The 42,027-nt window shown below is 68.2% G+C and carries 37 protein-coding genes, 1 tRNA gene, 1 other RNA gene and 1 pseudogene; 23 read left to right on the top strand and 17 right to left on the bottom strand.

Annotation, left to right across the window (positions count from 1 at the left end; all coding sequences use genetic code 11):
• Window positions 1–391: 391 nt before the first annotated feature.
• Both QH276_RS07950 and QH276_RS07945 read right to left on the bottom strand, forming a co-directional pair.
• On the bottom strand, window positions 392–1,318 hold the full coding sequence (locus QH276_RS07950) for an SAM-dependent methyltransferase (protein WP_280402639.1): 927 nt from the start codon (window positions 1,316–1,318) through the stop codon (window positions 392–394).
• A gap of 9 nt (window positions 1,319–1,327) precedes the next feature.
• Window positions 1,328–1,555: a hypothetical protein gene (locus QH276_RS07945; protein WP_280402638.1), complete on the bottom strand. Its 228-nt coding sequence runs from the start codon at window positions 1,553–1,555 to the stop codon at window positions 1,328–1,330.
• 433 nt (window positions 1,556–1,988) lie between these two features.
• Here QH276_RS07945 and QH276_RS35505 point away from each other — a divergent pair.
• Both QH276_RS35505 and QH276_RS07940 read left to right on the top strand, forming a co-directional pair.
• Window positions 1,989–2,168 (top strand): annotated as a pseudogene (locus QH276_RS35505) (helix-turn-helix domain-containing protein); the annotation flags it as partial.
• Between the two features lie 75 nt (window positions 2,169–2,243).
• Window positions 2,244–3,191, top strand: coding sequence for a hypothetical protein (locus tag QH276_RS07940; RefSeq protein ID WP_280402637.1), 948 nt, complete (start codon window positions 2,244–2,246; stop codon window positions 3,189–3,191).
• A gap of 1 nt (window position 3,192) precedes the next feature.
• On the opposite strand, the gene QH276_RS07935 is transcribed toward QH276_RS07940, so the two are convergent.
• Window positions 3,193–3,501, bottom strand: coding sequence for a putative quinol monooxygenase (locus tag QH276_RS07935; RefSeq protein WP_280402636.1), 309 nt, complete (start codon window positions 3,499–3,501; stop codon window positions 3,193–3,195).
• Window positions 3,502–4,054: 553 nt separating this feature from the next.
• On the opposite strand from QH276_RS07935, the gene QH276_RS07930 reads away from it, so the two are divergent.
• Window positions 4,055–4,480, top strand: coding sequence for a hypothetical protein (locus QH276_RS07930; protein ID WP_280402635.1), 426 nt, complete (start codon window positions 4,055–4,057; stop codon window positions 4,478–4,480).
• A gap of 190 nt (window positions 4,481–4,670) precedes the next feature.
• Here the strand turns inward: QH276_RS07930 and QH276_RS07925 are convergent, their stop codons facing one another.
• On the bottom strand, window positions 4,671–5,744 hold the full coding sequence (locus QH276_RS07925; protein WP_280402634.1) for an alpha/beta hydrolase: 1,074 nt from the start codon (window positions 5,742–5,744) through the stop codon (window positions 4,671–4,673).
• Window positions 5,745–6,022: 278 nt separating this feature from the next.
• On the opposite strand from QH276_RS07925, the gene QH276_RS07920 reads away from it, so the two are divergent.
• From QH276_RS07920 to QH276_RS07910, 3 genes are all read left to right on the top strand, one after another.
• The gene (locus QH276_RS07920; protein WP_280402644.1) at window positions 6,023–7,156 is read left to right on the top strand and encodes a DNA cytosine methyltransferase; all 1,134 of its coding nucleotides are present in this window, start codon (window positions 6,023–6,025) and stop codon (window positions 7,154–7,156) included.
• The gene (locus QH276_RS07915; RefSeq protein ID WP_280402633.1) at window positions 7,153–7,584 is read left to right on the top strand and encodes a very short patch repair endonuclease; all 432 of its coding nucleotides are present in this window, start codon (window positions 7,153–7,155) and stop codon (window positions 7,582–7,584) included. The genes QH276_RS07920 and QH276_RS07915 overlap by 4 nt, the downstream gene beginning before the upstream one ends.
• 319 nt (window positions 7,585–7,903) lie before the next feature.
• Window positions 7,904–9,457: a serine/threonine-protein kinase gene (locus QH276_RS07910; protein ID WP_280402632.1), complete on the top strand. Its 1,554-nt coding sequence runs from the start codon at window positions 7,904–7,906 to the stop codon at window positions 9,455–9,457.
• Window positions 9,458–9,546: 89 nt separating this feature from the next.
• Here QH276_RS07910 and QH276_RS07905 read toward each other — a convergent pair whose 3' ends face one another.
• A complete protein-coding gene (locus QH276_RS07905) occupies window positions 9,547–9,894 on the bottom strand; it encodes a beta/gamma crystallin domain-containing protein (protein WP_280402631.1) in 348 nt (115 codons plus the stop codon).
• Window positions 9,895–10,164: 270 nt separating this feature from the next.
• Here QH276_RS07905 and QH276_RS07900 point away from each other — a divergent pair, with 270 nt between their 5' ends.
• Window positions 10,165–10,884 (top strand): maleylpyruvate isomerase family mycothiol-dependent enzyme, encoded by a 720-nt coding sequence (locus QH276_RS07900; protein WP_280402630.1) that lies wholly within the window; start codon window positions 10,165–10,167, stop codon window positions 10,882–10,884.
• Window positions 10,885–11,133: 249 nt separating this feature from the next.
• Here the strand turns inward: QH276_RS07900 and QH276_RS07895 are convergent, their stop codons facing one another.
• The gene (locus QH276_RS07895; protein ID WP_280400518.1) at window positions 11,134–13,518 is read right to left on the bottom strand and encodes an MMPL family transporter; all 2,385 of its coding nucleotides are present in this window, start codon (window positions 13,516–13,518) and stop codon (window positions 11,134–11,136) included.
• A gap of 257 nt (window positions 13,519–13,775) precedes the next feature.
• On the opposite strand from QH276_RS07895, the gene QH276_RS07890 reads away from it, so the two are divergent.
• From QH276_RS07890 to tgt, 5 genes are read left to right on the top strand one after another with little or no spacing between them, the layout of a single operon-like run.
• The gene (locus QH276_RS07890) at window positions 13,776–14,369 is read left to right on the top strand and encodes a TetR/AcrR family transcriptional regulator (RefSeq protein ID WP_280400517.1); all 594 of its coding nucleotides are present in this window, start codon (window positions 13,776–13,778) and stop codon (window positions 14,367–14,369) included.
• Window positions 14,370–14,391: 22 nt separating this feature from the next.
• Window positions 14,392–14,931 carry an RrF2 family transcriptional regulator gene (locus QH276_RS07885; RefSeq protein ID WP_280400516.1) on the top strand — a complete coding sequence of 180 codons (540 nt, stop codon included), beginning with the start codon at window positions 14,392–14,394 and terminating at the stop codon, window positions 14,929–14,931.
• Window positions 14,925–16,658 (top strand): ABC transporter ATP-binding protein, encoded by a 1,734-nt coding sequence (locus tag QH276_RS07880; RefSeq protein ID WP_280400515.1) that lies wholly within the window; start codon window positions 14,925–14,927, stop codon window positions 16,656–16,658. The genes QH276_RS07885 and QH276_RS07880 overlap by 7 nt, the downstream gene beginning before the upstream one ends.
• A gap of 8 nt (window positions 16,659–16,666) precedes the next feature.
• Window positions 16,667–18,562, top strand: a complete 1,896-nt coding sequence (locus tag QH276_RS07875) for an ABC transporter ATP-binding protein (protein WP_280400520.1) — start codon at window positions 16,667–16,669, stop codon at window positions 18,560–18,562.
• A 45-nt stretch (window positions 18,563–18,607) separates the two neighbouring features.
• Window positions 18,608–19,861 (top strand): tRNA guanosine(34) transglycosylase Tgt, encoded by a 1,254-nt coding sequence (gene tgt, locus QH276_RS07870; protein ID WP_280400514.1) that lies wholly within the window; start codon window positions 18,608–18,610, stop codon window positions 19,859–19,861.
• A gap of 49 nt (window positions 19,862–19,910) precedes the next feature.
• Here the strand turns inward: tgt and QH276_RS07865 are convergent, their stop codons facing one another.
• On the bottom strand, window positions 19,911–20,684 hold the full coding sequence (locus tag QH276_RS07865; RefSeq protein WP_280400513.1) for a queuosine precursor transporter: 774 nt from the start codon (window positions 20,682–20,684) through the stop codon (window positions 19,911–19,913).
• 37 nt (window positions 20,685–20,721) lie between these two features.
• On the opposite strand from QH276_RS07865, the gene QH276_RS07860 reads away from it, so the two are divergent.
• The gene (locus QH276_RS07860) at window positions 20,722–21,255 is read left to right on the top strand and encodes a DUF4190 domain-containing protein (RefSeq protein WP_280400512.1); all 534 of its coding nucleotides are present in this window, start codon (window positions 20,722–20,724) and stop codon (window positions 21,253–21,255) included.
• Window positions 21,256–21,423: 168 nt separating this feature from the next.
• Here the strand turns inward: QH276_RS07860 and QH276_RS07855 are convergent, their stop codons facing one another.
• From QH276_RS07855 to QH276_RS07845, 3 genes are read right to left on the bottom strand one after another with little or no spacing between them, the layout of a single operon-like run.
• Window positions 21,424–22,116 (bottom strand): RDD family protein, encoded by a 693-nt coding sequence (locus tag QH276_RS07855; RefSeq protein ID WP_280400511.1) that lies wholly within the window; start codon window positions 22,114–22,116, stop codon window positions 21,424–21,426.
• 48 nt (window positions 22,117–22,164) lie between these two features.
• Window positions 22,165–23,100: a tRNA glutamyl-Q(34) synthetase GluQRS gene (gene gluQRS, locus QH276_RS07850; protein WP_280406679.1), complete on the bottom strand. Its 936-nt coding sequence runs from the start codon at window positions 23,098–23,100 to the stop codon at window positions 22,165–22,167.
• Window positions 23,097–23,648, bottom strand: coding sequence for a DUF309 domain-containing protein (locus QH276_RS07845; RefSeq protein ID WP_280399461.1), 552 nt, complete (start codon window positions 23,646–23,648; stop codon window positions 23,097–23,099). Before QH276_RS07845 ends, gluQRS begins: the two co-directional genes overlap by 4 nt.
• A 99-nt stretch (window positions 23,649–23,747) precedes the next feature.
• Here QH276_RS07845 and QH276_RS35350 point away from each other — a divergent pair, with 99 nt between their 5' ends.
• Both QH276_RS35350 and QH276_RS07835 read left to right on the top strand, forming a co-directional pair.
• Window positions 23,748–24,338 carry a DUF397 domain-containing protein gene (locus QH276_RS35350; protein WP_348536637.1) on the top strand — a complete coding sequence of 197 codons (591 nt, stop codon included), beginning with the start codon at window positions 23,748–23,750 and terminating at the stop codon, window positions 24,336–24,338.
• Between the two features lie 88 nt (window positions 24,339–24,426).
• A complete protein-coding gene (locus tag QH276_RS07835; RefSeq protein ID WP_280399459.1) occupies window positions 24,427–25,896 on the top strand; it encodes a hypothetical protein in 1,470 nt (489 codons plus the stop codon).
• A gap of 211 nt (window positions 25,897–26,107) precedes the next feature.
• Here the strand turns inward: QH276_RS07835 and QH276_RS07830 are convergent, their stop codons facing one another.
• On the bottom strand, window positions 26,108–26,845 hold the full coding sequence (locus QH276_RS07830; protein ID WP_280399458.1) for a hypothetical protein: 738 nt from the start codon (window positions 26,843–26,845) through the stop codon (window positions 26,108–26,110).
• A gap of 145 nt (window positions 26,846–26,990) precedes the next feature.
• Here QH276_RS07830 and QH276_RS07825 point away from each other — a divergent pair.
• The 3 genes from QH276_RS07825 (at window position 26,991) to QH276_RS07815 (ending at window position 28,883) form a co-directional block, all read left to right on the top strand.
• Window positions 26,991–27,076 (top strand) — tRNA-Ser (locus QH276_RS07825).
• 142 nt (window positions 27,077–27,218) lie between these two features.
• Window positions 27,219–27,313: signal recognition particle sRNA small type (gene ffs, locus QH276_RS07820), an RNA gene on the top strand.
• A 283-nt stretch (window positions 27,314–27,596) separates the two neighbouring features.
• Window positions 27,597–28,883 (top strand): aminotransferase class I/II-fold pyridoxal phosphate-dependent enzyme, encoded by a 1,287-nt coding sequence (locus tag QH276_RS07815; RefSeq protein WP_280399457.1) that lies wholly within the window; start codon window positions 27,597–27,599, stop codon window positions 28,881–28,883.
• A gap of 13 nt (window positions 28,884–28,896) precedes the next feature.
• Here the strand turns inward: QH276_RS07815 and QH276_RS07810 are convergent, their stop codons facing one another.
• Window positions 28,897–29,703, bottom strand: coding sequence for a methyltransferase domain-containing protein (locus QH276_RS07810; protein ID WP_280399462.1), 807 nt, complete (start codon window positions 29,701–29,703; stop codon window positions 28,897–28,899).
• A gap of 185 nt (window positions 29,704–29,888) precedes the next feature.
• On the opposite strand from QH276_RS07810, the gene QH276_RS07805 reads away from it, so the two are divergent.
• Window positions 29,889–30,461: an HhH-GPD-type base excision DNA repair protein gene (locus QH276_RS07805; RefSeq protein WP_280399456.1), complete on the top strand. Its 573-nt coding sequence runs from the start codon at window positions 29,889–29,891 to the stop codon at window positions 30,459–30,461.
• A 6-nt stretch (window positions 30,462–30,467) separates the two neighbouring features.
• Here the strand turns inward: QH276_RS07805 and QH276_RS07800 are convergent, their stop codons facing one another.
• The 3 genes from QH276_RS07800 to QH276_RS07790 all read right to left on the bottom strand — a co-directional run bounded on the left by QH276_RS07800 (window position 30,468) and on the right by QH276_RS07790 (window position 33,890).
• A complete protein-coding gene (locus QH276_RS07800) occupies window positions 30,468–31,184 on the bottom strand; it encodes an ESX secretion-associated protein EspG (RefSeq protein WP_280399455.1) in 717 nt (238 codons plus the stop codon).
• Complete coding sequence (locus QH276_RS07795; RefSeq protein ID WP_280399454.1) at window positions 31,184–31,747, bottom strand: hypothetical protein; 564 nt, start codon at window positions 31,745–31,747, stop codon at window positions 31,184–31,186. Before QH276_RS07795 ends, QH276_RS07800 begins: the two co-directional genes overlap by 1 nt.
• A gap of 1,753 nt (window positions 31,748–33,500) precedes the next feature.
• On the bottom strand, window positions 33,501–33,890 hold the full coding sequence (locus tag QH276_RS07790; protein WP_280399453.1) for a hypothetical protein: 390 nt from the start codon (window positions 33,888–33,890) through the stop codon (window positions 33,501–33,503).
• Between the two features lie 222 nt (window positions 33,891–34,112).
• On the opposite strand from QH276_RS07790, the gene QH276_RS07785 reads away from it, so the two are divergent.
• Together QH276_RS07785 and QH276_RS07780 are read left to right on the top strand one after the other, a co-directional pair.
• Window positions 34,113–34,262 carry a hypothetical protein gene (locus QH276_RS07785; protein ID WP_280399452.1) on the top strand — a complete coding sequence of 50 codons (150 nt, stop codon included), beginning with the start codon at window positions 34,113–34,115 and terminating at the stop codon, window positions 34,260–34,262.
• A 352-nt stretch (window positions 34,263–34,614) separates the two neighbouring features.
• Window positions 34,615–35,901: an ROK family protein gene (locus QH276_RS07780; protein ID WP_280399451.1), complete on the top strand. Its 1,287-nt coding sequence runs from the start codon at window positions 34,615–34,617 to the stop codon at window positions 35,899–35,901.
• 136 nt (window positions 35,902–36,037) lie between these two features.
• Here QH276_RS07780 and QH276_RS07775 read toward each other — a convergent pair whose 3' ends face one another.
• Window positions 36,038–37,921, bottom strand: a complete 1,884-nt coding sequence (locus QH276_RS07775) for a serine/threonine-protein kinase (RefSeq protein WP_280399891.1) — start codon at window positions 37,919–37,921, stop codon at window positions 36,038–36,040.
• A gap of 290 nt (window positions 37,922–38,211) precedes the next feature.
• The gene (locus QH276_RS07770; RefSeq protein ID WP_280399890.1) at window positions 38,212–39,573 is read right to left on the bottom strand and encodes a serine/threonine-protein kinase; all 1,362 of its coding nucleotides are present in this window, start codon (window positions 39,571–39,573) and stop codon (window positions 38,212–38,214) included.
• 110 nt (window positions 39,574–39,683) lie between these two features.
• On the opposite strand from QH276_RS07770, the gene QH276_RS07765 reads away from it, so the two are divergent.
• Window positions 39,684–40,454, top strand: a complete 771-nt coding sequence (locus QH276_RS07765; protein WP_280399889.1) for a deoxyribonuclease IV — start codon at window positions 39,684–39,686, stop codon at window positions 40,452–40,454.
• Between the two features lie 365 nt (window positions 40,455–40,819).
• Window positions 40,820–41,755 (top strand): TauD/TfdA dioxygenase family protein, encoded by a 936-nt coding sequence (locus QH276_RS07760; protein ID WP_280399888.1) that lies wholly within the window; start codon window positions 40,820–40,822, stop codon window positions 41,753–41,755.
• Window positions 41,756–42,027 lie beyond the last annotated feature (272 nt).

Raw genomic sequence — 42,027 nt, 5'->3', positions numbered from 1 at the left:
GGGCCGGGCAATGCGAGGGGTGCTTGGCGAAAATCTTGTCGTCGAGTACTTCCTGTACCGCGCGATGACAGACGGCGAGCCACGCACGCACACCACCGAGCAGTTCGATCGGAACCACCTCGCCGGCGCGCGGCGCGCCCGCCGCCCCCCCCCCCCCCCCCCCCCCCCCCCCCCCCCCCCCCCCCCCCCCCCGCCCCGCCCGGAGGGCTTCGCCCCCGGACCCCCCACGCGGATGGTTGCGTTGGGAGGGCGCCTGCGGTCCTGAGAGTGATCTGAAACACAGATTGTTGATGGCGGAGGCCCGTCCACCACCTGGCTCGAACCTCGGCACTTGTCGCGGGGGTAGCCATCGGCAACCCGCGCCTGTTGAACAGGAGACCGAACGGTGCGTTCAGGGCGAGCACTGTGAGGACGATGGGGTGACCAACGACATCGATGCGGCCGCGCAGGACGACGCGCCGACCTGCTCATACGGCATACAGCGGGCGCCGCTACGCGCCTTGTACGCCAGTCCTCCGACCATCAAGTGCTCGGCCGGCTCCAGCTGCCGGTTCGGACCCAGGGGCCACCAGTCCTGCAGCCCCACCAGCCCCGGTGGCACCAGTTCGAGGCCACCGAACAGGTCCAGGATCTGGGCTCGGGTACGGAACCAGCCCGTCCCCAGCGAATCGAGGAACGCCTGCTCCACGTCCCGCGCCAAACTGTGCAGCGCAGGGACCATGGGGCCGGGGTCGAGATAGTGGCTTACCGCGATATACGAGCCGGCGGGCAGCAGTTGAGCGTAGTGGGCCATGATGTTGCCCGGCCGCCGGTCGTCGCTGATGTGGTGCACCACGCCGCTGAGCAGCAAGCACAGCGGCCGGTCCAGGTCCAGGTAGACACGGGCCTCGCTTTTCTCCCAGATCTGCTCGGGGTCGGCGAGATCACCCGGCACGTAATGGACGCAGTCGTTGCGTTCCAGCAAGGCTCGCCCATGCGCAACGCACAGCGGGTCGCTGTCGACGTAGACGACGCGCACGGTGCTGTCCATTTCCTGCGCGAAGTCGTGGGTATTGCGGTAGTCGGGCAGGCCGGCACCGAGGTCGAGGAACTGGTCGATACCCGCGTTCTGCGCGGCGGACCGCACAACACGGCCTGCCCACGACCGGTTCATCCGGTGCAGGTTTCCCAGATGGGGTGTAACAGTGCTGATCTGCTCCCATGCCTTGCGATCGACAGGGTAGTTGTCCTTCCCGCCGAGGCTGTTCTGATAGACCCGGGCGAGGTTCGGCCGCTCGGTGTCGAGGCCGTTGGTTTCGGGGGCGCGTGCCGCCTGCACGGCTTCGGGTCATCTCGCTGTCCCCCTCGCGTAATGGGCGGCCATCTCCAGTCGGGCGCAGTCGTGCCCACGGTGCAGATGCATGACGTGGTAGGCGTGCGGCAGGCTGCGGATCGGGTCGCGGTACCGGCATTCGCCACAGTCGACGGCCCGTAGCGCCGCCGAGATTCGCTGTAGCACCGACAATCCCGCGTGGTACTGCGTCGGTTGTCGGAGCTCGGCCAGGGCGGCGGTCACTGCAGGTCCTCGATGTATTGAGAGGCGAGTCGAAACCTCGGGCAGTCGTGCTTCGCATGGTCGGCCATGAGGTGAATGGCATGCGCCCGCCCGCGTATGGGGTCGAGGACTTTGCAGGCCGGCGGGTAGTCAAGGCGGCGCAGGCCAGCGGCGACGCGCTCGAGGCGTGCCCAGTTCCGGGTATGCCACAGCCGTAACGCCGTGGCCATCGACTGGTTGTGCGCGGGTCTGGACGGAAGGGCGGGTAGCTCCTGGCGCATCGGGGTTACCTCGGGCTAGTGGGAGTTGTTGAGGCCAACTGGCTCCTGAACTGGCGGATCCAGTTGGACACCGGTCGACCAAGAACCACCATCCCGTAATCCGCCGTTATGAAGTGCGAAGGAATTTCGTACCTTCAGCACCGCAGGTGGGGTCTACTGAAACCGTGACAAAAATGACCGATGCTGCGGTGGCCACACGCGTAGCCCAAGCGAGGAAACTGGCTGGGCTCACCCAACGGCAACTGGCGGAGCGGGCCAATGTCTCGATCGGTTTGGTGCGCTCAGTCGAGCAGAAAAGAGCTCCTGCCACACAGGGCTTCATCGGTGCGGTAGCGAAAGCGCTCCGGGTCAGCGTGTCCGAGCTGACCGGGCAACCGTTCACACCCGCACCTGGCCCAGATACCGAAGTGCACGCTGCGGTCGCTGGTTTGCGGACAGAGTTGGCGGCGTTCGATCTCGACAACGCCGCCATCAGTGAGGTTCGGCCATTGCAGCAACTCGCCGGGGCGGTCGAAAGGATCTGCACCTACCGGCGCAATGCCTTATTCCACCGGCTGAGCGAGGAACTGCTGCCGCTACTCGGAGAAGTCCGCGCAGCCGCGCACCGCAGCAGCGGCCACGACCGGGACCGGGCGCTGGTGATGCTGTGCGAGCTGTACTACTCGTCGCATAGTCTCGCCCACAAGCTCGGCTACGCGGACCTTGCAGGTGTAGCCGTTGACCGGCTGGCGTGGGCTGCCACAGAAGCCGGGAACCCACTGTGGACTGCGACAGCGCAGTTCCAGCGCGCTGCCATGCTCACCTCGGGCGGCGACTGGGCGGCCGCCGCGAGTTTCCTGGAACGCTGCCGTACGAGCATCGAACCACGATTGTCCGCAGGGCAGCGGGAAGACTTGATCGCGTGGGGCGGCCTGCACTTGCAATCCGGGTTGGCCGCTTCCCGCGCCGGGAAACAGGACACCGCCGATGCGCACCTCGAGGAGGCACGGGAGACCGCGCAACGTCTCGGCGATGACCTGGACCCGGTGCTGTCGTTCGGGCCCACGAATGTGGGCATATGGTCGGTAGCTCTCGCCGTGGAAGCGATGGACGCGCCGGAAGCGCTGGCCCGAGCCCGGTCGCTCGTCATCCCGGCCGGTGCACCGAATGAGCGCGTCGGACATCACCATATGGACGTGGCACGCGCCTGGTTGCTGTACGGGGACCGCACACGGTCCTTGACGGCATTGCAGGAAGCACGGCGAGTCGCACCGGCGCAGACACGTTACAACCCGATGGTGCACGAGACGGTACGGGCGCTGGCGCGTGCGGAGGCCCGAAAAGTGGACACGGTGACAGGGTTCGCTGTGTGGTGCGGCATCACCGAACGCCTGTGACTCAGCCGGGCAGGCCCTTCGCCGCAGCGGGGGTCAGGAATTCGACCCGGAAGTCTTCGACGTAGTTGGGGCGCTCGGCGAGGAATCGGCGAGTGTGCGGCTGCCGTTCGTGCTCCTCGAACGCTTCACGATCCCGATACACCTCATAGAACACACGCGACAGCGGCGCGTCCGACACGGTGTGGGTGGCGTAGACGAGAGTTCCGGGTTCGAGCTCGCGGATTCCTTTCGCTGTCTCCTCCACCAGCTGATCGAACCCTGCGGCGGCATCGGCATCTTTCAGGTCGAACCTGACCACGAGCGCGAACATTGTGCCCTCCCATGCTTTGGATCCTCGGCGGGGCCAGTGTCGCACGCGCAGCAAGGTCCTTAGGTGGCGCTCGCCGATTCTCCACTGACGCTCACCGTTATTCCGATGCTCGGTACCGACAGCATCGGCGCCGTATCCAGAAACTCGGCCACCTTCCGATTCCCAGCCTTCAGACGCTCCCATCATCGAGCAAACTGGCCAGTTCGGTGCGCCATTCGTATGTGAGCACGAGACCTGTCCTACGTCGGAGTCTCAGTGCTGGCTACTGTCCGTGAGTGGTTGCCGAATTCAGCCATACAGAATCACGGGCGCCGCCGCTGCGCGCCGCCGCACTACGGCGCGCAGCGGTCTTGCTCGTACCTCGCCGCCCGGCGCGCCGGTGCGTCGGCCGCACGCTGCGGCGTCAGCCTCCGATCCGAGATTGCTGACTTTTCGATAACCGAGAAGTGTGGGCACGACGAGAGCCGTACCCGGTTCACCTCCCGCAGTCGCACACGAATCCGCCGGTACCCGCTCGTGGGGCCTGGCCGCCGTCACCACCACAGATCGCCCGATGCCGCCCACCACGGTCTGCGAACATATCGAGATGAACAACCACCCGGAACGCAGCTCCACCGAGGGCCGGCGACCGATCGTCAAGCACGTTGCGGATTGCCGTGACGTATACGACCTCATCGATCACAACATCCGGCCGCGACCGGGAATGTGGGCGCGGGCCGGCTCATTGCAGGACCTTCAGAGCATTTTCTACGGCTACTGGGTGGCTCTGCAAGTGCACTCAGTGGCCGAAGAATTCGATTTTCATTCGAGCGACGGACCGTTCGCGCGCTGGTTGAAATCCGAATACGGATGGTCGACGCCCTTCGGGTGGGCAGGCACCATCGAACACCACCTCAGTGATGGTGAGACAGCGTTGGATGCCTTTTTCCGCCTACTAGACGAGTTCCGATCCACCCGAGAGTCGCATCCGGCGGTATGAACCTCTGACGCTGCGCGACCTTCGGCCGCGTAGCCCCGTAGGTTGGTGGCCGCCTGCATTGCGTTCCCACGGCCCCTCCAGCGTCGAGGGCCGCCGGGGTGGGCGACGCTGATTGGCTGGCTATCGCCACCCTGACAGCGGAGCCTAATTAGGGTTCGCGGGGGAGTCAGCCCCTTGGCCCCCTACCTTGCTACCGCGGCTGGTGCAGGCCCAGGCCGTCGGAGATGGTGGGCCAGGAGGTGACCAGTTCGTCGGCCCAGTAGGGCCAGGAATGGGTGCCTTGGGGGCGGAAGTGGGCGGTGTAGTCGATATTCAGGGTGTCGAGGCGCTGGGCGAGGCGGCGGGTGCAGAAGTCGGTGGCGGCTTCCAGGGGGCCGCCCATGAGGACGCTCTGGGGGGTTTCGGGGTTGGTCAGGACGTCGTGGACGCCGGGGTGGCCGCTGCCGGCGGAGAGGTAGAGCTTTTTGCCGCGTAGAGCGGCGGCGTGCAGAGTTACGTCGTGGGCCAGCCACGCCGGGTCGTCGGGGGCGCCGAACATGTTCTCGGGGTTGCCTTTGAATGTGGAGACGACCATGCGGGCCTGGGCTTGGCCGAGGTCGGTGCCGGTGGAGAAGCAGCCGCTGTGCGCGCCGACGGCCGAATAGAGTTCGGGTTTGCGGATGGCCAGCATCATGGCGCCCTCGGCGCCCATGGAGGTGCCGACCACGGCGTTGCGGCCGTTGCCGGAGAACTCGGCGTCGATCAGCGGTGGTAGTTCCTCGGTGAGGAAGGTTTCCCATTTGTTGACGCCGAGGACCGGGTCGGGGCGTTGCCAGTCGGTGTAGAAACTGGCGGGGCCGCCGACGGTGAACACGACGTTCACGGGTTTGTCGGCGTAGAACTGGGCCGCGCCGCCGCGGTCGAGCCAGTTGTTGCTGTCGGGCTGGGTGCTGCGGCCGTCGAGCATGTAGACGGTGGGGCGGGGGGTGCTGCGGTCGGCCGGGAGCAGGACGAGGACCTGCACGGTGCGGTGCATGGCGGGGGAGTCGACGAAAACGCGCAGCAGGCGGTCGTGTACCGGCTGGACGCCGACGATGGCGGCATGCGGCGCCGGTACCGGCTCGGCTTTTTCGACCGGGCCGGGGTCTTCGGCGGAACCGGTGCCGGGTTGCGCGGGGGCGGTGTGTGCGTCATCGGGGGCCGCCTGTGCCGCGCCGGGAGCGACCGCGCCGCACAGGGCGACGGCGCCCGATACGACGGTGGCCAGGCCGACGCGATACTTCATGGCGACCATCCTGCCAGAGCCGACGGCCCGCGCCGGGCACCGGAACGCGTTCTTTTATATGCTCTGACCTGCGGTTTCTATGGGCTTGCCGGGGAACGGATCTCGGCCGGTGAAGATCGACTCGCGGGCCGGTCGGCCGAAGTTCGGGCTGGTCACGGGGCAGGTTCGCGGCGGCTGTGGCATCGGCCACCCGGACGCGGCGGGCGCGGTGAACTCGCGGAGTAATCTCGCTTCGGGAGCCGGACCGGATGGAGAGAGGACTCGTGGCGGGCGCGCGGATGGTGGGGCTTTTCGCCGGGGTCGGCGGCTTGGAGCTCGGGTTGGCGGCCCACGGCTGGGACAGCGCGCTGCTGTGCGAGATCGACCCCGGAGCGCGGGCCGTGCTGGCGGCGCGGTTCCCCGGGGCCGAACTGCACACCGATATCACCCGGTTGCGGGCGCTGCCGCCGGATACCGAGCTGGTCGCCGCGGGGTTCCCTTGCCAAGACCTCTCGCAAGCGGGCCGCACCGCCGGTATCACCGGAACCAAATCCAGCTTGGTCGACCATGTGTTTCGGCTGGTGCGCCGCAAACGCGGGCCGCGATGGCTGCTGATCGAGAATGTGCCGTTCATGCTGCAACTCGGTCGCGGTGCCGCCATGCGGCATATCACCGATGCCCTCGACGAACTGGGCTATACGTGGGCCTACCGGGTGGTGGACGCACGGGCGTTCGGCCTGCCGCAGCGGCGCAACCGGGTGCTGATGCTGGCCTCGCGGACCGAGGATCCGCGCACTGTCCTGTTCGCCGACGACGCCGGCCCGCGGCTGCTCGGGAGCATCGATAGCGACCCGTGCGGTTTCTACTGGACCGAGGGCGTGCGCGGGCTGGGCTGGGTGGTGAACGCGGTACCCACCCTCAAAGGTGGCTCCGGGCTGGGGATTCCGAGTGCGCCGGCGGTGCGGTTGCCGTCCGGGGAGATCGTCACCCCGGGGATCACCGACGGGGAGCGGTTACAGGGATTCGACCCCGGCTGGACCGAACCGGCGCTGGCGGTACCGGGATTCCGGCCGGGGCAGCGGTGGCGGCTGGTGGGTAACGCGGTGAGCGTGCGGATGGCGTCGTGGGTGGGGTCGCGGTTGCGGGCGCCGGGGGAACCGATCCCCGGGCATATTCCGCTGCCACCGGGCAGCCCGTGGCCGGGGGCCGCATGGGGCCATTCCGGGCAGGTGTTCGAGGTGCCGCTCTCGCCGTGGCCGGTGCACGAGCCGTACGAGGACCTGCGGCATTTCCTCACCGACACCAGGCTGCTCTCGGCGCGGGCGACGGCCGGTTTCCTGCGGCGTACGGGGATGGGGACGCTGCGTTTCCCGGCCGGTTTCCTCGACGATGTGCAGGCACATCTGCATCGGATGGGCGGCTCGGCGGCATGACCGGAGAGCCCGCCCGCAGCAGCCACCGGCCGGCCACCGATCCGGTGACCAGCGCGCGGATGTCGCGGCAGCGCCGGGCGCACACCGAGCCCGAAATGGCATTGCGACGGGAACTGCACCGGCGCGGGATCCGCTACTTCGTCGACCGGGCGCCCATCCGCGGCCAGCGGCGGCGGGCGGATCTGGTGTTCCCGCGCCGCCGGGTCGCGGTGTATGTCGACGGGTGTTTCTGGCATCGCTGCCCGGAACATGCGACCGACCCGAAGAACAACGCGGCCTGGTGGGCCGACAAACTGGCCGGCAATGTCGCCCGGGATCGGGCCACCGACGCCGCGCTGGCAGCCGCCGGCTGGGAGGTCGTCCGTATCTGGGAGCACGAGGACCCGGTGTGCGCGGCCGACCGCGTACAGGAAGCTCTGAAACGCTGACGTGTGCGCTGGATCGCCGGGCCGGTAAACATCGGGAGTATCCGCAGGTGACATCCACCGCAGCCGGTGCGTCCGCCCAGGAACGCTGGACGAAAAACTCCGAACTCATGGCCTGGATGGTGGCCGTGTTCCGGAACTCCGGGGCGGGGGGTGATTGCTCATCGGATCGCGTTCGCTCGGGCGCGATCGGGTCGCGGCATGACCGCAGTACCGGCGAGAACGAGTCGGCGGTTGCCGAATCGCTTTGTGCGACCGATACTTTGCTCGATCAGTTGGTTCCGATGCCGCAGGCTGCACCGTCCGCCAGTCGAGGGGGAAGATGATCGAACTCCGAGCAGGTGTCGTGTTCGCCGGGTATACGATCGAACATCGTATCGGCGCGGGCGGCTGGGGAGTCGTGTACGCGGCTCGCGATCCGCGGCTGCCGCGGTCGGTCGCGCTGAAACTGCTCGATCCCGATCGGGCCGGCGACGAGGCGCGGCGGCGATTCGAACGCGAGGCCGAGCTCACCGCGGGTCTCGAGCATCCCGATATCGTCACTATCTACGACCGCGGTATCGAGGGCGGGGTCCCGTGGATCGCCATGCAGTACGTACCCGGCACGGATGCCTCGGCGCTGCGGGATATCGAGCCCGCGCGTGCCCTGAAAATCGGCGCCCGGGTTGCCGCTGCGCTGGATTACGCACATAGCGCGGGAGTGCTGCACCGGGACGTCAAGCCGTCGAATATTTTGATCGCTCCCGCCGAGCTGGGCCGGCCGGAGCAGGTTCTGCTCGGCGATTTCGGTATCGCCCGGCTCCGCGACGCGGCGAGTCGATTGACCCGCACCGGCTCGGTCACCGGTACCGCGGCCTATGTGTCACCCGAGCAGGTCTCCGGTGGAGAAGTCGATCATCGATCCGATCAGTATTCGCTGGCGTGCAGTTTGTTCGTTCTGCTGACCGGACGGCCGCCGTTCACTGTCACCGACTCGCTGGCGCTGTTGCACGCCCATGTGTACACACCGCCGGTGCTGCCGGGAGACGTGCTGCCGGAGTTGGCCGCCTTGGACGAGGTATTCGCCAAAGCCCTCGCCAAACAGCCTGCCGACCGTTACAGGTCTTGCTCCGAGTTCACGGATGCGGCGTTGGCGACCCTTGCCTCCGTCGCGATTACGCGGACATCGGAGCAAACCGAGTTACGGACCCGCCGACCGGCCGGTGATCCGGAATCTCCGCCCCGCACGAGGTACCGCAAAAGGGCTCTACTCACCGGTGCGGTGGCGTTGCTGCCGGCACTGGCCATCGCAGGCTGGCTGATCGTCGGTTCCGAACCGGCCGGGGGCGATCCGGCCACAGAGGCCGCGTCCGCGCCGGCGGATTCCGCCCTCGGCTGGGACGAACGCCACCGGCCCGCCGCCGAAGCATTCCCCGGACTCATCGGCGCCAAGAACACCGGCAACGGCTGGAGAGGCGCGTTCTGCACCGAAAACGACCCGGGAAATCTGGAGAACGCTGCCTATCGCGACAATGCCCGGATTTCCTGCAGGGTGACGATGAACGACGCGACCGACCCGCTGGTCTTCGATATCCTCGATCGTTCGGGTTCCGCGAACGCCCACCTGCCTACGGGCGAACTGGTCGACGCGCTGTTCGAGGGCTGCGAGCCCTCGGTGATAGATATCGAGCATCCTTCCGGGACGAGATTGCCGGTCGCCACCTGTGAGGGCGTGACCTACAACAATGAAATCGACACCTCCGACCACCGGATCTACGTATGGACTTTCTTCCCGCACGAAGAGCGCAGCCGCTACATCATGGTCGCGCGGTGGTCCGGCCATACAGTGCAGGAACTGATCGACCATTGGTGGAAACAGGCGCCGCTGGGTGGATGAGGTCCGGGGCCCGCGGGTGGTTGCGAACCGGCGATGATGGGTGAGGGCGGACCGGTGCCCACCCTCACCCATGGGAAACCGTCCGGTGGCTACCTGATTTCGACGGCCACGATATCGGCGGGGGTGTTCCGAACGAGGGTCTGCCACTTCTCGACGGCGATCACGTCACCATTACGGTCGTAAAGGAACAGCCTGTTTTTCCCTGCCTCGACTTTGTCGACCCAGCCGCTGAAGGGCGTTTTTCCGCCATTCGCATAGCAGTTCACCTGACTGCCGAAGTCGTTGTGCGACCAAATCTTCGAGAAATCTTCATCCGGGTTGCACTGGACTTCGTTGATCGCGAATGAGTTACCGGCCGGCCCGAATACGGTGAATATGCCCACCGCGGCAACCGCCGGGGCCGCGATGCGTACGGTCTTCATGACCTTTGTAAACATGAGTTCTCCCTACCAGAACGATGCGCTGCCACAATTCCTAGAGGCACCGCTGCTTTCCGTCGTGCCCGGCCATCGCGAAACCATCGCCGGCGAACTCGATCATCGATTTCGAGCTCGAACTTTGCGGGCACGGTAGTGGTTTCCGGCGAAAGTCGTTGTTCGTTAACGACACCGGTAAAACGCGGTGGCGCCGGGCCGGATCAGTAAGTCTCGAAGCCCTTCCACAACGGTCGCCGACCGGCTTCGGACCTACTCGTCTAGGGTCGTGGGGTGGCCAGGGATTTCATCGAAGTGCTCACCGCGCGGATGGGGGAGGTCGCCACGGCGACCACCGAATTGCTCACTACTGTCGACGCACTGGACGATTCGGCGCTCGCTGCTCCGTCCGCGCTACCGGGTTGGACCAGAGGGCATGTGCTGACCCATCTGTCGCGTAATGCCGACAGTTTGGTCAACCTGCTGCTCTGGGCGCATACCGGAGTGGAGACACCGCAGTACGCGAGTGCGGCGTTACGCGATGCCGATATCGAGCTCGGGGCGCCGCGCCCGCTCGCCGAACAGCGCGCCGACCTCGTGGAAACAGCCGATCGGTTCGTCGGAATGGCGCGGGTGCTCACGGCCGAGCAGTGGCAGACCGAGGTCCGTACCCGCCAGGGCCGACCGCTGCCGGCGCATCGGATTCCCTGGAACCGGTTGCAGGAAGTGCTGATCCATCATGTGGATCTGGATGCCGGGTACACGCCCGCGCGGTGGCCGGCGGACTTCGTGGCGGAGCTGCTCGCCGACGTGGCGGCCGATCTGGGCGGTCGTGCCGGAACGCAGCCCTTCGAAATCCGCGCTACGGATAGTGGTTTCGGTGCGGTCGTCGGCAGCGGCACTCCGAGCCGGTCGGTGGCGGCGCCCGCCGCGTCGCTGCTGGCCTGGTTGCTCGGCCGCGGAGCCGACGAGAACCTGCCCGTCGAGCTGCCGGAGTTGCCCGCCTGGCGCTGAGCCGGTGCCGGGCAGGCCCGCCTCGGCCTCCGTCGGCGTAGTTCCCGTCGGCTCCGGGCCTGCCGGGCAAAACAGAACCGGGGGGGGGGCGGGGGGGGGGGGGGGGGGGGGGGGGGTGTGGGTGGGGAGGGGTGGGAGGGGTGGGGGGCGCCGCGGGGGCGGGGGCCCGGCGGCCAAAACCCCCCGGGCGGGCCCCGGGGGGGGGGCCCCCCCGGTTCTCGTTTCGACTGGAACCAGTGTTCGCCTGGATCAGACCCCGGCGGGTTCCGGGGCTTCGGCCCGCTTGGACCGCTCCTGCAGTTCGCGCAGTTTGGTGCCCTCGACGTCGATATCCGGCAGGATCCGGTCCAGCCAGGCCGGCATCCACCAGGCCCATTTGCCCAGCAGTGCCAGCAGTGACGGGATCAGCACCATCCGCACCAGGAAGGCGTCGAAGAACACGCCCGCCGCCAGGGCGAAGCCCATGGATTTGGAGGTGATATCGGGCGAGAGCATGAAACCGCCGAAGACCGAGATCATGATGACCGCCGCCGCGGCCACCACGCGGGCGCCGTGATGGTAGCCGTCGACCATCGCCTGTTTCGGTTCCTTGCCGTGTACGTACTCCTCACGCATCCGGGTCACCAGGAACACCTGGTAGTCCATGGCCAGGCCGAACACCAGGCCGATCAGCATGATGGGCAGGAAGCTGATGATCGGATGGGTGTCGTCGACCAGCCCGAACGCGCCCTCCTGGAAGATCAGCACCGTGACGCCGAAGGTCGCGGCCATCGAGAGCAGGAAGCCGAGGGCGGCGGTCAGCGGGACCAGGATGGACCGGAACACCAGCAGCAGCAGGATGAACGCCGCCACCGCGACGATGGCCATGTACGGGATGATGCTGTCGAGCAGCACCCTGTTGACGTCGGCGTAGATGGCCGTCTGCCCGGTGATGCCGTATTCCATGCCGTACTGGTCTTTCAGCGCGGCTTCGGCATTGCGGGCCTGTTCCACCAGGTCCTGTGTTTCGGCACTGTTGGGTCCGGAGTCGGGAACCACCTGGAACAGGGCGGCCTGGCCGTCCTGGCTCGGCTGCGCGACGCTCAGATAATCCACGCCCTCGTAGCCCGCCAGCTGGTCGCGCAGGGTGGTCAGCGCGGCATCGCGCTGGTCGGCCGGGGTTTCGGAGAGATCGACGGCGACCACGAGCACACCGTTCTTACCTTCACCGAAGCCCGCGGTCTGCAGTTCGTAGGCTTTGCGGATCGAGGAATCCTCCGGCATGCTGTCGCCGCCGGGCAGGCCGAGGTTCAGCTGGGTGGCCGGTGCGGCGAGCGCACCCAGGACGATGGCGCTGAGCACCAGGGTGAGTACCGGCACCCGGGCGATGAGCCGGGCGAAACGCATCCCGTTGGTGACCGAGTTGTCGTCCTCGGGATCGTGCTGGGCGATCAGCGGCAGTTTCGGTTTGAACAGGGATTTGCCGAGTGCACCGAGCAGCGCGGGCATGAGGGTGGTGGCCGCGAGTACGGCGAACCCGGCCGCGATGGCGCCGCCGATACCCATCATGGTGAGGAAGCCGACGCCGACCACGGACAGGCCCAGCAGCGCGACCACGACGGTCAGGCCCGCGAACACGACGGCCGAACCGGCGGTGCCCACCGCGACACCCGCGGCTTCCTCGGGCGAATCCTGGACGACGAGTTCGTGCTTGTACCGGGAGACGATGAACAGGGCGTAGTCGATGGACAATGCCAGCCCGATCATCGACGCCAGGATCGGCGTGAATGTCGGGACCTCGGTCAGTGAGGTACCGGTCAGGATGAGGGCGCCCGCGCACGCGACGCCGACGATGCCGGTGATGATCGGGACGAACGCGGCCACGATGGCGCCGAAGGCGATGATCATGACGACCAGTGCGACCCCGATGCCGATCATCTCGGCCTGGCCGGATTCGGGCTGGGACTGCGCGATGGCGCCGCTCAGCTCGACGGTGAGCCCGGAGTTACGACCCTCCTGGGCGATGGCCTCAGCGGCCTGCCGGTGCTCCTCGGTGACATCGGAGAAGCTCGGCATCGTGAACTTCACATCGATCACGGCCACCGTTTGCGGCCGGTCTTCGCTGAGCACATTCAGCGGAGCGCCGCCGCACAGCGCCTTGAAATCGGGGGAGCCGCTACCGTCGAGGCAGTTCGGTTCCGGGGTGGGCGGAGCCTGGCCGGGTTCCAGCGTGGCCGCCGCCTCGGCCTGCTCTTTCGCGGCTTCCTGGCTGGCCGGCATCATCGCGGTCGCGGTGACCGGGTTGACGACCGGTTCGCTGTGGTCGACGATATCGAGCTCGTTCAGCCGCTGGACCAGCGCGTCGAGCGCGGTCATATTGGGCTCGTCGGCCAGCGTGCCGTTATTCGCGGCGATGACGTATTGACCGGTGATGGCGTCGAGACTGAACATCGAGGCCATCTGCGGCATATGTTCTTCGAGGATGGCCGTGGCCCGCTCCGACGGTAGCCCCGGCATTTCGAAGCTGTCCTGGAACGGTTTGGCCAGCGTGGCCGCGGCCCCGCCGAGTAACACCAGTATCAGTGCCCATACGGGCAGCACTATCCACTTCCGGCGGAAAGCGAACTTTCCCCATCTGTACAGGAATACGGACACGAGGGATTTCTCCTAGGCGAGGCCGAAACGGTTTGGTCGTATGTGCTGTGACGAACTGACGGCCGACGTCGCTTTCGCGGACCGGATCGCGCGGGGGAGGCTTGCCTCGGTCGCGTAATCGTGTGGACCCGCCTACACGGTGGACGCCAACGTATCTACCGTACGGTAGGTAGACTACCGGGAGGTTAAACGGAGGAACAAGCTCGACTTCCGGTGGCCGCAGTGGGCGCGACGCCGGGAGAACGAGAGGATCTGGTATGGCGAATCGGAGAACCGGTCATCACGTTACCGCAGGTCGGGACACCAAGCAGGCCATCCTGGACGCCGCGGTGCAGCTGTTCGTGAGCAAGGGATTCGAGCAGACGAGCCTGCGCGAGATCGCGGATGCGGTGGGAATCACAAAGCCATCGCTCTACTATCACTACGCTTCCAAGCTCGACCTGCTGGTCGCCATCATCAATCCGCTGCTGGACGATATGCGGGCACTGGCCGACGAGGTCGAAACCTTGCCGCCACCGGACGCGGAGGGCCGCCGCACGGTGTTGCGCACCTATATCCGGGCCATGATCCGGCACCGGGTCGCGGGGGAGATGATGGTTCGCAACGCGGTGGCCATTGTCAATGCGGTGGCCGACCAGTACCCGGTAATGGTCGACGCCAACAAAGTCCTGCGCGACTGGCTGGCCGGTCCCGACCCCACCCCGGTACAACTGCTGCGGGCCAGCGCGGCGATGGAGATACTGACCGTCGCCCTCATATCGAACGAGGTGGCACCCGACGCGGGGGATGATGTGGTGGAGTCGACGCTGTTGGAGGCGGCGATCGCCGCGCTGCAACCGGGCGTGGAATAGCGGCGGAAAGGTCGGGTTGGTCGTGCACATCACCGCGAAGGTCGATCATGCCGTGCGCACACTGCTGGAGATCACGGCCGCCGATCAGGCCGCTGCCGTGAAGGCGGAGGCGATCGCGGCCGCCCAGCAGATCGCGCCGAAAGTGCTCGAAAGCGTTCTGGCCGATCTGCGCCGCGCCGCCCTGGTGACGAGCCGGCGCGGACCCGACGGCGGCTACCGGCTGGCCCGGCCCGCGGCCGAGATCTCGATCGCCGACGTCATCCGCGCAATCGAGGGCCCGCTCGCCTCGGTGCGCGGAATGCGCCCGGAGGACGTCCGCTACCCGGGCGCGGCCGAGCCGTTGCAGCAGGTGTGGATCGCGTTGCGGGTGAATATTCGCGCGGTTCTGGAAAATGTCACACTGGCCGATATCGCCGCGGGCGGTCTGCCGGAATTCGTGCAAACCCTCACCGCGGACCCGGGCGCCTGGGCGCGCCGCGAACCCCGCGACGCCCCACCGGACGCACCGGAAATTATCGGGCGATCGGCGGATCCGGACGGTAGCGTTCGGTCATCATGCTGATCCGACTGCTCCGAAGTTTCCTGGTCCCGTACCGGAAACAGCTGGCCGGGATCGTGGTGCTGCAGCTGATCTCGGTGATCGCCATGCTCTACCTGCCCAGCCTGAACGCCGACCTCATCGACGAGGGCATCACCAAGGGCGATATCGGCTACATCTGGACCGCCGGACTGCGGATGCTGGCGGTATCGGGGGTCCAGATCGTCGCGTCCGCCTCCTCGGTGCTGCTCGCCGCGCAGGCCGCGATGGGCGCGGGCCGGGATCTGCGGGCGGCGCTGCTGCACCGGGTGAACACCTTCTCGGCGCGTGAGGTCGGAATGTTCGGCGCCCCCTCGCTGATCACCCGCAACACCAACGATGTGCAGCAGGTGCAGCTGCTCGTCGTGATGGCCTCGACCGTGGCGGTGATGGCGCCGATCATGTGCGTCGGCGGCATCATCATGGCGCTGCGGGAAGACCTGGGCCTGTCCTGGCTGCTGCTGATCGCCGTACCGGCCCTGGCGCTGAGCATGGGGGTGATCATCGCCCGGATGGTGCCCGCGTTCCGGCTCATGCAGACCCGTCTCGACGAGGTCAACCGGGTGCTCCGCGAGCAGATCACCGGTATCCGGGTGGTGCGCGCGTTCGTCCGGGAACGCCTCGAGACCTGGCGCTTCGAGGTGGCCAATACCGAGCTCACCGATATCTCGGTGCGGGTCGGACGGTTGATGGCGCTGATGTTCCCGGCGGTCATGCTGATCAGCAACGTGACCTCGGTCGCGGTGATCTGGTTCGGCGGAAAGGCGATCGACGCCGGGGAGATGCAGATCGGCTCGCTGACGGCGCTGCTGTCCTACATCATGCAGATTCTGATGGCGGTCATGATGGCGTCGTTCCTGGCGATGATGGCCCCCCGGGCCGCGGTTTCGGCGGATCGGATCGCCGAGGTGCTCGACACCGAATCATCGGTACGGTCCCCCGCGCAGCCGCGACCGTTGCGCGGCGACCCGGCCCAGGTGCAGTTGCGCGCCGCCGGGTTCAGTTTCCCGGGCGCCGAGAAACCGGTGCTCCGGCATATCGACTTCCGGGTGGAACCGGGGCAGACCACGGCGATCGTCGGTTCCACGGGCGCCGGTAAGACCACCCTGCTGAACCTGGTCCCGCGGCTCATGGACGCCACCGAAGGTGCCGTGCTGATCGGCGGGACCGATGTGCGCGACCTCGACCTGGCGGAACTGCGCTCCCGGATCTCGCTGGTCCCGCAGAAGGCGTACCTGTTCTCCGGCACCGTCGCGAGCAATCTGCGCTACGGCGATCCCGAGGCGAGTGACGAGGAATTGTGGCGTTGCCTGGAGATCGCGCAGGCCGCCGATTTCGTCCGCGCCATGCCGCAGGGGCTCGAGACGCCGGTTGCCCAGGGTGGCACCACCGTCTCGGGCGGGCAGCGGCAGCGGCTGGCCATCGCGCGGGCGCTGGTGCGCAAGCCCCGGGTGTATCTGTTCGACGATTCGTTCTCCGCGCTGGATGTCGCCACCGACGCCCGGCTGCGGGCGGCCCTGCGGCCGGAGACCGCCGACGCCGCGGTACTCATCGTGGCGCAGCGCATCGCCACCATCCGCGACGCCGACCAGATCGTGGTACTCGAGGACGGCGATATGGTCGGCCTGGGCACCCATGAACAACTGGTCCGCGATTGCGCGGAATACCGGGAAATCGTGGAATCCCAGCTGAGTGTGGAGGAAGCCCGTTGAGACCGGGGATGGCGGGTGCGCCCGACGCGAAACCGAGGTCGTTCACACCGTCGCTGAAGCGGCTGGTGGGGCGGCTCGCGCCGGAACGGCTGCTGGTGGTGCTGATCATCGCGCTGGGCGTCGTATCGGTGGTGCTCAATATCGCCGGCCCGTACCTGCTGGGTAAGGCCACCAACCTGATCTTCGACGGGGTGGTGGGCCGGCAGCTGCCCGCGGGGGTGAGCAAGGACGAGGCCATCGCCGGGCTGCGGGCGCAGGGGCAGGACACCTTCGCCGACATGCTGTCGGGGATGGATGTGGTCCCCGGTGCCGGGATCGATTTCGATGCGGTGGGCCGGGTGCTGATCGTGGTCCTCGTGCTGTACCTGGGTGCCGCCGTGTTCGGCTGGTTGCAGGCGTATCTGCTCAACGACCTGATCAACCGGACCATCAAACGGCTGCGCGCCGATGTGGAGGACAAGATCCACCGGCTGCCACTGAGCTATTTCGATACCGCCCCGCGCGGTGATGTGCTCAGCCGGGTCACCAACGACGTCGACAATATTTCGCAGAGCCTGCAGCAGACCATGAGCCAGCTGTTGATCTCGCTGCTCACGGTGCTGGGCATCCTCGGGATGATGTTCTGGATCTCCTGGCTGCTGGCGCTGATCGCCTTGCTCACGGTGCCCGCGGTGATTTTCGTGACCGCGCAGATCGCCAAACGGTCCAAACCGCATTTCGTGAATCAGTGGAAGTACACCGGCCTGGTGAACGCGCAGGTCGAGGAGGCCTACACGGGCCATGAGGTGGTGACCGCGTTCGGCCGTAGCAAGCAGGTGGGCGCCGAATTCGACGAGCGCAACGAGCACCTGTACCAGTCCAGTTTCAAGGCGCAGTTCATCTCCGGCCTCATCATGCCGGCCTCGATGTTCCTGGGGAACCTGAACTACGTGCTGGTCGCGTTGATCGGTGGGCTGCGGGTGGCTTCGGGACAGTTGTCGCTGGGCGAGGTGCAGGCGTTCATCCAGTACTCGCGCCAGTTCAGCCAGCCGCTCACCCAGATCGGTGCCATGGCGAACCTGCTGCAGTCGGGCGTCGCCTCGGCGGAGCGAATCTTCGACATCCTCGACGCCGACGAGCAGAGCCCCGACCCGGCGAAGGAGATCGCCGTCCCGCCCGAGCGCGGGCTGGTGGAATTCACCGATGTCTGCTTCGGATACCACCCGGAGCAGCCGGTGATCGAGCAGCTGTCGCTGGTCGCCGAACCCGGGCATGTGGTGGCGATCGTCGGGCCCACGGGCGCGGGGAAGACGACCCTGGTCAATCTGCTGCTGCGGTTCTACGAACTCGATTCCGGCGTGATCAGCATCGACGGGGTCGATATCACCGCGCTGAGCCGCGATCAGTTGCGCTCCCGGATCGGCATGGTGTTGCAGGACACCTGGCTGTTCAAGGGCACCATCCGGGAGAACATCGCCTACGGCGACCCGGACGCGACCGACGACGAGCTGCTCGCCGCCGCGCGCGCCGCCTACGTGGACCGTTTCGTGCACTCCCTGCCCGCCGGGTACGACACCGTGATCGACGAAGAGGGCACGGGGGTCAGCGCCGGCGAGAAACAGCTGATCACCATCGCCCGCGCGTTCCTCGCCAAACCCACGATCCTGGTGCTCGACGAGGCCACGAGTTCGGTGGACACCCGCACCGAGCTGCTGGTGCAGCAGGCCACCGCCGAACTGCGCCGCGACCGGACCAGTTTTGTCATCGCGCACCGCCTCTCCACCATCCGCGACGCCGACCTGATCGTGGTGATGGAGGACGGCCGGATCGTCGAACAGGGCACCCACGAGGAACTGCTGGCGCGGCAGGCGGCGTACTACCGCCTCTACAGCGCGCAGTTCGCAGCGGCCGCGGTCGAGGCCTGAGCGGGTCAGGCCCCATGGGCACTGCCTGAGGGATTACCTGCGAGGATGGCGGGCGTGTCCGACAGCCCCGGTTTCTCGTTCAGCATCGGTACCCGCCTCGACGGCCGGCACGGCCGGACGGGGGTGATCCGGACCCCGCACGGTTCCGTCGCCACCCCGGCCTTCATCCCGGTGGGTACCAAGGCGACGGTGAAGGCTGTGCTGCCCGAGACGATGGGGGAGCTGGGCGCGCAGGCCCTGCTCGCCAACGCCTACCACCTGTATCTACAGCCCGGCCCGGATATCGTCGACGAGGCAGGTGGGCTGGCGGCGTTCATGAATTGGCCCGGGCCCACGTTCACCGACAGCGGCGGCTTCCAGGTGATGTCGCTGGGGGTCGGATTCAAGAAGGTGCTGGCGATGGAAACCGTCGGCGTCCAGAACGACGATGTGATCGCCAAGGGTAAGGAGCGCCTCGCCACCGTCGACGACGACGGGGTGACCTTCCGGTCGCATCTGAACGGGTCGACACACCGGTTCACCCCCGAGGTGTCCATGGGGATCCAGCATCAGCTGGGCGCCGACATCATGTTCGCCTTCGACGAACTCACCACCCTGATGAACACCCGCGGCTACCAGGAGAAATCGGTGCAGCGCACGCACGAGTGGGCGCAGCGCTGTATCGACGAGCACGAACGGCTCACCGCGGCCCGCGCGCATCGGCCGTATCAGGCGCTGTTCGCGGTGGTACAGGGCGCGCAGTACGAGGACCTGCGGCGCAAGGCGTCCCGGGAGCTCGCCGAGATCCGCGGTGCCGCAGGAACCGAATTCGACGGCTACGGGATCGGCGGCGCGCTGGAGAAACACAATCTGGGCACCATCGTCGGCTGGTGCTGCGACGAACTGCCCGCGGACAAACCGCGCCATATGCTGGGGATCAGCGAACCGGAGGATATGTTCGCCGCCATCGAGGCCGGCGCGGACACCTTCGACTGCGTGAACCCTTCCCGGGTGGGGCGCAACGGCGGGATCTACGTGGACGCCGGCCGGTTCAATATCGATACGCTGCGGTTCAAACGGGATTTCACCCCGATCGATGACACCTGCGACTGCTACACCTGCGGCCACTACACCCGTGCCTACATCCACCACCTGTTCAAGGCGAAGGAGATGCTGGCGTACACGCTGTGCACGATCCACAACGAGCGCTACACGGTCCGGCTGGTCGACCGGATCCGGGCCAGTATCGACGGCGGGTACTTCGACGAGTTCCGTGCCGAGACGCTGGGCCGCTGGAAGGGGCGGATCACCGCACCCTGAGAGGTATGTCCGTTGTCCCCGAAGGGTGACCCGGGGACAACGGACCGGGTCAGGAACGAAGTGGTGTGGTTTCGCGGGGGGTGTAGGTCGGTTCGTGTTTCTTGAGCAGGGCGATCACCTGGTAAGTCACCGGGAGCATGATCACCTCGACCAGGGTTTTCCACAGGAACCCGACGATCACGTAGTTGACGAACTGACTCCAGCTGTCGATACCGATCGCGGTCGCGGCGATGGAACAGAAGATCAGGGTATCGGCCAGTTCACCCACCACGGTCGAACCGATCAGCCGCGCCCACAGATACTTCTCGCGGGTCCGCTCCTTGATCAGCACCAGGGTCGCGGAATTGAGCAGCTGGCCCACCACATAACCGGCCAGCCCGGCCGCCACCAGCTGCGGGGTGGTGCCGATAACGCTGCGGAACGCCTCCTGGTTCTCGTAGAACACCGCCGGTGGCAACTGGATCGCCACGGCGAAACAGCCCACCATCAGCAGCAGTGCGGCGAAGCCGTAGAACACGGCGTGGCGGGTCGCGCGGAAACCGTAGACTTCGCTGAGCACGTCACCGAGGACATAGGCCAGGGGGAACAAGAAGAACGCGGCATCGGTGGATACGGGCAGGATCTCCAGCGGGCCCAGGGTGAGCGAGCTGCCGGCGAAGAATTGCACCCCTTTGGTCGCGCAGATATTGGAGATGAGCAGTGTCGCCGTGAACAACACGACGATCGGTGTGTAATACCCCCGCGCCACCTGGGCGAATGCCGCGTGACCGGACGCGGGGTGTCCAGACTTGCCGGGTAACGGGGGTTTGTTCGAATCTTCCACCCGGCTATCCAACCAAACTCTCGAATAGGGTGTAACCATGACGAACCCCGGCAACTCCGATGAATGGTGGAAGCAGTACGGGGGGTCGGGCGTCTCGTCGGATCCCGCGAACGCGCAGCCGTCCGCGGGCGAACCGTCCAGTTACCCGTCGTACCCCTCGGCCCCGGCGCCCACGCCGCCGCCCGCGACTCCGTCGTATTCCGTACCGCCCACCGCGAATCCGGTGACGCCGCCGCCGAACCCCTACCCGGCGGCGCCGTCCTATCCCGCGAATCCGTACCCGGCCACGCCCCAGGGCGCCGGGTACCCGGCGGGCTATCAGCCGTACGGCTATCCGGCCAACCGGGGTACGAACGGGCTCGCGATCGCCTCGCTCATCAGCTCGCTGGCGGGTTGCGGCTGCGGTATCGGCGCCATCGCCGGAATCATCATGGGCGTGATCGCGCTCAATCAGATCAAGGAAACCGGCCAGGAGGGGCGCGGTCTGGCGCTGGCCGGGATCTGGGTGGGCGTCGGGATGATCGTCCTGCTGGTGCTGTACGTCGTGATCATGATCGCTACGTCGGCGTAACCTCCGGGCCTGACGCGCTCAGGCTGTGCCGATCGTGCCTGAGCGCGGGCCCTGCGTGGTTACGCTGCGCTGCCGCCTCCGGGCCTGACGCGCTCAGGCTGTGTCCGATGTGCCTGAGCGCGGGCCCTGCGTGGTGATGCGGCGCTGCCGCCTCCGGGCCTGACGCGCTCAGGCTTCGATGACCTGGGTGCCGCCGGCCAGCTTGTCGTGCCAGCCCTGTTTGTTCGGGTCTTTGTCGAGGGTGGCGGCCATATAGATCATCAGGGCGAGCCCGGCGAGCCAGCCCAGGCACGGGATGATCGAGACGGCAAGGTAGACATTGCGTTTCAGGGAGGCGAGCAACGGCACCGTCGGCGCCCCGTTCGGTGCCACCACCTTGAGCCCGAGGATCTTCTTGCCGAGCGTCGCGCCGGTCCGGCTCTCCATCAGCACGAAGTACAGCAGGACGGCGGCGAAGACGATCGCGTAACTGACCGAGATCCCGCCGAAGCCCTCCATATTCGGTACGAGAACGAAATTGAGCAGGATCGACAGCGGCAGCGCGACGATCAGGTTGTCGATCAGCCGCGCCGCGAAACGTGGCCACAGCTTGCCCGGGACTCCGAATGCGGGCTGGAACTGCCCGTACTGGTGCCCGCCGTACTGCCGCTGGGGATGAACCGTCTGCTCGTAGGTGGGCGGCGCCGGTTTCGGGGCCGGGGGCTGCTGCCCATACGGCGGGGGCTGCTGCCCGTACGGCGGGGACTGCGCGGGTGGCCCCGGCGGCGGTGCGTACGGCCCGGGAGCCCCGTACTGCGGTGGCTGCCCGTAGGGCTGCCCGGCCTGGGGGTGGTTGCTGGGGTCGTACCCGCCACTGGTCATTTCGCCTGCCTGAACTCGAAAATCGTAAAGAGCCGGTCGCAGGCCAGATTACGGATTACCGGCCGCGCACACCAAGCTGTCGGGGTCGAGCACCCACGGGTCCCGTGGCAGCCGGCCGGGATCGAAACCGGTGAGCAGTTCCGCCGCACTACCGCCCGACAATCCGAGTGAGGTAGCCAACATCGCGACCACTCCCCGCACGGAGTCGCCGCGCTCCAGCCGGTCGGCGAGGGTGACCGCGCCGTCGCGTTTGGCCAGGCGCTGCCCTGCCGTGTTGCGGACCAGCGGGACGTGGGCGTACTCGGGCACCGGCAAGCCGAGCAGGGTGGCGAGGTAGGCCTGCCGCGGGGTGGAGGGCAGCAGATCATCGCCGCGGACCACTTGGTCCACGCCGTGTTCCGCATCATCGATCACAACGGTCAGGTTGTACGCCGGGATCCCGTCGCCGCGGCGCAGGACGAGATCGTCGACCGGGCCGCGGTAGGTGCCGTGGAGCCGATCGGTGATCTCGAAATCCGGCCGTTCGGCCCGCAGACGGAGCGCGGCGGGGCGTCCGGCGGCGCGGCGTCCGGCGCGTTCGGCCGGGGTGAGGTCGCGGCAGGTGCCCGGATAAGCCCCTTGGGGGCCGTGCGGGGCGGCGGCGGCCTGCTGGATCTCGCGCCTGGTGCAGAAGCATTCGTAGGTCAGGCCCGCGGCGGTGAGCCGGTCGACGGCCGCGTCGTATCGGGAGAGCCGATCCGATTGGTGCAGTACCGGGCCGTCCCAGTCGAGGCCGAGAGCGGCCAGATCGCTGATCTGGCGTGCTTCGGCACCGGGGCGGACGCGGTCCAGATCGTCGATGCGCAGGACAAAACGCCGGCCCGTGCTGCGGGCGAACAGCCAGGCCAGCAGCGCGGTGCGCAGATTGCCGAGGTGCAGATCGCCCGAGGGGCTGGGGGCGTACCGGCCGGCGTCGGCCGGGGAGTCGGTAGGCATCGTTGTCATGGTAGGTCGCGGACGAGCCGGGGGAAGAGCCTGGACTCGTCGATGAGAGGCGCCGGCGCGGAGCCACGAGGTGGCGGGCCGGCTGGTTGCGGGGCCGTCGCATCCAACTCGGCAAGCAGGCCTTCGGCGTGGGCGATCAGGCCGGGACCGTCGAGGTTGTAGGGGAGGGCGCCCGCGGGGTGGCCCGCTGCGGCGGGGTCGAAGGCACGGAGCCGGCCGATCGCGCGGTGCAGCAGCGTGCGTGCGCCCGTGGGATTGCCGCGCTGGATATGGGTGAGGCCGACGGCATATTGCGCGAGTCCCTGCCACAGCATGCGTTCGGCCGCCGGGCCGTTCTTCCAGACGGATTCCAGTACCTCGTGCGCGTGGAAGGCCAGACCCTGGTCCAGCAGGCGCTGGGCGTAGGCGAGTGCCTGGTCCGGCGGGAGGTCCAGCTCGTCGGGTATGCGCGGGATTCCGGGCGAACCCGGTGGTAGCGGGCGTCCCAGCCGGTCCCGGGGGCGGGCGTTGGCGGCGCGTCCCTGATCGTCGCGATCGCGTTCGGGCATACGGCCATCATCGCGCTGTGGGCCTGCGGAACCGGTGCGGGGCCCTTCCGCATCGGCTCCGAAGCCCTCCGGAGACTGCGTTAGAGGGATTGACATAGGATGAATGGGCGATCACATAATAATCACATTGGTCCATTCCGATCCATTACGGACATTTTCGAGCAAAGTCTTCCTTATAAGTCCGCAATTGCACAGCAATGCGGCATCTTAGCGGGATTGGCAAGAGCATTGGTCCAGTTGGCAAGAGATCGGCAAATCCCGGCTGAACCTGCTAGTCTTCCCGATGCGAGGCCGCTCACAAGGGGTTTGAGCCATCGCGTCAGATGTGTTCGCGGACAGTGCGAGTCCGATCCTGGCAAACCGGATATTTGCTCGCTATCTGCGCGTGCATCTCTGTATTCGGTGTTCTCCACCGGATACCAGCTAGTTCAGGAACTATGCAGGAATCGAATTATCGACGCAGCGAAGGAGTGCAGTGCCGTGAAGGTGGATATGACGGGTGCTGTGTGGCGGAAGAGTTCATACAGTGGCCCGGACGGGAACTGCGTGGAGGTGGCATTTCTCGGAGACGGCAACATAGCGGTCCGCGATACCAAGGACCGCGGTAACGGACCGGTACTGGCTTTCGCGCCCGGCGAATGGGCCGAGTTCCTGTCCGGAGTGTCGGCAGGAGATTTCCGCGGCGCCTGAGGTTGTTCCTATATCAGGCAGTACGGCCCCGGGCCCAGCGGCCCGGGGTCTTTGCCTGTCGCCGGTCCCGCGACGTTAGGGTCGGCCGGTGATCTCGCTGGCAGCCCCGGACGCCACCATGTACTGGCTGTCCCGGCGCACCCGCAACGACCAGTTCCTTCTCTACTGTTTCGCCGAATCCACCCACACGGATACCGAACTGTGTGCCGGCCTCCTGTCCCGTTGTGCCGCGATTCCCGGGTTGCGGGTGCGGTTACGCGACGATCCCACCGGCCTCGCCTATCCGAGGTGGATCCACGCCGATCCCGAGCACGCGCAGGTCCTGTTGCACCGGCTCGCCACACCGTCTTGGCCGGAACTCCTCACCGCTCTCGGTGAGCTGGTCGGCACCGGCGTCGACGCGACGGAATATCCCTGGCTGCTGCATATTTTCCGCGGTATCCGGGACAGTCCGGCGCCCGACCCGCAGGTGACCGTGGTCGTCGTGCAGATATCGCATGCGCTGGCCGACGGCCGTGGGGCCGCCGACATCGCCCGCGCTCTGTTCACCGGACCCGCGCGAGCGGGTACCGGCGCCGTCGGTGGCCGGCCCGCCGGTCCCGGGGCCGAACCCATGCCTCGTGCCGGTGACCACGCGCAGACACCACCCATCCGTCGGTCCGAGCGGGAGCGTGAGCCAGTGCAGTCCGCCGGCGGAGCGCGGCCGGTGGGTGAATGTCTCTCCTTCGGTGCGCGTGTTGCTTCCCTCCGGGCCGCCGCGGCGCTGCCGCTCGGAGTGGTGCGCACCGTCCGGCGCGGTACCGCCGCCGCGCAGGCCCGCAACGAACTCGCGGCGCTCACCGAAGCCGGCCTGGTACCGCCACCCGGCGACGGGTATCCGCCGGGGCCGCTCAACGGTCCCGCCGATCTCGTGGGGCATGCGGTGCGGATGCTGGTATGCCCGGCGGACGATTTCCGGATCCCCGGACTGAGCGTCACAGTGGTCGGGCTGACGGTCGTTTCGATCGCGCTCGAGCGCTACCTGCGGGAGCGCGGCGAGGAGGCCGGGCGGCTGGGCGCGCAGGTGCCTATGGCGTTGCCGCCGCGCCCCGGCGTCCGGAACAACTACCGCAGCCTCGGGGTGGACCTGGCGGCCGGCGAGCCCGAGCCGCGCAGCCGGGCGGTCCGGATCGCGGCGGAGCTGGCGGCGCGCCGGGAGCGGGCGCGGAATCCGCTGCTGGACGCACAGGATGCCGTCACCGCGGTGGTCCCGCCGCTGTTCCTGCGGCGCGACGTCCGCGACTATCCGATCGACAGCGTGCCCGGGCGGATCACCGGGCATACCGTGGTCTCCAGCGTGAACCGTGGTCCGGCGGATCTGGTGTTCGGCGGTGCACCCGTGCGGTTCACCGGTGGATTTCCCGCGCTCGGCTCGGTGATGCATCTCACGCACGGAATCCATGGCCTGGGGTCGACCGTCACGGTGTCGATCCATGCCGATCCCGGTGTCGTAGCGGTCGACAGCTATGCCGGTCTGGTGGCGGACGCGTTGCGTGAGCTGCCCGGCCTGCTCGCTTGAGGCTGCGTGCGGTGCGGCCCGCTGCCTACACGAGAGGCGAGGGAAAGTGTGGCGGCCGGCGCGACCGGGTGACCTGGGGCGGAATCGGCCGGGGGCCGCACATCGGTGAGTTCGCCGGCCCGGTGAGGTTCGCGCGCCGGATCGCGGGCTCGGACACGGCGTCGTCGCACCGCTGCTGCCCGTGGGCCGGGTGCACCGGCGCTCGGGTCGCTCAGCTCGGGTCGATGCCGATTTCTTCGCGGGTGGCGATGATGAGTTCACGTTCGGCGACCCGGACCTCGCCGAGCAGTTGCGTTTTGTGGTCGCGGGCCGCGCGGATCTCCTCCGGCGGGGCGTCCTGCAACTTCTTGCGTTGCAGGGTGAGGGCCGAGAGCAGCACGTCGGAGAGGGTGTCGGCGAGACGGCGCCACTGCTTGTAGTGCGGGTCCGAGCCGACCAGGCGCAGGACGTTGGCCCGATCGGAGCCGGCCTCCAGATCGTGGATCAGATCGCCGATGAGTTCGTCGGTCCAGTCCTCGTCGCGGCGCAGCGCCTGGCAGATACGGCTGGACATGCCCAGCGAATCGGCCACGGCCGCGACGACGGCGTCCCGGCGCCAATGCTCACCGGCCTGCACCAACGCCACGGCATGGGCGGATTCCACCTGGTGGTGGGCCGCGTCGAGGGAGAGCCGGGTAGTGTCTGCCTGCCGCTGGGCGCTGTCGTTCTGCTGCTGGGCCGCGACGGAGAGGGTGCGCTGAGCCCGCTCGTCGGCGGCGGCGATCGCATCCCGGTTCGTCCGATTGTTGACCAGTACGGCGATCACGGCCGCACCACCGAGCGCGAGCGAACCGAGCAGCGGCAGCCACGACTGCCACCAGGCCGGGGAACTCTGAACGATCTCGATCACCTGGGGATCCACGGCGCCCATCATGGCACCGTCGGCCCGGCCGGGCGCGACGGCCGTCACAATTGGGTGCTCAGCAAGGCTGGAGATCGGATATCTTGCGGGATAACGGTATTCATGCTATAGGCGCGGCTCATCCGCTGGTCCGGCCGAGTGGCGCTGAGCGGGCGTTTTCACGATGCGCGGGGTGGCAGGTATGCTGCTCGGCGGAGGATTCGCCTAGTGGCCTATGGCGCTCGCCTGGAACGCGGGTTGGGTTAACAGCCCTCGCGGGTTCGAATCCCGCATCCTCCGCAACCGACCCCGCCGGTGGGAACTCACCCCGGCGGGGTCTTTCTGTACACCGGGCGTGCGCGTTGGGCTCGTGCGCGGGGCCGGGGCGCACAGTTGCCGCGCCCCCCGGCGCGGGTGGTCTCCGCAAGCCGCTACACTGGCCCACGGATCCCGCGCGGCGCGCATCCTGTGAACTCCCCCAGGGCCGGAAGGCAGCAAGGGTCAACGGGCTCTGCCGGGTGCGCGGGGTCCCCTTAATCCGGACCGTGACATCGGTTACCTGAGCGGGGCGTCTGCCTCCACTTCCCCTCCCGGTTTCTTTCGCCGGACTGTTTCGGGCGCAGCCGGTCGCGGTCGCACCGCACTTCCCCGCCGGGCGGACTCATCGTGCTGCCGTATCCGAGCCGGGGTCCGCGCCCACCGAGAATCCCAACACCTCCCGGCCGTCTCGGCCCTACGGGTAACGTGGCCCGGGGCGGCCGTCACACCGGCCGCTCATAAGCGCATTCACCCCACCAGGTCGTTGGAAAGGCTGTCCAGGATGCCCCGGCAAACCCAGATCGGTTTGATGAGTCCCGAGGAACTCGCCGCCGAGCACGAACTCCAGTCCGCGAACTACGCGACACTGCAGGCCGCTGCGCTCGCTCTCGATCTGACCCGGGGTAAGCCTTCGCCGGAACAACTCGCCCTGTCCTCGGCGCTGCTCTCGCTGCCCGGCGACGGTGATTTCCGCGACGGCACCGGCACCGATTGCCGTAACTACGGTGGTCTGCACGGTCTTCCGGAGCTACGCGCCATCTTCGGCGAACTCCTCGGGATCGGCGTCGACAACCTGATCGCCGCCAACAACGCCAGCCTCGAACTGATGCACGACAGCATCGTCTACGCCACCCTGCACGGGCTACCCGATTCGCCGCGGCGGTGGGCCGACGAGCCGGTGGTGAAATTCCTGTGCCCGAGCCCGGGTTACGACCGGCATTTCGCGATCACCGAATCCCTGGGTTTCGAGATGATCCCGGTGCCGATGTTGCAGAACGGGCCGGACACCCGGATGATCGCCGAACTGCTCGCCGCGGACCCGCAGATCAAGGGTTTGTGGGCGGTGCCGAACTACTCGAACCCCACCGGTGTGGTGTTCTCCGAAGAGGTTGTCCGGGAACTCGTTTCGATGCCCGCGGCGGCGCCCGACTTCCGCTTGTTCTGGGACAACGCCTACGCCGTCCATCCGCTGACCGATACCGCGGCGCCGGTGCTCGATGTGCTCGCGCTCGCCGCGGCGGCCGGAAATCCGAACCGCCCCTTGGTCTTCGCCTCCACCTCGAAGATCACCTTCGCCGGTGCGGGCGTGAGCTTCTTCGGCGCCTCCACCGAGAACCTGAACTGGTATCTGGGCCATGCGTCGAAGAAGAGCATCGGGCCGGACAAGATCAACCAGTTGCGTCATCTGCGCTTCTTCAGCGACGCCGCCGGGGTGCGCGCGCATATGCAGAAGCATCGCGCCATCCTGGAACCCAAGTTCGCGTTGGTGCTGCGGATCCTCGAGGAGCGTCTGGGGTCGTCCAAGATCGCTTCCTGGACCGAGCCCAAAGGCGGCTACTTCGTCAGCCTCGATGTGCTCGAGGGCACCGCGTCGCGGGTCATCGAACTGGCGAAGAACGCCGGGATCGCCCTGACCGCCGCCGGTTCGGCCTTCCCGTACAAGAAGGATCCGGAGGACAAGAACATCCGGATCGCCCCCAGTTTCCCGGCGCTGCCGGAGCTGGAACAGGCCATGGACGGGTTGGCGACCTGCGTGCTCCTGGCGGCGACCGAGAAACTGCTGAAGTAGGACCGCCGGCCGGTCAGGCCGGTTTACGGGCGTATACCGCGAACATGGTCACCGAGAGGTGGATATCCCCGCTCGCGGCGCCCGCGGCCAGCTCGGCGAGCAGCCGCTCCCGGTCGCTCTCGGTGATCACCCGGCGCGCTACGGCCATCGCGGAAACCCGGCTGACCAGCGCCCCGGCCCCCACCGAACGGTCCTGAACCAGAGCATGCGACCCGGTGCTCTCGACCTCCAGGCCCGCGGCCGTGAGCAGCCCCTGCAATCGGCGGCCCGAATAGGGATTCGTGGTCGCCGAGATCAGGGTGTCGACGACCTCGCGGACGACCCGGGTATCGCCGGGGTGCACGATCGCCGAACCCCAGTCGGCATCCATCACCACCGTCCGGCCACCCGGGCGCAGGACGCGGGCGATCTCGCGGGCCGCGCGCGCCGGCGCGGTGAGGTGCTGGAACACCCGTTCGCACAGCACGGCGTCGAAGGTCTCCGGGCCGAACGGCACACCGTAGGCGTCACCGGAGTGGAAGGTCGCGGTGGAGTGGGCCTCGGCGGCACGTCGTTCGGCGGCGGCGAGCAGATTGGGGTCGGGTTCGACGCCGGCGGCCAGGCCGGTGGGTCCCACCGCCTCGGCGAAGGCGATGACCTCCGATCCGGTTCCGGAGCCGATATCGACGGCATGCTCACCCGGTTGCAGCGCGAGCGCCTCGTGCGCCCATTCCCGCAGCCGGGTGAGGCCGGGGATGGTGGCCTGTAGATCGCGGATATCGACCAGCTGGTCCTGGCCGGCGGAGTCGAAACGGTCGGGGCGTAACCCGAAACTGTCCATGGGTCCGTGTCCATCCAGTGTGGTGGGTGGGTAGATCGCCGTGTCTGGCATGGGGCGAGCCTAATATGTGCCCGGAGGCCGTGGGATCATCGCTGTAGTCCCGAGCATGTGCGTCAGAAGGCGGTGGCGCAGCGTCACCGCGCAGGGCCCCGCTCATGCTCCCTAGGCGCGGTGAGGAGAAGGCAATGGCCGAATTGTGTCTGGCGCAGGACCCCGAGGCAGACCGGTTGCTATCGCAGAACCCGCTGGCGCTGGTGATCGGGATGCTCCTGGACCAGCAGTATCCGCTCGAACACGCCTTCCGCGGTCCGAAGAAGATCGCCGACCGGATGGGCGGGCTCGATATCCACGCGATCGCCACGGCCGACCAGGCCGAATTCGAGGAGATGGCCGCGACACCACCCGCCATCCACCGCTACGGCCGGTCCATGGCGCGGCGGATCCAGGATCTGGCGCGCTTTGTGATCGAACATTACGACGGTGACGTGACGGCGATCTGGACCGCCGGGGACCCGGACGGCAAAGAGGTGCTGAAACGGTTGAAAGCACTTCCCGGGTACGGCGATCAGAAGGCCCGGATCTTCCTCGCACTCCTGGGCAAACAGCTCGATATCCGCCCGCCCGGCTGGGAGGCGGCGGCCGGTGACTATGCCGAGCCGGGGTCACGGCGTTCGGCGGCCGATATCGTCGACAACGAGACCTTGCTCGAAGTCCGCGCGTTCAAGAAGCAGCTGAAGGCGGCTGCGAAACAGAAGTGAGACCGGTCAGCGCAGGCGCGCCAGCCGGGTGAGTTCGGTGGCCAGGCCGGAATCGCCGATCGGGGTGAGCGACAGGTCGGCGCCCGCGGCGAGCAGATAGCGCCCGTCGCCGGTGAAATCGAGCCAGGTGCGGTGGATCGGTGGCGGCGACATCGGGTTTTCCGGGGCGACGGCGATGGTGACGAAGCCCCGGGCGTCGATCGGCCGATGGAGTGCCGCTCGTAGCCGCCGGGCCCCGATCGCGGCGGTGCCCTCCGGGCCGAGGCCGGGCTCGGGACAGAGCACCGCCGAGCGTGGCTCTCGCATCGCGGGCAGCTTGCCCGCCCGCGCCGGGCCGAGCGTGCTGACCACATGTTTGCCGACGGTGCGCGCGTGGCAGGCGATCACCGTGATCTCCCCGGCCCGGGCCCGTACCAGCGCACCCCAGTTACCGAATCCGACGGCGACTGCCAGCACAGGCTCCCCGCGGCGTTCCAGACCGTCGAACTCGTCGCCGAAAACGGTGATCCGGGTGACGTCGGTGCGGGCCAGGAAGCGCAGGGTGCCGGTGAGATCGGGGTCGCCGTTGGGTGGGAACCGCCGGTCGAGTCCGAGCGCCGACCGTTCCCGCTCGGTGGCGGCGGTCCCCCGCGGGGCGAGATCGATGGGGTGGGGGCGCCGGTCGAGTCCTGTTTCGGTCTGCCAGAGGTGACTGAACTCGTCCGGCGTGAACACCCATTCCATCAGTGGCTCCCGCCACCCGGATCGGCACGTTCGGTTCGTTCGGCCTCGGTGTACTCGCCGAGAACCGGCGGGACCATCGGCTCGGTCGCCGTCAGATCCTCGTTCGGAGCGTGCAGGTAATCGGGGCTCGAGCGCTCGTCGCCGGCCGTGCGGGCCGGCGCAGCGGTGCCGGTGGGCAGCGGCACCCCGGCGGGAACCAGCCGCGCCGGCCGTCCGGCCGGGTGCTCGTGTTCACCCGCCCGGGAACCTGGACTTTCCGTAGCGGTCCCCGCCGGCCCGAGCGGTTCGCGGCCCGTCGGGCCGCCGGGGCGGGTGGTGCCGGGTGCGCCGGGGTCCGAACCGTTGAACTCCGGCCCGGCGGGACCGGCGCCGGTGAGGGTAGAAGGGCCTGGAACGGCCGGTGCCGCGATATCCGGACCGACTGCGGGCAGCGACGGTCCCGGGCGGTTTCCGGTCGCGGTAGGAGCCGGTGGCTGACCGGAGCCCACCGGAGGGTCGGCCGGGCTGCCGTGCGCCGGGGCGGGCAGGGGCCCGGCCGGAGCGCTGGGCGGTGCGGTGGGCACCGGTTGGGTTGTGAGTGGGTTTACCGGGCCTGGGTTTGCCGGGCCTGTGCCGGTCGGAATCGGTGTGGTCGGTGGTGTGGCAGGTATCGGTTGGGCCGGGGCAGGGTTCGCCGGGCCTGCGCTGGTTGGGATCGGCGTGGCGGGTGCCGGCTGGGCCGGGGTTGCCGGGCCTGTGCCGGTTGAGATCGGTGCGATGGGTGTTGCGGCGGGGATCGGTTGGGCCGTGGCCGGGTTCGCCGGGCCAGTGCCCGTCAAGATCGGTGTGGCGGAGATCGGTGGGGCCGCGAGTGGGGTTGCCGGGCCTGTGCCGGTCGGCACCGGAGCGGTAGGCGGTGGTACGGGAAGTGGTTGGGCGGTGGGCGGGTTTATCGGGCCTGTGCCCGGGGGGATCGGCGCCGGTGGCGGGGTGGTCGACGGACCCGCGGGTGGACGTGGTGTGTGGTCGGCGCTGCCGGGCGACGCGGGCGGTGTTGTACCGGGTGTGGCCGGGGTGGATCGGCCCGCGGGATCCGTTCCGGCGGGCGGGGTGTCGGGCGGGGGAGCCGTGCCGGCGGGGGTTGTGCCTGCCGGTAGTTCCGCGGACGGTGGGGGCGTGGATCCCGGCGCGTCCACATGGGGTGCGGAATCTGCCGGGGCTCCCCCCGGATTCACGGGTGGCCGGGCCGGCGATGCGGATGCATCTGCTGGGCCTGCGGGGCGTCCGGCCGGGTCCGCGGGTGCTTCGGCCGGGTCTGCGGGTGTTCCGGCCGGGTCTGCGGGTGCCACGGCTGGGGCTGTGGGTGCTTCGGTCGGAACCGTGGGTGGTTGCGCCGGGGCGGGGACCGAGGAGAGGCCGGTCGATATGGGTACCGATCCAGGCAGGTCCGGACGGGAGCCGGTCGGTGATGGCGGGTTCGTACCGGCTCCTCCCGGTGCCGAGGCGGTATTCGTATCGCCGGTCTCGGGGGCGGTGGTTCCTGCCGGGGCGGTGGAATTCGTTTCGCTGGCCGGTCCCGGTCCCGGTCCCGGTCCTGTTCCCGGTCCGGGATCGGTGCTCGGTGTCCTGAGGAAGGCCGGCGTGCCGGTGAGGCCCGATACCGGGGTGGTGTCCGGCGTCGCTAGGGCGGTGGGGAACCGGGGGACGTTGTCGCCGCTCGCCGGGATCGTCGGGTTGTAGGTGTAGGTCATGGTGTCCTGCGCGGTGGCCGTTGCCGCCGCCGCGGCGGTGTTGTAGGCGGTGCGGCGGGGGCCGCCGGTCGCCGCCTCGACCGCGGGGTCCGGATCCGGCCGGTAAGGCTCCGGTGGCGGTGGTAGCGCCGCCCGGACAGCTTCGGCGGCATCGGCATTCGCCGCCATGAGCTGATGCAGCGCCCGGCAGACCGCGACGGTATCGTCACCGGCCCGGATCAGGCCGGCCGCAGCCGTGTGCGCGGCGGACGCCGCGAGACCGGACCATTCGCCGGAGAGCCGGCCGAGCTCGCGGGCGTGTTCGTCGAACGCCGATTCCACGGAGTCCGCGGCCGCGCCCCACGCATCGGCCACGCGGCGCAGTTCGGCCGGTGCCAGCGGCTCGTGGGCCAGATCCCAGATCTGTTGATGAGTGTAGGAATCGAAAACCTCGCGATCGGGCACGTAGGCCGGATCGGTGCCGGCGCTCGGTGCGCCGGCCTGCCCCTGGTGTGTCACGGTCTGCCCCCTTGTTCGCGCGGTCCGTGCCCACCGGGTGGATGCCGGACCGGGTGATGTCAATACTGCTGTGCCCCTGCGTAATTGGCTATGATGCCGTAATCGGGCCGGTATCCGCCAGCGCCGCGGCCAGAGCAGCTGCGTTGGCTGCGTCGGCCTCTTCGAACAATGCGGCGGCTGCCAGATAGGCCGCCTTGTGGCGGAGCGCCGCTTGCTCGAAGGCGGTGAGCACGTCGAGTAGTTCCCGCCCTTTCGCGCTGAAACCGGCGGTCAGTGCCCGGCCCGAAGGTAGTTCCGGGAAACCGGCTACCTGCGTGAGCTCGGCGGCGCCGTTACGTGCCGCCTGTAGCCGCTCCACCAGCCGGTCGCAGGAAGCGGCCAGTTCCCGCGCGACCTCTTCGGACATCCGGAACTCGCCGGCGCGAGCCGCGTCGTGCAGCCGAATCCCGGCCTGCCGGCCCAGATCTGGGATGGACATCGTTCTCCCCCTTCGTCACTCCCCACCTCGAGACCGGAGCATAGCAGCGGAAAAGGTCCCGGACCAGGGTCGATAGTTCCGTACGGCCACGACATCGATCGCCACCGTGGGCGGGAGGTCTCCGGAAAACCATCCCCTCGGCACGTTCGTCGGACTGCCCGAGGGAGCTGTCCCGGGGTTGTCGCATGGCCTCCGCGAGCGCGCGGGGATATTCCCCGTTCGGTGACGGAGAATATTTTCCGTGAATTCCCGGAGAATATTTATCGCGGCGCAGTGGGCAATATTTCCCGGACTTTCCCGGGGAATGTCGATGTCGGTGAATTCACGCTCGCGCGCGGTGCCGGAAATCGGCCGGACGGGACGCATCTGTAGAACGTCGAGGTGAACCGGCCGGGCCCTGTCCGGTGGACCATACCGGGCGGACGGTTCCGGACGCGCCGGAAAACCGCGCACTACCTGGTGAAACGCCCGGATCCGGGATACGTCGGTAAGGAACCCCTTGGTACGGCGCGGCAAGGGATGTTAATTTATTTGTTATGTCTACCAGCGGCACCAAACCGAAGCCGGTCACTTATGTGACCGCCGCGCTCGGTCTCCGGTTGCCGCTCACTCGCGAGTTGTGTTGCTCCCGCCGCCGCGGTTGAGCGATCTCGAACCACTCGCCGCCTCGTTGTAGTTCATATAGGCATATCCGGCGTGAGCCGGAATTCATCGAGGAAATCATATGGCTGTCCGTACCGCCGAACGTATCTCGTCGCAGGCCCCCGCTGTCCGCACCCGCGTCGCCCGTCCCGTCGTTCCCCCGGACCTGCGGGTCTCCGATAATCCGGCCGCGGCCGTGCTGCGCTCGGCCACCACCGGCCCGGTTTTCCGCGATAAGACCGCCCGCGCCACCGGCTTGAGTATCGCCACCGTCAATCGCCAGGTCTCCGCACTGCTCACAGCCGGTTTGCTGCGCGAGCGCGCAGACCTCACCGCCTCGGGCGCGGTCGGCCGGCCCCGGGTGCCGTTCGAGGTGGATATCGACACCTTCGGCACCCTCGGAGTCCATATCGGTGCCGCGGCCACCAGAATCGTGCTGGCCGATCTACGGGGCCGGATCCTGGGTGGCCTCACCATCGCGACACCGCAAACGGGGCAGGAATTCGCTGTCAAAACCGTCGCGCACAGTGCGAAATCCTTCCTCCAGCGGTGGTATCGGCGGACGCCACTGTGGGTCGGCGTGGCCATCGGCGGCCGGGTCGATCCGAGTACCGGTGTGGTCGACCATCCGAAACTGGGCTGGCAGGCGGCACCGGTGGGTGCGGTGTTCAGCGAGGTGCTGGGGTTGCCGATCACGGTCGCTCCGCACGTCGAGGCGATGGCCGCCGCGGAACTGCTGCTGCCCGGGGTACACGGCGATCCGGCCGACGCCCCCGACCCGGCGGCCGCACTGCACGGCAGCAGCCTCTACTTCTACGTCCGCGAAACCGCCGGTATCTCGGTGACCCTGGACGGCCGGGTACACACCCCGAGCAACGGCCCCGGCTCGATCGCCCACCTCCCGACCGGTTCCGACGTCGAATGCGAATGCGGCCGGCGCGGGTGCCTGGAAGCCACGGTCGGTGACCGTGGACTCCACGCGCGGGCGGTCGGACACGGAATCATTCCCGCGCACAACGGCAAAGCCAGTTCGAACATCGGCGACCTCTACCGCGCCGCCGCCAACGGTTCGGAACCGGCCCGCGAACTGCTCGCGGACCGGGCCACTGTGCTCGGCCGCACAGTGGCCCTGGTGCGGGATATGCTCAACCCCGACCGCGTGGTACTCGGCGGCCAGGCCTTCACGACCTACCGCCCCGGCCTGGCGCATGTCGCCCGCTCGTTCAACGAGGCAACGGTACTGCCCCCCACCGATATCCGGGTCACCGGCTACGCATCGAAGGTGCAGGAGTTCGCCGCCGTCGTGAGCTCCCTCAGCGCCCTCTACGCCGACCCCCTCGCCGCCCTCCGCCGCCTCCAGGCAGTGTAGTTTTTGGGGGGCGCGGGGGGGGGGGCGGCGCGGGCGGGGGGGGGCGGGGCGCCGGGCGCCCGGCGCCCCCCCCCCCCCCCGGGGCCACCTGGGGGCCCAAACCCCGCGCCGCGGTTGGGGCCCCCTAAGACACGACTCAGTTCAGGGGCGCCGACTTCCACCAGGTGACCATCTCGGGGATGGTGCCGACGATGCCGTCGGTGTACATCAGGTACTGCGCGCGTTCCGGATGGTTGGTGAACACCGTGACCATCTTCGGGCCGTCGCTGTCCCATTTGTAGTTGGTGTAGGTGCGGCTGCCGTTGGTGTCGCTGGATTTCTCGGCCGTGGCCGGCAGGCCCTTGACCACCGAGTCGACCTCGTCGGCGGAATCGTAGACATAGATGCGGTAGAACGGGTCGTCGTTGTCGCCGCCGCCGTAGCAACGCCACTGCCAGGCCCATTTGCCGAAGTCGGGTTCGCCGTCGTCGGGGCTGGGGGTGTAGCCGTCATCGGTTTCCCAGCATTTCGCGCCGTTGTAACCGATTTCCTCTTCCTTGGTGGCGGGCACCAGCTGCGGGAATTCCTTGCTGATGGAATCCGCGGTGGCCGGCACCGGCGCGACCGTGGTCTGGGTCGAGGTGCCGGCGGCCTCGTTGTCACCGCCCTCGCCGCCACCGCTGGTGGCCAGGGCCACGACACCGACGACCACACCGATCAGCACCACGAGCCCGATACAGATCGCGGCGATCAGGCCGGTATTCGATTTCCGGGGCGGTGGCCCGCCATGGGCGACCTGCGGCATCGGTTGCGGATAGCTGGTGGGCCCGGTGTAGCCGCCCGGACCGCCCCCGTACGGCTGGCCGACCGGTGTCGGATAGCCGGGGCCGCTCCCGTAGGGCTGCTGATGCATATCGCTGTTCGGCCGACCGCCCAGCTCGGCGGGCTGCTGCTGGTAACCGCTCGGGTAGGACGGCTGGCCCTGCTGCACACCGCTGGCGTACGGCTGCCCCTGCTGGATCCCGCTCGCGTACGGCTGCCCCTGCTGGACACCGCTGGCATACGGCTGTGCCTGCGTACCGGCAGCGTATGGCTGCGGCGCCGCGGTACTGGGATAGGGGTTCGCGCCGCTGCTGTACGGCGCGTTCGGCTGGTAGGGCGAGGCCACCGCGGTCGGCGGTAGCGACGGCGGGATACCGGGCGAACCGGGCGAGGTCAGCGCCAGCTTCGCCGCCTCGGCGAATTCGCTGCACGAGGTGAAGCGGTCGTCGGGGCGTTTGGCCATCGCCTTGGCCAGCACCGAGTCCAGGGCGGGCGGCAGTTCCGGCCGGGCCGCGTGCAGCGACGGCGGCGGCGATTGCAGATGTCCTTGGATCACGCCGGCCGGATTGGTGGCGGTGAACGGACCGTTCCCGGTGAGCAGCCAGTACAGCGAACAGGCCAGCGAGTACTGGTCCGAGCGGTGGTCCAGATCGGCGCCGGTGAGCTGTTCGGGTGAGGCATAGGCCAGGGTGGCGGTGAACGTACCGGTCTGTGTGAGATGCCCGGTGTCGTCGCGCAACCGGGCGATACCGAAGTCGGTGAGGTAGACCCGCTCACCGCGGCCGCCGGTCGAGCGGGCCAGCAGGATATTGGCGGGTTTGACATCGCGGTGCATCACGCCCATACCGTGCGCGTAGTCCAGCGCGGACGCGGTTTCGGCGATGATCTGCACGGCCCGTTCGGGGGGCAGTTTCTGCGGATCGACCGAGGCGGCGTCGATACCGTCGATGTACTGCATGGAGATCCACAGCTGCTCGTCCTCGAGCCCGCGGTCGTACACCGTGACGATATTGGGATGGTCCAGGCGGGCGACCAGATCGGCCTCCCGTTCGAATCTGGCGCGCACCTCCTTATCGAAGAACATCTCCCGATTCAGCAGTTTCAGCGCCGTCATCCGCGGCAGCCGCGGATGTTTCGCCAGATAGACCGAGCCCATCCCACCGCGGCCGAGTTGCCGGTCGATGACATAGCCGGCGAAAACATCGCCGTTGGCCAGCATGTCCGCTCCAATTCCCGCCGCGCCGCCGGGACCCACCGGCAACACGTGCGTAGACGAAAAGCGTGACCGGACCGCATCGGTTCGGTCACGCGAAATCATCGAAACCATAGCAGGAGCCGATACTTCACCGGCGGCTCTCATCTCCCGGCTCACCAGCCCGCGACCCGCCACCCCGCCGGGCAGGCCCGGGCCACGCCCTACGCCCGGGCATCGGGTTCGGCCGAGCCCTGCTCCCCCGCCGTCCGCCACCCCGGCAGTACCTGGCAGCGGCGCGTTCCGGATCTACTACTTCAGGGTGTACCGCCTGGTTGCGGTGGTGCGCCGCCCAGATCGGGCGGTGCCGAGCCGCGTGGCTCCGGTACCGGCGGACCGCCACCCGGGCGGCGGCGAAAACTGGGCAGATCGATAACCGCGGGTTCGGCCGGCTCCGGCCGGGGCGGATCCGGCCGCGGCAGACCGCCCGGGACGGACCGCCGCGCACCGGGGCCGGGCGGCCGGAATTCGGTCGAGGCGGGCGGCGGCTCCCCCGCGTCGGCCGGCGGTCGATTACCCGCGGCGTGCCGCGGTCCCGGAGCGGCGGGGCGCCGGTACTCACTGGATCCGTGCGGTGGCACCGGTGGCGGTCGCCGGTATTCGCGCGAACCGTACCGCGGCGGTACGGCACCGGCCTGCCGGTATTCGGTGGACCGGTACGGCGGCCCGCCGGGCACGCCGGCCTGCCCGAATTCGCCGGAACCGTACGCCGGAGCCCCCGGTCCGGGCATACGCGGCCCTGGGCGCAGCCGCACCCCGGGCCCCGGCGCGTGCCCACCGCGCGCCGGGGGGCGCAGTGCGTGCCGCGCGGCGGCGGCGAACTCGGTACAGCTGAGGAAGCGGTCGGCCGGACTCTTGGCCAGCGCGCGCGCCAGTACGTCGTCGAGCGCGGGCGGCAACCCGGGCCGGATCCGGCTCAACCGCGGGATCGGCGCGCGGAGATGGGCCTGGATGAGTTCGGCCGGATTGGAACCCGGATACGGACCCGATCCGGTGAGCAGCCAGAACAGCGTGCAGGCCAGCGAGTACTGATCGCCGCGGTGGTCCAGTTTCGCACCGGTCAGTTGTTCGGGCGCCGCGTAGGCGAGAGTGGCGGTGATGGTATCGGCCGCGGCGATGGTGGTCTCGGCGTCCCGTACCCCCGCGATCCCGAAATCGGTGAGCAACACCCGTTCCGGCTGGCCGATGGGCGGTTTCGCGAGCAGGATATTGCCCGGTTTCACATCCCGGTGCAGCACCCCGTTGGCGTGCGCGAAGTCCAGCGCGACACCGGTATCGGCGATGATCTGTACCGCCCGGCGCGGGTCGAGTACGTGCAGGTCCACCAGTGAGGCGTCCGATCCCGGGACGTACTGCATGGAGATCCAGAGCTGTTTGCCCTCGGCGCCGCGGTCGTAGACGGTGACGATATTGGGGTGTTCGAGCCGGCCGGCGAGTTCGGATTCGCGTTCGAAACGCAGCCGGATCTCCCTGTCGGAGTACAGGTCCGGGTTGAGCAGTTTGAGTGCCACCAGCCGGGGCAGCCGGGGATGTCTGGCGAGGAAGACCATGCCCATTCCCCCGACACCCAGCCGCCGTCGGATGGCATAGCCCGCGAAGTCCTCACCAGGCTGGAGCATCGCCGAATTCCCCCTCGTCGGGTCGTGCACGATTCTACCGGTGTATCTTCCCGCACCGCCCGCGCGCAACACGAGGGCCCGGTGTCGGAAGCGGCCGATAGTCTGACCGTATGCGCATTGGAGCACACGTCCGGATGGACAGCGACCCGATCGGGTACGGCGAGCAACTCGGCGCCGATGTCGTACAACTGTTCGTGGTGGATCCGCAGAGCTGGGACAAACCCGAGCCCCACCCCGCCACCGAACAGATCCTCGCCAGCCCGATCGATGTGGTGGTGCATTCCTCGTATCAGATCAATGTGGCCAGTACCAACAACCGGCTGCGGATGCCGTCCCGCAACGCGGTGGCCCTGCAGGCGCAGGCGGCCGCCGATCTCGGCGCGTTCGGGCTGGTCGTGCACGGCGGCCATGTCCGGTCCGACGAGGAGATGGCGGCCGGCTTCGTCAACTGGCGCAAACTGTTCGAACGCCAGCAGGACAAGGGCGGTTTCGCGGTGCCGATCCTGATCGAGAACACCGCCGGCGGAAATCATGCGATGGCCCGGCATTTCGATACCATCGCCCGGCTGTGGGACGCGGTCGGCGAGTTCGGCGCGGGTTTCTGCCTGGACACCTGCCACGCCTGGGCCGGCGGCGAAGACCTGGTGGGCGTGGTGGAACGGATCCGCGCGATCACCGGCCGCATCGATCTGGTGCACCTGAACTCCTCCCGCGATGCGTTCGATTCCGGTGCGGACCGGCACGCCAATTTCGCCACCGGCACCATCGACCCCGAACTGCTCGCGGAGGTGTGCCGCACCGCCGACGCCCCGGTGGTCCTGGAGACCCCTGCCGAGGGTATGGCCGAGGATCTCGCGTATCTCCGCGAACATCTCGGCTAGACGTGTCCGCGGGCCGATCCGGCGGTGAAATCACGATCCCGAGGCGGCCCGCCGCATAACGGGTGCGCGACGCCGCGGCCACGACTGTCCGCAGATCAGTCCGCGGCCCGGCCTCCTGTGCGGGGCACAGGCGATCTCGCCGACACGGCGCCGTGTTAGCACGGCTGCGCGGACACGGCGCCGCTGACGCTCGGTACCCGCCACGCCATGGCCCTCGCCGACCGGCGCAGCAGCGCGCGCCGACCTGTGTTGCCGGCGCCGGTCCGGAGCGCGTTGCGCTCAGCGCGACCGCAAACCTTTTCGGCGGACGGAGCCGATGGTGTGCTCGGGAGGCGTTATCAACCGCTGCGATCCGTGAGGTACCCATGACTTCCGAAAACACTTCTCCCACCGCACTCCCTGTCGTGGTCAAGCTGGGGGCCGAGATCGGTGCCCGGATCGACGGCGTCCGGCTGGCCGGCGATCTCGGCCCCGCCGCCGTGGAGGTGATCCGTAAGGCGCTGGTGCAGCACAAGGTGATCTTCTTCCGGGGCCAGCACCACCTGACCGAGGACGGGCAGTACGAGTTCGCCGAACTGCTGGGCAGTCCCACCACCCCGCATCCCACGGTGACCTCGCACGGTGAGAAGACCCTCGCCATCGATTCCGAATACGGCGCCGCCAACAGCTGGCATACCGATGTGACGTTCGTGGACCGGATTCCGAAGGCCTCGATCCTGCGCGCGGTGACCCTCCCGCCGTACGGGGGCTCCACCACCTGGGCCTCCACGGTCGCCGCCTATAACGCGCTGCCCGAACCGCTGCGGGAGCTGGCCGAGAGCCTGCGCGCGGTGCACACGAATGTCTACGACTACGCGGCCCGCCACGGTCAGCAGCCGGACGCGAAGGCCCGCGAGCACCGCGCCGAGTTCGAATCGTCGCTGTACGAAACCGAGCACCCGGTGGTGCGGGTGCACCCGGAGAGTGGCGAGCGGGCCCTGTTGCTCGGCCATTTCGTGAAGAATTTCGCGGGTTTCTCCACGAACGAATCGCAGACCCTGTTCCGTCTTTTCCAGGACCGGGTCACCCGGCTGGAGAACACGGTGCGCTGGAACTGGCAACTCGGTGACGTGGCCATCTGGGACAACCGGGCCACCCAGCACTACGCGATCAACGATTACGACAACCAGCCCCGTCGCCTCACCCGTATCACCCTCGCCGGTGATATCCCGGTCGGCGTGGACGGCCGGCCCAGCACCGTACTCACCGGGGACGCGACGCACTATTCGGTGGTCGAGGAGCCCCAGCGGCTGGCCTCCTGAACCCACCGCCTCGCCGGGCTCGCACCGGGCCGGGTAAGACCGCCGCGGCCATCGCGGAGCCGGCCCGGGGGGGGGCAGCCTGGTGTCGTTTCCCGCGCGGCTGGCCACCGTATTGCCGCCGGACACCGCGACGGTTACCAACGCCGTCGCGGTTTGGCCCGGCCCCGGTAACGGGTTAGGGGGGGGCACCACCGCGAGGCCGAGCGGTATATCGAGCCCTCCTCGGTATACCGCCCGCCCCCTTGGCATCGGCTGCCCGCCCTGCCCCGGAG

The organism is Nocardia carnea, from assembly GCF_029869215.1.
GTDB classification, from domain to species: domain Bacteria; phylum Actinomycetota; class Actinomycetes; order Mycobacteriales; family Mycobacteriaceae; genus Nocardia; species Nocardia carnea_B.
The sequence above is the reverse complement of the archived record's forward strand: the minus strand, read 5'-3'. Positions and strand labels throughout refer to the sequence as shown.

Bases quoted from the DNA above. Each gene is read 5' to 3' on its own strand.
- QH276_RS07935 (WP_280402636.1), bottom strand. From the start codon at position 3,501: ATGTTCGCGCTCGTGGTCAGGTTCGACCTGAAAGATGCCGATGCCGCC.
- QH276_RS07930 (WP_280402635.1), top strand. From the start codon at position 4,055: ATGCCGCCCACCACGGTCTGCGAACATATCGAGATGAACAACCACCCG.
- QH276_RS07925 (WP_280402634.1), bottom strand. From the start codon at position 5,744: ATGAAGTATCGCGTCGGCCTGGCCACCGTCGTATCGGGCGCCGTCGCC.
- QH276_RS07920 (WP_280402644.1), top strand. From the start codon at position 6,023: ATGGTGGGGCTTTTCGCCGGGGTCGGCGGCTTGGAGCTCGGGTTGGCG.
- QH276_RS07915 (WP_280402633.1), top strand. From the start codon at position 7,153: ATGACCGGAGAGCCCGCCCGCAGCAGCCACCGGCCGGCCACCGATCCG.
- QH276_RS07910 (WP_280402632.1), top strand. From the start codon at position 7,904: ATGATCGAACTCCGAGCAGGTGTCGTGTTCGCCGGGTATACGATCGAA.
- QH276_RS07905 (WP_280402631.1), bottom strand. From the start codon at position 9,894: ATGTTTACAAAGGTCATGAAGACCGTACGCATCGCGGCCCCGGCGGTT.
- QH276_RS07890 (WP_280400517.1), top strand. From the start codon at position 13,776: ATGGCGAATCGGAGAACCGGTCATCACGTTACCGCAGGTCGGGACACC.
- QH276_RS07880 (WP_280400515.1), top strand. From the start codon at position 14,925: ATGCTGATCCGACTGCTCCGAAGTTTCCTGGTCCCGTACCGGAAACAG.
- QH276_RS07875 (WP_280400520.1), top strand. From the start codon at position 16,667: ATGGCGGGTGCGCCCGACGCGAAACCGAGGTCGTTCACACCGTCGCTG.
- tgt (WP_280400514.1), top strand. From the start codon at position 18,608: ATGGCGGGCGTGTCCGACAGCCCCGGTTTCTCGTTCAGCATCGGTACC.
- QH276_RS07860 (WP_280400512.1), top strand. From the start codon at position 20,722: ATGACGAACCCCGGCAACTCCGATGAATGGTGGAAGCAGTACGGGGGG.
- QH276_RS07855 (WP_280400511.1), bottom strand. From the start codon at position 22,116: ATGACCAGTGGCGGGTACGACCCCAGCAACCACCCCCAGGCCGGGCAG.
- gluQRS (WP_280406679.1), bottom strand. From the start codon at position 23,100: ATGACAACGATGCCTACCGACTCCCCGGCCGACGCCGGCCGGTACGCC.
- QH276_RS07845 (WP_280399461.1), bottom strand. From the start codon at position 23,648: ATGCCCGAACGCGATCGCGACGATCAGGGACGCGCCGCCAACGCCCGC.
- QH276_RS35350 (WP_348536637.1), top strand. From the start codon at position 23,748: ATGAATGGGCGATCACATAATAATCACATTGGTCCATTCCGATCCATT.
- QH276_RS07815 (WP_280399457.1), top strand. From the start codon at position 27,597: ATGCCCCGGCAAACCCAGATCGGTTTGATGAGTCCCGAGGAACTCGCC.
- QH276_RS07810 (WP_280399462.1), bottom strand. From the start codon at position 29,703: ATGGACAGTTTCGGGTTACGCCCCGACCGTTTCGACTCCGCCGGCCAG.
- QH276_RS07805 (WP_280399456.1), top strand. From the start codon at position 29,889: ATGGCCGAATTGTGTCTGGCGCAGGACCCCGAGGCAGACCGGTTGCTA.
- QH276_RS07800 (WP_280399455.1), bottom strand. From the start codon at position 31,184: ATGGAATGGGTGTTCACGCCGGACGAGTTCAGTCACCTCTGGCAGACC.
- QH276_RS07790 (WP_280399453.1), bottom strand. From the start codon at position 33,890: ATGTCCATCCCAGATCTGGGCCGGCAGGCCGGGATTCGGCTGCACGAC.
- QH276_RS07780 (WP_280399451.1), top strand. From the start codon at position 34,615: ATGGCTGTCCGTACCGCCGAACGTATCTCGTCGCAGGCCCCCGCTGTC.
- QH276_RS07775 (WP_280399891.1), bottom strand. From the start codon at position 37,921: ATGCTGGCCAACGGCGATGTTTTCGCCGGCTATGTCATCGACCGGCAA.
- QH276_RS07770 (WP_280399890.1), bottom strand. From the start codon at position 39,573: ATGCTCCAGCCTGGTGAGGACTTCGCGGGCTATGCCATCCGACGGCGG.
- QH276_RS07765 (WP_280399889.1), top strand. From the start codon at position 39,684: ATGCGCATTGGAGCACACGTCCGGATGGACAGCGACCCGATCGGGTAC.
- QH276_RS07760 (WP_280399888.1), top strand. From the start codon at position 40,820: ATGACTTCCGAAAACACTTCTCCCACCGCACTCCCTGTCGTGGTCAAG.